This window comes from Enterobacter sp. Li2LvB3 (genome assembly GCF_056156645.1).
Map to the genome: position 1 here is coordinate 115,344 of NZ_JBSICG010000009.1, position 52,589 is coordinate 167,932.

Genomic DNA, 52,589 nt, shown 5'->3' on the forward strand with positions numbered 1-52,589 from the left:
TGGATGAGCCAGGCGGGCATGACCGTCTGGCAGGACAGCGTGGGCAATATTTGCGGGCGCTATGAGGGGGCACAGGAAGGCGCACCGGCGGTATTACTCGGCTCGCATCTGGATACCGTGCGTAATGCCGGGCGATATGACGGGATGCTCGGCGTGCTCACCGCCATTGAAGTGGTGGACAGCCTGCATCAGCAGGGGCGGCATCTGGCGCAGGCCATCGAGATTGTCGGTTTTTGCGATGAAGAAGGCACCCGCTTCGGCATTACCCTGCTGGGCAGCCGTGGCCTGACGGGTACCTGGCCTGAGAGCTGGCTCGATAAATGCGATGCCAGCGGTGTCAGCGTGGCGCAGGCGATGGTGCAGGCGGGGCTTGATCCCGCCCGCGTGTTACTTGCCGCCAGAAACAAAGACGATTTCAGCGCCTATCTGGAGCTGCATATTGAGCAGGGGCCGTGCCTGGAGCAGGAACAGCTGGCGCTGGGCGTGGTGGAAGCCATTAACGGCGCACGCCGCCTGAACTGCCGCTTTACCGGTGAGGCCGGGCACGCCGGTACCGTGCCGATGGCCCATCGCAAGGACGCCCTGGCCGCCGCAGCCGAATGGATGGTGATGACCGAAAGCACCACGCAGCGCCACGGCGGCAATCTGGTGGCGACGGTAGGGGAGCTGCGCTGCCTGCCCGGCGCGGTGAATGTGATCCCAGGCGAAGTGGCGCTGTCTCTGGATATTCGCGGCCCGCAGGATGCCCCGCTGGATGTGCTGCTCAACGAATTGCTGACGCAGGCGCAGGCCATCGCCGCCCGTCGTGGGCTGGATTTCAGCGCCGAGGAGTTTTACCGTATCGCCGCTACGCCGTGCGATGCCCGTTTACAGGCATTGCTGGGCGAGGCCGTTGAATCGGTACAGGGGCGCACGCTGTCACTGCCAAGCGGTGCCGGGCACGACGCCATCGCCATGGCAGAGCGCTGGCCCGTGGGTATGTTGTTTGTGCGCTGTAAAGGCGGTGTCAGCCACCATCCGGCGGAGTCGGTGATGGCTGAAGATGTCGCCCTGGCGATTGAGGCGTTTAAGGGTGCGGTTGAGAGGCTGGCAAGTTAGGCCACTGAACGCACCGCATCTTCGATATCTGCACTGACGCGGACATCCTGTTCGTCAAAGACCATGCAGTGGCGATCGTCGAAGGCCACATCAATCTTCTGCCACGGGGCGAACTTCACGTCTCCTGGCAGCAAGATTTTAACGTTGTCGTGGCCGTAGCACTGACCAAACAGATAGGTGTTATTCCCGAGGCGTTCCACCACTTCACAGTTAAATTCCAGCCCCGTACCCTGGCGAATGTCGGTGGTCAAATGTTCCGGGCGAATGCCCAGCGTCACCTTGCTCCCCGGCGTCAGCGGCGTGGTGGTCAGGGCAAGCGTCAGCGACTTCTGCTGCGACAGCCGCACGGTCAGCTCGCCCGGTTGCCAGGCCTCTACCGTGGCCGGCAGGAAGTTCATCTTCGGTGAGCCAATAAACCCGGCCACAAACTTGTTAACCGGCTTGTAGTAGAGATCCATCGGCGCACCCATCTGCTCAACCTTGCCGTAGTTCATCACCACGATTTTATCGGCCAGGGTCATGGCCTCAATCTGATCGTGGGTGACATACACCATGGTGGTTTTGAGCTCCTGGTGCAGACGGGCCAGGTGCAGGCGCATCTCGACGCGCAGTTCGGCATCCAGGTTTGAGAGCGGTTCATCGAACATAAACACACGCGGGTTGCGCACGATGGCACGGCCAATCGCCACGCGCTGTCGCTGGCCGCCGGAGAGTTGTTTTGGTTTACGGTCCAGCAGATGGGAAAGTTGCAGCGTTTTAGCCACCATCTCCACCTGATGGCGGATCTGATCCTTCGGCACCTTATTCACTTTTAGCCCATAGCCCATGTTTTCCGCCACCGTCATGTGCGGATAGAGCGCGTAGGACTGAAACACCATCGCCACGCCGCGGTGTGACGGGGCGACATCATTCATCACTTCGTTACCAATTAATACTTCCCCGTCGCTGATCTCTTCCAGACCGGCAATCATACGCAGCATGGTTGATTTACCGCAGCCGGAAGGGCCAACAAAAACGGCGAACTCGCCGTCCTCAATGTCAAGATTCACGTTGTGCAAGGTAACGGTGTCGCCAAAGCGTTTGGTGACATTCCTCAATTGTATGTTCGACATCAGTGTTCCCCGAGTAAGTCGCCAGTTATGTTTTACGTATAACAATTGTGCTTAACATGGCTGGACGGCGCAATTTGTCTGTACTGACTATAACTTCCAGTATTCACGCGCCCTATACAGATATTCCATTAATGTTATGACGATCACACAACTTACAGTTTTTTGTAGAGTTATCATGATGTGAAGGGTAGCGTATAACAAACCAAATGCATTTGACGTCATACGTATACCGCCAGTTATTACAGGCTATTTGGTGGAAGTGAATGAAGTCTGAATGCGATAAAAACCATAAATTGTTATACCTTCACATGAGGTTGATAATGAAAAAGAACATACTCGCTGCTCTGATCCTCTCTACGCTCGCGGTGCAGGTACACGCCACCACGCAGCTTAACGTCTGGGAAGACATCAAGAAGTCGTCCGGCATTAAAGATGCGGTCGCCGATTTTGAAAAACAGTACGACGTGAAGGTCAACGTCCAGGAAACACCTTACGCTCAGCAGCTGGAAAAGCTGCGTCTGGACGGCCCGGCAGGGATTGGCCCAGATGTGCTGGTCATCCCTAACGATCAGCTAGGCGGCGCCGTTGTGCAAGGGTTATTGACCCCCCTGAATCTGGAGGCTAAGCAGACCGAACAGTACACCCCGGCCTCGATCAACGCCTTCAAAATGGATAACGCCCTGTACGGTGTGCCAAAAGCGGTCGAAACGCTGGTGCTTATCTACAACAAAGATCTCATCGACAAACCCCTGAACTCGCTTCAGGACTGGTATGACTTTTCTAAACAGCAACGCGCCAAAAACCAGTACGGGTTGCTCGCCAAATTTGACCAGATCTATTACAGCTGGGGGGCTATTTCCCCGATGGGCGGCTACATCTTTGGGCAAAACGGCAAAGGTGGCTATAACGCCAGCGACGTGGGTCTGAACAAGCCGGGCGCGGTAGAGGCCGTTACGTACCTGAAAAAATTCTATGCAGACGATGTCTTCCCGGCGGGGATCGTTGGCGATAACGGCCTGAATGCCATCGACTCCCTGTTCACCGAGAAAAAAGCGGCTGCCGTGATCAACGGCCCGTGGGCGTTCCAGCCGTATGAGGCAGCGGGGATCAACTACGGCGTTGCACCGCTGCCTACGCTTCCGGACGGTAAGCCAATGAGCTCCTTCCTCGGGGTGAAAGGTTATGTTGTCTCCACCTGGAGCAAAGACAAAGCGCTGGCGCAGAAATTCATCGAATTCATCAATCAGCCTCAGTACGTGAAAACGCGCTACATCGCGACGCGTGAGATCCCGCCGCTGACGGCGATGATTGACGATCCGGTTATCAAGAATGACGAGAAAGCCAGCGCCGTAGCGGTGCAGGCTGCACGCGCCACCGCCATGCCGGGTATTCCTGAAATGGGTGAAGTCTGGGGGCCGGCCAACGCCGCGCTGGAGCTGAGCCTGACCGGTAAACAAGATCCAAAAGCCGCGCTGGATAGCGCAGAAAAACAGGTTCAGATGCAGATCGAAGCCATGCAGGCCAGCAACCAGTAATTTTCTGTTGTCGCAGAACGGGAGTACAGGCTCCCGTTCTTTTTGAAAGGAGTTGTCTGTGAGTATCATCCCGGAAAATTTTGCCAAACCGCGCGCTGGCGGGCGTCACGCCTGGACCGGCCTGCTGATGGCTGTCGTACCCGGCTTCGGTCAGTTCTATCATCGCCAGTGGCTGAAAGGGATTATCTTCCTGGTGCTGCTTGCCAGCTTTATCGGCGTATTTGCTGATTTTCTGCGTGAAGGGTTGTGGGGGCTGGTGACGCTGGGCGAAGAGGTGCCGCGTGACAACTCCATCTTCCTGCTGGCCGAAGGGATCATCAGCGTCTTAATCGCCGCGTTTGGCGTGATGGTCTGGTATCTGTCGATGCGTGATGCGTGGGTTAACGGCCGTAAACGCGATGAAGGCCTGCCGCTAAATAGCGTGCGCAAACAGTACCAGATGCTGCTGAGCGACGGCTTCCCGTATCTGATGATCACCCCGGGTTTTATCCTGCTGGTGTTTGTGGTGGTTTTCCCCATTCTGTTTGGCTTTGCTATCGCCTTTACCAACTACAACCTCTACCACACGCCACCGGCTAAGCTGGTGGACTGGGTTGGCTTTAAGAACTTTATCAATATTTTCACGCTCTCCATCTGGCGTTCGACCTTCTTCGACGTACTCCAGTGGACGGTGGTCTGGACGCTGCTGGCTACCACGCTGCAATGTTCCGTGGGCGTGCTGCTGGCCATCCTGGTGAATCAGAAAGATCTGCGCTTTAAGCCGCTTATCCGCACCATCTTTATTCTGCCTTGGGCGGTGCCGGGATTTGTCACCATTCTGGTATTCGCCGGGATGTTTAACGACTCCTTCGGGGTGATTAACAATGCGATTCTGGCCTTCTTTGGCATTGCGCCAAAAGCCTGGATGACCGACCCGTTCTGGACCAAAACGGCGCTGATTATGATGCAGACCTGGCTCGGCTTCCCGTTTGTGTTCGCCATGACCACCGGCGTGTTGCAGGCGATCCCGGAAGATTTGTATGAAGCGGCCACCATGGACGGCGCCAGCAGCGCGACCAAGCTGCGCACCATTACGCTGCCGCTGGTGCTGTACTCGATTGCGCCGATCCTTATCACGCAATACACCTTCAACTTCAATAACTTCAACATTATCTATCTGTTTAACAACGGCGGGCCGGCGGTGGTCGGGTCGAATGCGGGCGGGACCGACATTCTGGTGTCGTGGATCTACAAACTGACGATGTCCTCTTCGCAGTACGCGATAGCGGCGACCATCACCATCCTGCTGTCGATTTTCGTCGTCGGCCTGGCGCTGTGGCAGTTCCGCGCCACCAAATCTTTCAAAAATGACGACATGGCGTAAGGGACGTAACAATGGCTCAATCACCAAGTATTAAACGTGAGAAGTGGGTACGCCTCTCGCTCTCCTGGCTGGTTATCGTGCTGGTGTCGACGATTATCATTTATCCGCTGGTGTGGACGGTCGGGGCGTCATTCAACGCCGGTAACAGCCTGCTCAGCTCGTCGATTATTCCGGAGAACTTCTCGGTCCAGCATTACGCCGACCTGTTCAACGGCCAGGTGAACTACATGACCTGGTACTGGAACTCGATGAAAATCAGCTTCCTGACCATGGTGCTGACCTTAATCAGCGTCAGCTTTACGGCCTATGCCTTCTCGCGTTTTCGCTTTAAGGGGCGCCAGAATGGTTTGATGCTGTTCCTGCTGCTACAGATGATCCCGCAGTTTTCGGCGCTGATTGCCATCTTCGTGCTGTCGCAGCTTCTGGGGTTAATCAACAGCCATCTGGCGCTGGTGTTGATCTACGTCGGCGGCATGATCCCGATGAACACTTATCTGATGAAAGGCTATCTCGATGCCATTCCGAAAGATCTGGATGAATCCGCGCGCATGGACGGGGCCAGCAACTTCCGTATTTTCATCGAAATCATCATGCCGCTTTCTAAACCTATTGTGGCCGTGGTGGCGCTGTTTTCCTTCACCGGGCCGCTGGGGGATTTCATCCTCTCCAGCACCATTTTGCGCACCCCGGACAAATACACCTTACCCATCGGGCTTTATAACCTGGTGGCGCAAAAAATGGGTGCCAGTTACACCACCTACGCGGCAGGCGCGGTACTGATTGCTGTGCCGGTCGCTGTCCTCTACCTGGCGTTGCAAAAATACTTCGTCTCCGGTCTTACCTCCGGGAGTACTAAAGGATAATCATGAAAAGACTCAAACCCGCCTTGCTTGCTGTTTGCCTCTCATGTGGCCTTGCCGCGAGTGCTTTTGCTGCGGATGCGGTGAAAACGCGTCCGTTTAACGCCATGCCTGCGGATTTTATTAAGGGCGCGGATATTTCGACCCTGCTGGAAGCAGAACAGCACGGCGCGAAGTTCTATAACCAGAACGGTCAGCAGCAGGATGCAATTGCTGTCCTCAAAGCGAACGGCGTGAACTATGTGCGCCTGCGTTTATGGGTTGACCCGCAGGATGCCGAAGGCAATACCTACGGCGGCGGCAGTAACAATCTGGAAAACACCATTACGCTTGCGAAGCGCGTGAAAGCGCAGGGCATGAAACTGCTGCTTGATTTCCATTACAGCGATTTCTGGACCGATCCGGGCAAACAGTTCAAACCGAAAGCCTGGGAAAAGATGGATTACCCGCAGCTCAAAACGGCGATCCATGACTACACCCGCGACACCATTGCCCGCTTTAAGAAAGAGGGCGTGCTGCCGGACATGGTGCAGATCGGTAACGAAATCAACGGCGGAATGCTGTGGCCAGAAGGGAAAAGCTGGGGGCAGGGCGGCGGTGAGTTTGATCGCTTAGCCGGGCTACTCAACGCTGCCATTGGCGGGATGAAAGAGAATCTGACCGGTGGCGAGCAGGTGAAAATCATGCTGCACCTGGCGGAAGGCACCAAAAATGACACCTTCCGCTGGTGGTTTGATGAAATCACCAAACGCGACGTCCCGTTCGATATTATCGGCCTGTCGATGTACACCTACTGGAACGGCCCGCTCAGCGCGCTCAAAAGCAATATGGATGACATCAGCAAGCGCTATAACAAAGACGTGATCGTGGTGGAAGCGGCCTACGGCTATACGCTGGAAAATTGTGATAACGCCGAAAACAGCTTCCAGGCCAAAGAAGAGAAGGACGGCGGCTATCCGGGCACCGTTCAGGGCCAGTACGATTATATTCACGATTTAATGCAGTCCGTCATCGACGTGCCTGACCATCGCGGTAAAGGTATTTTCTATTGGGAGCCGACCTGGATTGCTGTTCCCGGTACCACCTGGGCGACCAAAACCGGCATGAAATATATCCATGATGAATGGAAAGAGGGAAATGCCCGCGAGAATCAGGCGTTATTTGATTGCAAAGGAAAAGTGCTGCCGTCAATAACGGTATTTAAATAGTTTTTAATCTTCATTCAGGATGTATTTATGATGAATAAATTTGCGCCTTTAAGTTCAAAGGTCGCTGCGTTATTGCATGGTGCCGACTATAACCCGGAGCAATGGGAGAATTACCCCGGTATTGTTGAAAAAGATATCGCCATGATGAAGCAGGCGAAATGCAATGTTATGTCGGTTGGGATATTTAGCTGGGCGAAACTTGAACCACGCGAGGGGGAATATGATTTCGCCTGGCTGGACACCATTATTGAAAAGCTTTATGCGGCAGGTATTCATATTTTCCTGGCGACGCCAACCGGCGCGCGTCCGGCATGGATGTCGCAAAAATACCCCGAAGTGCTGCGCGTGGGGCGTAACCGCGTGCCCGCACTGCATGGCGGGCGTCATAACCACTGTATGACGTCTCCGGTGTATCGCGAGAAGACGCTGAAAATCAACAGCCTGCTGGCGGAACGCTATTCGCAACACCCGGCGGTGCTGGGCTGGCATATTTCGAATGAGTATGGCGGGGAATGCCACTGTAACCTGTGTCAGGAACGTTTCCGCGACTGGCTGAAGGCGCGCTATAAAACCCTGGATGCGCTGAACCATGCGTGGTGGAGCACCTTCTGGAGTCATACCTACACCGACTGGTCGCAGATTGAGTCGCCTGCGCCGCAGGGAGAGGTGTCGATCCACGGCCTGAACCTCGACTGGCGACGCTTTAATACTGCGCAGGTGACTGATTTCTGCCGCCATGAAGTGGCGCCGTTGAAAGCCGCGAATGCGGAACTGCCGGTGACGACCAACTTCATGGAGTATTTCTACGATTACGACTACTGGCAGCTTGCCGGGGCGATCGACTTTATCTCCTGGGACAGCTACCCGATGTGGCACAGGGAAAAAGACGAAACACAGCTTGCCTGCTACACCGCCATGTATCACGACATGATGCGCAGCCTGAAGGGCGGCAAACCCTTTGTGCTGATGGAGTCCACACCGGGCACCACCAACTGGCAGCCGACCAGCAAGCTGAAAAAACCGGGGATGCATATTCTCTCCTCGATGCAGGCGGTGGCCCACGGTGCGGACGCGGTGCAGTACTTCCAGTGGCGCAAGAGCCGCGGGTCGGTGGAGAAATTCCACGGGGCGATTATCGACCACGTGGGTCATCTTGATACCCGCGTCGGGCGGGAAGTGACGCGCCTTGGCGAAATGCTTGAACGTTTGCCGGATGTCGTGGGCTGTCGTACTGAAGCCCGGGTGGCGATTATCTTCGACCAGCAAAACCGCTGGGCGCTGGACGATGCAGAAGGGCCGCGCAACAAGGGAATGGAATACGAGAAAACCGTAAACGAGCACTATCGTCCGTTCTGGGATCAGGGCATCGCGGTGGACATCATTGACGCTGATTGCGATCTCAGCCCGTACGCGCTGGTCATCGCGCCAATGCTCTACATGGTACGTGAAGGCTTTGCCGAACGTGCAGAGGCGTTTGTCGCTGCGGGCGGGCATCTGGTGACGACCTACTGGAGCGGAGTGGTGGATGAAACGGATCTTTGTCATCTGGGTGGATTCCCGGGACCGCTGCGTAAGCTTGTGGGAGTCTGGGCTGAGGAGATTGACTGCCTGGATGACGGTGAACGTAACCTGGTTCAGGGGCTGGCGGGCAATGCGTCAGGGTTGCAGGGGCCGTATCAGGTTCGTCATCTGTGCGAGCTGATCCACGCTGAGTCCGCACAGGTGCTGGCGACCTACCGTGACGACTTTTACGCTGGCCGGCCTGCCGTCACGGTGAACCGCGTTGGTAAAGGTAAAGCATGGCACGTGGCGTCGCGCAACGATCTGCCGTTCCAGCGTGATTTCTTCGCCGCCATTATCAACGAGCTGGCGCTGCCGCGGGCCATCGAGGGCGATTTCCCGCCGGGTGTGGTCGCAACAGCGCGCACGGACGGCGAAACCACCTGGGTGTTTGTGCAGAACTTTACCGCCCTGCAACAGCTCATCACGCTGCCGCAGGGGTATACCGACTGCATGACAGATGCCGCTGCGGTAGGCGATACCGTGCTGCTGGCGTGGGACTGCCGGGTGCTGAAGCGTAAAGCGTAGAGCGGTTTTATTGCCGGGTGGCGCTGCGCTTACCCGGCCTACCAAACCCGTAGGCCCGTGCAAGCGAAGCGCCGCCGGGCAAAAAAGGCACAAAACGCCTGCTCCCCGAGCAGGCATTTTTTTATCCGTAAAAAGAGAGGCGTATTATGGACAGTCAAATTACTCAGCGTTTAATTCCAGCGTTTGGCGGTGACGATAATATCGAGCACATTGAAGCCTGTATTACCCGCCTGCGCGTCACGGTAAAAGATTTAAACAAGGTTAATTCAAAGGCGTTACAGGAGGAGGGGGCGCTTGGCGTAATTATTATCGGTCAGCAGGTTCATGCGATATTTGGCAGGCAGTCTGATACCTTGCGTCAGTTATTAGAAAAGCATTTTAATCATTAAATATAAAAAAGGGATAGCCAAAATAATGGCTATCCCGAAACAGGAGAATAGACTGCCAGTTGTTGGAGATACAATAACGATTAACGCATTTTAAAAATTAATTACCACCAGGCTTCGACCTGCACGCCAAAGTTCCAGGTATTATTTGCGGTACCATCTTCGAAGGATTGCCCTTTTTCAGAATCATTCAGGTAAGAAGCAAACACGCGCAGCTCAGGACGCGACATAAAGTCGGGACCATCGGCCAGGCCCAGGGCAATGGTGTACTTCTCGCCGCTCTGCTTGTATTTCGAACCGTCGGTATAGGTATCTTCCTGGTAGAAGCCACCCACCTCGCCAATCAGGCGGACATATTCCGTAAACTGATACTGGGCGCGACCCACCAGCGAGACGAGGCGTGACTTGTCGGTGTACTGCGTGGTGTCATCCGCCGAGCCCCAGGTCAACACGTGGTTGAAGGAGAACTTGTCGGTGATCGGAATCAAGCCGGTATTGATCACGCGGTAGCCAGTCGCATCGTTCACGTAGTTCCACATGTCATACCAGCCGCCACCCTGTGACACCATGTTCTGCGCCAGACCTTTGTTAGCGTACTGCAGCACCAGCTTGTTATAGCCGCCAAACATATCCTGGCTGATCTCGCCGGTGACCATCACGCCATTATCGGCTTCATACAGCCCGCCATAATCCTTCTGCTTGTTGGTGGGATTTGGCATGGCGTAATCAATACCCACTTCTGTCCATGCCCCTGCCCACGGTTTCCAGCCTGCGTAGCGAAGGTCGATATAGTTGATATTCACGTCGTTGTCGCCATCTACGCGGTAGTCTACATCGTTGGCATCGCCACGGATCCACGCCACGGAGACAGCGCCCGGGCCGAGGGTATAGTTCTCAATACCCGCACCGGAGCCGGAGATATTCCAGTATTTGGTGTCGATAATGTGCAGGTCATGGCGCTGGTAGTAACGCTTACCGCCCCAAATTACCGCATTCGGATCGCCGGGGATCAGGCCTTTTATCTGGAGATTTAACTGGCGCAGCCCAAACTGCGCATCGTCACCAAACGTGGTTTCGTTATCGTTTGAACCGTCAGAGACCATGCTCACCATGCTGTCGAGGTAGAAGCTGACGTCGTTCTTTTTGTACACCTCAGAACCCAGCTCCAGCTCGCCGTAGGTATCGGCTTCGTTACCCAGACGGCCAATTTTATTTTTTTGCCACTCCTCCATCCCACCATCCCGTGAGACGCCCACACCAGAGCGAAGATATCCATGAAAATCAATCGGTACAGAAGACGCTGCAAACAGCGAAGGAGACGCTAACGCGGCAGCCAACGCAACGGATACAGATCGGATCGTCGTGTTCATTGTTACCCTCTTATTGTTTTGTAATACGTTCACAAATCCGCAGTCATAAAATGCCTAAACCTGTTATCTGGCAATTACACGATCGTGAATGTGTGATTAAGTGCAAATAAAATAGACAATTTTGTTACGAATGATGAGATGAACCATGAAATGTGGCATTGTGAGCGTCATACTTTTTGATGGTGTTAGGTGCGTGAAAAGAGAGCGGTGTGCGTTTTTTTACATCACCCCTGTTACAATCAGCGCATAACAACATAAGGAACCGGACCATGAAGTCGAAAAGCGCGACGTTAGAGGATGTGGCACGCCATGCGGGCGTCTCCTATCAGACCGTGTCCAGGGTACTGAATAAATCTGCCAACGTATCCGAAGCCACGCGTCACAAGGTGGAGAAATCCATAGAGTTATTGCGGTATGTTCCAAACCGACTGGCTCAGCAGCTGGTAGGCAAGCAGAGCCAGACGGTCGGGCTGGTGACTATTTCGCTGGCCTTACACGCCCCCTCACAGGTGGCGGCTGCGGTAAAACGCTACGCCAATGTGGAAGGATACCAGGTGCTGATCTCAATGATTGATGAGAACGTCAACCATAGTATTCAGGATTCCATCAACGAGCTGAAGTCTCAACTGGTCAGCAAAGTGATCATCAACGTCCCGCTGGAGGCCGAGCAGGCGCAGAAAATCGCGACAGACAATGACGATATTGTCTGTCTGTTTCTCGATGTGGACCCGTACAGTTCCGTGTTTAACGTTTCATTTAACCCGGCAGATGGCACGCGCGCCAGCGTCAAATATCTCTATGAACTGGGCCATCGGGAGATTGCCCTGCTGGCCGGGCCGGAGTCCTCCGTGTCGGCACAGCTGAGGCTGAAAAGCTGGATCGAAACGCTGAAGGGCTATGGGCTGGAGCCGGCATCGGTCATTCGCGGTAACTGGGATGCGCAAAGCGGCTATTCCGGTGCCCTGCAAATGCTGCGCGAAACGGCACAATTTTCCGCCGTGCTGGTCGCCAACGACCAGATGGCGCTTGGCGTATTGAGCGCTTTCCATCAGCAGCAAATCTCCATTCCGGCGGAGAAGTCGGTGATTGGTTACGATGACACCTACGAAAGCTCGTTCTTCTACCCGGCGTTAACCACGGTATCGCTCGATCTGGATTTGCAGGGCAAAGAGGCCGTGCGGCGTATTCTGGACAGCGGCGACGACAATGCGCTGCGCATGTCGTCAATTCTGCCTGCCCGGCTGGTGGTGCGCCAGTCCACCGGGCAGAAAGGGGAGAAGGGGAAAAACCTGCAAGCGCTGGCTCAGCAGCTGCGCGAGATAGCGCATCAGCTTGGGGATATGTAACCGCGTGGGCACCTCAGCCAGAGGTGCCCGTTGCATTACTCCAGCCCCAGCGTGTACTGGGCAATCTTGAAGTAGATAATCAGCCCGGTACCGTCGATAAGCGTGGCGATAAACGGGGCCGACACCACGGCAGGATCGATGCCGCAGCGCTTGAGTACCATCGGGATCACGGACGAGACAATCGCACTCCACAGCGTAATGCAGACCAGCGTCAGGCTGACGATAAGGGTGATTTCCATACCGATGCCCATCATCCAGGCGCGAACGCAGCCCGCCAGCCCCAGGGTGACAGCAATCATTAACGAGGTGGTCATCTCTTTTCGCAGCACCCGCCCGACGTCACGTAAATGCACTTCGCCCAGCGCCATCGCACGCACCAGCGTGGAGGTGATCTGCGTGCCGCTGTTGCCACCGGTACCAATCAGCAGAGGAATAAAGAACGCCAGAGCGATGGCGGATTCCAGCGCCTCTTCAAAATGCTGAATGACAGAGCTGGTGTAAGCTTCGGCAATAAACAACAACAGCAGCCAGACGGCGCGCTTTTTCCACAGGCTGAATGCACTGGTTTCCAGATAGGGTTTTTCCAGCGGCAGCGTAGCGCCCTGGCGCTGAGCATCTTCGGTTACGTCATCTTCCAGCAGATGCGCGATTTCACGCTCGGTGAGGCACCCGACCAGTTTGCCGTGCGTGACCACCGGCACCACATCCGCTCCGCCGTGAGCCAGTTGCCCGGCAACGTCTGAACGTTCATCTTCCGGTTTCAGCTGAATAAATTCCGCTATCATCAGCGCCCGGACCGGCTGCACCGTATCGACGGCCTGCAATAATTTGCGTACGGCAACCATGCCCGCCAGACGTCCCTGGTCTTCGATAAAAATATGCGACGGAATATCATCGTCTTTTAATTTTTCGAAAAACTGTTCACGTGCCAGCGCCACGCATAACGAAATATCGAGAACGATAAAATCGGTATTCATATATTGCGCGACCGCGCTTTCAGTGAATGCTGGAGTATTGTTGTGGATGGAGTAAGACATAGTAAATTCCCTTTGAAGAATAAAATCTCTCAGGGGCGAGCAAGACAGGGCATGTCGAAGAAGAGATCCCCACGTCCTGGGTTCAGCACTGTACACCGTATCCCGTAAGGGAAGTTATACTGACAAAGCCTTGATTCGACAGTGCCTGTTTTACCCTGTGCCGGTTCTCTCGAACCCACCAGAGCGATAACGTGTATTTGTACAGGAGCCTCGCCATAACGAGATCGTAGTAAACGAGAGGGATAATACGCTTATTCTGTCGCGCTGCTGGAGAATCTAAATAATGTTTATGAAATGTTTAGAAGCATATCTTATCAACAGTGTTGAGGCATTATTTAAGGTCGGTCCTTTTAAATAGAAAAATAATAATCAGACGGGGGATGAAGTATGGAGTGGTTAAACAATTTACTCAGCCACTTTGCCGTTCATCCCGCGCATCTGTTTGCCCTGCTTTTTGTGATGGCGCTGAGTAAATCAACGGTGCTTGTCTCGTCGGTACTGCCACCCGCATCGGTGATGCTGATTGCGGGCATTAGCGTCAGCCAGTCGGCGCTGCATCCGGGCCTGACATGGCTTGCGGTGGTGATGGGGGCGACGCTTGGCTCAGTGGTGAATTACCATATTGGTCAGCTGATGGGGCAGTCGCGGCTGGTCACGCGTTTTACGACCAAACATGCGGATAAATTTTTACGCGTGCAACACCAGCTGCAAAAAAATAGCGTGGTTGTACTGTTCACCGCCCGCTTCCTGGCGGTATTGCGCTACATCGTGCCGCTGGCGGCGGGGACGCTGCGGGTAAGCGCCGTGAAGGTTTACGTCGTTAGCCTGCTTTCTGCCGCCGTGTGGGCGGCGCTGTATGTCGGTGCCGTGACCGGCATCAGCGCCTTCTGAATTACAGACTTCCCGTGCCGCCATCCACCAGCAGTTCCGTGCCTACGGTATAGCTCGATTCATCCGACGCCAGATACAGCGCGGCTTTTGCCAGCTCCGTCGGCGTGCCCATGCGCCCCAGCGGCACCAGATTTGCGATATCGCCCTGCAAGGCTTTTTGCGCCGCTTCGCTTAACCCCAGTTTATGCAACGCCGGAGTTTCTACCGGGCCAGGGCTAAGGCCATTAACACGAACCCCACGGGATAAAAGCTCTGCTGACAGGGTTCGCGCCAGAGAGAGCAAACCGGCTTTGCTTGCCGCATACACGCTGCTGGTGGGCAGGCCGATACGGGCGCTGACCGAGCCGCACAAAATCACCGATGAGGGGTTATTCAGCAGCGGCAGCAACGCCTGAATCAAAAAGAACGGGCCTTTAAGGTTGATGCGCATCAGCCGGTCCCAGGCCTCTTCCTGCCACTCTTCCAGCAGGCCGTGGGTGACATCTCCGGCGTTGATAAACACCGCGTCCAGCCGTGGCCAGCGGGATGCGAGCGTCTCCGCCAGCGCTTTTTGCGCCGTGATATCACCGGCATCGGCAGGAATAACCCATGCGCTATCCCCGAGAATGCGTTGTGCTTCGGCCAGGGTTTCCGGGTTGCGCCCGGTGACGGCCACCTGCGCCCCTTCGGCAATAAATTCCTGCGCGGTAGCCAGCCCAATGCCGCTGGTTCCGCCTGTAATCAAGGTGTATTTACCTGCTAAACGTCCCATGAATGCCTCCTGAATTCGCTCTGGAGAAAGCACTATAGAAACGTTAGTATCGAAAGGAAACCAGGTACCATTTGGATACTAAAGAGGCAAGAGGTGTGCTATGGCGGAAATACTCACTGAACCCTGCGAAAAAAAATCTGCGGTCCACGCCTGCCCGATGACGCGGTTTGTGAATCTTATCGCGGGCAAATGGGCAATCCCGATCCTGTACCGGCTGATTGTGCTTAACACCCCGGTGCGCTTTGGTGATCTGCTGCGTGCCGTTGCGCCCATTACGCAAAAAGAGCTGACTAAACAGCTGCGTTTGTTCGAACAGCGCGGGCTGGTGTCACGCACCGTCTACCCGGAAATCCCGCCGCGCGTGGAGTATCAGATAACCGAACTGGGGCTGACGCTTCAGAATGCGCTTTCCCCGCTGGCCGCCTGGATGAACGAGTATGGCGACCAGCTGGAGCGCTAAATCAGTGGCTTAAATAGCGCGGGGCCGGTTCACCGGTACGCGCACTGGCAAACAGCTCCAGACGCGCGGCCTCGAAACGTTCCCATAACCGGGTATCGTGCATGGGCGGGATGGTGATCAGCTCACCCTGATCCAGCCCGGCAAGTGCGGCATCCACCAGGTTGTCGGTGGTCATGACCGAGCCTTCAGGCAGGTCGGTAATGGAGACGCCGGACAGATCCCAAATCTCCGTTGCCGTGGCGGCAGGCAATACCGCCTGAATGCGCACGCCACTTTCGGCAAACTCTTCCTGCAACCCGCGGGTGAAATTGAACACCCAGGCTTTGGTGGCGCTGTAAAGTGCGCTACCGGCGCGGGCGTGAAGGGAAAGCACGGAGGCAATGTTGATCACCGTACCGCTGTTGTTCTGCGCCAGACGCGGAAGAATGGCGTAGGTTAAGCGCATCAGCGCGGTGGTATTCAGGGTGTTAATGGCCTGATGCTGGTCAACGTCGCCGGATAAAAAGGGGGCCATCTGCGCCGTTCCGGCATTGTTCACCAGCGTATCAATACGGGTGTCGTTTCTCAGCGTCTCTTCAACAGCGCGAATGCCGTTTTCATCGCTCAGATCGGCGGTCAGGATCTGCACATCGACCCCGTAGCGGCCAGAAAGGTCTGCCGCCAGCGCCTGAAGGCGGGCTTCACGACGGGCAACCAGTACCAGGTTGTAGCCGCGTGCGGCAAGACGATCGGCATAAACGGCACCGATCCCCGAAGAAGCTCCTGTGATTAAAGCGGTTGAATGTTGCGTGGTCATGGCGTGTTACCTCAAAGCAAAGTGGTTAATTGGTTTCATGTTGAAACTGAATTCACTGTGAGATATTTGGTTTTATAATGCAACCATTTTGCGCGGTATTTTTTATTCCTGCCGTCAGAAACGGGGCTAATCTGGCTTTAATGAACTGAAATTACGGGAGTTTAAGCGCAATATCTTCGGGCGCTAATTCACGGCCATCGTTGGCAACCAGCGCCAGTTTGCGCAGCGGCTGTTGGTTTTTGACATCGACCAGCACGCTGCCCGGCTGGTTCTGGCTAAACAGGAATTCATTCCCCCATTGCGACAGCGCAACCAGCACCGTTTGCAGGGCGCGCCCTTTGTCGGTGAGCACATATTCCTGCCAGGCGCTGCCGTCAGAGGCGGGCTGGAGTGTCAGAATGCCTTCCTCGACCAGCAGTTTAAGGCGCGCGGTTAGCATGTTTTTGGCGATGCCGAGGCTTTTCTGGAACTCGCCGAAGCGTTTCACGCCGCGCAGCGCATCACGAACAATCAGTAACGACCACCAGTCGCCGATGATGTCCAGCGAACGGGCGACAGGGCAGGTGCTCTCTTCAAGGCGGGTACGTTTCACAGCGGATCCTCCGGGTAGTATGGTTTTATTATAAAACTAATCTGCGGCGCGGTTAAGAGCGTTATTTATCAGTTTGAGAAATGCTTCCCGGAAAAATGTCATAAATCTGTCACACTTAAGCGACATTAAAACCGAGTGAGGAATTAGGGATGAGAAAAGCACTACTCGCTGTTGCAGTGGCAGGTTCCATATCAATGACGTTCGGCGCTCAGGCGCAGGACGCGCCGGAAGGATACCAGTTAGAGCAAGTTTTAATCATGAGCCGCCATAATCTGCGCGCGCCGCTGGCCAATAACGGCAGCGTGCTGGAACAATCCACGCCGAATAAGTGGCCGGAATGGGAAGTGCCCGGCGGGCAGCTCACCACCAAAGGTGGCGTTCTTGAAGTGTATATGGGGCACTATATGCGCGAATGGCTGGCCGGGCAGGGGCTGGTCACTACCGGGGAATGCCCGCCTGCAAACACTGTTTATGCCTACGCCAATAGCCTGCAACGCACCGTGGCGACCGCGCAATTCTTTATCACCGGGGCTTTCCCGGGGTGTGACGTGCCGGTGCATCACCAGCCAGAAATGGGAACGATGGACCCCACCTTTAACCCGGTCATCACCAACAACTCACCGGAATTCCGCGATAAAGCGCTGAGCGCAATGGCGTCAGAGCGGCAGAAAATGCGGCTTGATGAAAGCTACAAACTGCTGGAACAGATGACGAACTACGCCGAATCCCCGTCCTGCAAAGAGAAAAAAGTCTGCTCGCTGACCGAGGCCAAAGACACCTTCAGTGCCGATTACGAAAAAGAGCCGGGCGTGTCCGGGCCGCTGAAGGTGGGGAACTCCTTAGTGGATGCGTTCACCTTGCAGTATTACGAAGGTTTCCCCGTCGATCAGGTGGCGTGGGGCGAGATCAAAACCGATCAGCAGTGGCGGGTGCTGTCGAAGCTGAAAAATGGCTATCAGGATTCGTTATTCACCTCGGGTGAAGTGGCGCGCAATGTGGCGAAACCGCTGGTGAAATACATCGATAACGCCCTGGTGACTGAGCAGGGGAAAGCCGCAAAGATAACGCTGCTGGTGGGACACGATTCCAACATCGCCTCGCTGCTGACAGCGCTCGACTTCAAACCTTATCAGCTGCACGACCAGTACGAACGCACCCCGATTGGCGGCAAAATTGTCTTCCAGCGCTGGCATGACAAGAACGCGAACCGGGAGCTGATGAAAATCGAGTATGTCTATCAAAGCACTACGCAGCTGCGTAACGCTGAGGTCCTGTCGCTGAAATCACCCGCGCAGCGTGTCACGCTGGCGCTTTCAGGGTGTCCGGTGGATGAGAACGGTTTCTGCCCGGTAGAGAAGTTTAATACGGTGTTGAACAACGCGGCGAAATAAGAATAACCCCCCGCGCTGGCGGGGGGAAACGTTCAGACGTTTTTACGTTCGATGGTTTGCTCACCCCAGAAGAGTGAGTCTTTGTCCGTTTTATCGAAGGCACGCATCAGTACCTCATCACTGCCTTCTTCCCAAATCTGCTCGGCCAGCTTTTCGTCATATTTCGCAACTTCAAAAATGGCTTCGGCGATTTCTGGCGAGGTATTACGTAAACTTGCCCATTCGCCCACGTGGTGAGCTTTGGATTCTTGAGTTGGCATGATTGTCCTCCTGTTGGGTTAGCCGTTCAGTTTTTTGGCAAGACCCGCGACATGTTCACCCTGGTAACGGGCGATGGTCAGCTCTTCATTCGTTGGCTGGCGTGATCCATCGCCACCGGCAATGGTGGTTGCGCCATAGGGTGTACCACCACGAACCTGAGACACATCAAACAACTCCTGAGCGCCATAACCGATTGGCACAATCACCATTCCGTGATGCGCAAGAGTGGTCCAGGTTGAGGTAATGGTCTGTTCCTGGCCGCCGCCTGTACCTGTAGAGCTGAATACGCTGGCGAGCTTGCCGTACAACGCACCAGATGCCCAAAGTCCCCCGGTCTGGTCGAGGAAGGTTCGCATCTGCCCTGACATATTGCCGAAACGGGTTGGGGTGCCAAAGATGATGGCATCGTAGTCAGCCAGTTCTTGCGGGGTGGCCTGCGGGGCATTTTGTGTTTTTCCCCCGGCTTTGGCGAAGGCCTCGGCGTTCATGGTTTCCGGTACGCGTTTCACCACAACCTCTACGCCATCCACTCGGTTTGCACCTTCTGCAACTGCGTGAGCCATGGTTTCAATATGTCCATACATGGAATAATAGAGCACCAGAACTTTAGCCATTTTGCATCACTCCTCGTTTGTTTTTTCTGGCAGCGGATCGCTGCGTTCATTTAAAGATAAGTCGTGCTGGCCAGACTGCAACTCTGAGCACCATTTCTTTGATTTATAACAAGTTATTTAACATCTGGCGCTGTAGCAAAATGAAACACATTTACGAAAACAAAATTCCGGAATGATAAGAAAGGCTTATTGATAACCGCGCCGCCCGTCCTGGCGAATGCGGAGGATCATGTTGCAGAATATTACCGTTTAGGCTCGCGACATAGGCTTTCCACTAAGCTTAGTGTCACGCGACGTAAAAAGTGGCACGGCCATTCGTCGTCAGGTGAAAGAATCCTCTTTTACTGAATGCAGTATGATGTTGAATGTTTCACACCCTGGAGGTTAGAGATGGCAAACCATCGTGGTGGTTCAGGTAATTTCGCTGAAGACCGTGAAAGAGCATCAGAAGCAGGTCGTAAAGGTGGCCAACACAGTGGGGGTAACTTTAAAAATGACCCTCAGCGTGCATCTGAAGCAGGTAAAAAAGGGGGTAAAAACAGCCACGGCAGCAGCAATAAGTAATACGCCGGGTTGATCCTCTGCCGCCGGGGCTCCCGGCGGTTTTTTTATCTAAGTGATTGCAAGCATCGAATATGATGTTTTTTAATTACGCCAGAGATTTATTTTATTGTGGTAATTATTTCTTTTAAAAAATCACTGAAGTTATCAAATGAACCATATATCGATGCGGTGGATGCATTGTCACGAATTTCAAATGAGTTCACTTTTGCATCATAAGTAAATAATGATATTCCATCCTCCCCAATAACTAAACGTTGTTGTAATTCAGGATCTAAATAATCATTGTTGCGATAAAACTCATTCATAATAAAAAAAGTTTTTAATTATCGGCTCTGGAATTGACAAGCTGAACATGGTAAGTCCGTTATACTCGAATCCATCCATTGTTTCGATGAATGTAGTATAATCTGGTTGATTTACTAAAAGATGACAAGCTTCGTTTCCAATTTGATCAAGTATTGGTGAGGACGTTTGTGCACGTTTTTTTGTCAAACTATCAAGAAATAATGCATTAATAGGTTGTTCAACAGGGTACTCTAAATCGGCCATCATTTTTCTTAATTCGATTAGCATGTCTGTTACATTTGATTTCATTTTTATACCCATCAAATTAGTTGAGCGGATAGATCGAGTCGGTAGGCATAATCCACGGCGTTATTTTGCTGTCTCCGGGTTGCATATCTCTTGTAGAGGTTCTCTGCATGTTTGTTAACACCTTATGAAACGGCTCTTTTTTAATCAATGATAAGTTATCAAAGGTATTTGTCCCGCTATCATCTAATGGTAGTTTATGGTGAACTTCCCAGCCATCTGGTGCTATACCCTTACGCATTCTTAATAAATCTGAAGATTCGAAGCTGTTAGCTGCTTCTGAGGAATTTGATAATTGGTTTAGAAACTTTTTCCTCGCTGTACTATTAAATTCTTTCCTCAATAACATAGTTTCAGAAGGAGCGCGTTTAATATAGTTTATTTCTTTCACCTCTATATTGTTTAATAGTTTGGTCTCTCCCCTTACCTTGCCAAGGTAGTTGTACACTTCTTCAAAAGACTCATTGTTGGGTCGCTTCGCTAACAGAATTGACGCAGCCGCAATAGCTGCGCCAGCCGTTTGTTCATTCAACACTTGATCATAACCTTTAACAGCATCACCACCTAATTGATCCGCTGTTTTCCTAAAGTCTTCAACATTTCCATTATATATTCCTCCTGCGGCTAATAACCATCCTGCTGCTTTGCTATTTATTTTGTTACCCGCTTGAGTGTGCTGCACAGCTGTATCAGAATAATGTAACTTTTGTGTAGGTGTTGGTTTTCGTCCTTGATGATTATCAAGACATTCATGGTAGGCATCTCTAACCATCATTTCAAACCATTCATGCCAATGTTTCATAAAGCAATCGTAAATGAGATCGCCATCTTCATTAAAATAAAATGGGTTATTAAAGTAATCCCATCTTTCAGATTCATCTATTCCGATAAACCAACCTGTATCCAAATTATGCTGTGTATGATCATAAGCACCGTCATATATACCATTACGCTTGCGATCATATTTAGAGGAAAAGGGATTGATAAAGCCATTTTTCTTTTTTGGCATTTGTTGAAGGCTAAAGTGAGAATAGTTGTCAGAATCAAGATCGTAGAAGATTCTTGTTCTTTCAAATGCGACTTCTGGCCTGAGTATGTATTGAAAATCCTCTGGTGTGAGCTCTCTCACAGCATCCCAGGTTTGTATTAATCTAAAACCAGCCATTTATACACCTTATTAATGTGTGGTTAATGGCGGCAAATAATATCGTAATGGGGTTGAAAATAAAACGATATACCCGTGATCATTTAAGATGCTCTCTTTCGAAGATAATCAGGATCATGCCGGCAATGATAAACATTGAACTGTAACCAAAGGCAACGCACACTACAGGATTGACCTTTATTGCTGGTGCACCATGTCGTCTTCTCGTTTCAAATTCTCCGTAAAACCGCAGGAAGCCATCCTCATTCTGATCACCATGTTCTGGGGCGGGACGTTTCTTGCCGTTCAGTATGCGGTCACCCTGAGCGATCCTTTCTTCTTTGTCGGCCTGCGTTTTGCCACCGCGGCGATTGCCGTGGCGCTGATTTCACTGAAAACCTTACGGGGGTTGACGCTTAAAGAGCTGAAGGCCGGTGTGGCGATTGGTATTGCCATTGCGATGGGCTACAGCCTGCAAACCTGGGGCTTGCAGTCTATCTCCAGCAGTAAGTCGGCGTTTATCACCGCGATGTACGTGCCGCTGGTGCCGCTGCTGCAATGGCTGTGTCTGGGCAGAATGCCGGGGCTGATGTCCTGTATTGGCATTGTGCTGGCGTTTATCGGCCTGATCCTGCTGGCAGGGCCGGGCGATAACCTGCTGGCTTTAGGGCCGGGCGAGATGATTACCCTGGTGGGCGCGGTGGCGATTGCCGCGGAAATTATTCTGATCAGCGCCTGGGCCGGGAAGGTGGACGTGAAGCGGGTGACCGTTGTGCAGCTGGCGACCGCATCGCTGGTGGCGTTTGCCGCCATGGTGCCGGCGGGGGAATCTGTGCCGCCGATGTCCACCGGGCTTGTGGTGGTTGCTCTGGGGCTTGGGATCTTCAGCGCCATTATTCAGGTGACGATGAACTGGGCGCAGCGCAGCGTTTCCCCGACGCGGGCAACGGTTATCTACACCGGTGAGCCGGTCTGGGCGGGCGTGTTCGGGCGCATTGCCGGGGAGCGTTTACCGCTGCTGGCGCTGGTGGGTGCAGCATTTATTGTTGCCGGGGTACTGGTGAGTGAGTTAAAGCTAAAAAAACGACGTAAGGCAATAGCCGGGTAAGCGTAGCGCCACCCGGCAATAAAGCGGCACTTATTTCAGGTTGAAGGGGTGATGGCTTCCGCTTGCGCTTCATCCACTTTCCCGCGGCTTAGCAGGGCGTTTAACAAAATAGCGCCAAACGTCGCCGTACCAATCCCGCCAATGGTAAACCCGCCCAGCGTCAGGGCAAAATCACCCGCGCCCAACACCAGCGTTACCGCCACCATAATCAGGTTGCTGTTCAGGCTAAGATCGACCCGGTGTTGTACCCAGATACGCGCCCCGGCTACGGCTATCAACCCAAACACCACAATGGATGCCCCGCCAATCACCGGTGCCGGAATGGTGTGGATCAGCGCGCCAAATTTCGGTGAAAAGCCTAACAGCATGGCAATCACGGCCGCCGCGACAAAAACCAGCGTGGAGTAGACTTTGGTTACCGCCATCACGCCGATGTTTTCGGCGTAGGTTGTGACACCGCTGCCGCCAACAGAGCCAGAAAGCATGGTCGCCAGCCCGTCACCGACAAACGCACGCCCCATGTACGGGTCCATATTGCGCCCGGTCATCCCGGCAACCGCTTTCAGGTGGCCTAAGTTTTCAGCGACCAGGATCACCGCCACGGGGGCGATCAGCATCATCGCCTGTCCACTGAACACCGGAGAGGTAACCTGCGGCAGGCCGAACCAGGCGGCGTTGTGGATCAGGGTAAAATCGACCGGTTTGCCAAAGCCGAACACGTTCGCCAGCAGGGCATAAACCAGACACGCCACAATCAGCCCGACCAGGATCAGCAGGCGCTGGATCATGCCGCGCGTGAACACCGCCACCAGGCCGATGCACAGCACGGTGATCACCGCCATCCAGCTTTCAAACGGTGAACCTGAGACGCTTTTGACCGCAATTGGGGCGAGGTTCAGGCCGATGGCCATCACCACCGCGCCCGTCACTACCGGCGGCATCATTCGCTCAATCCAGCGCGTGCCGGTTTTCATCACCACCAGGCCAATCAGGGTATAAACCAGCCCACAGGCAATAATGCCGCCGAGGGCCACGCTCAGGTTCGGGTTGATCCCCTGGCCGTTAAACCCGGTGGTGGCAATCACCACGCCCACAAAAGCGGCGCTGGAGCCAAGATAGCTGGGCACGCGCCCGCCAGTGACAAAAAAGAACAGCAGGGTACCGATACCCGACATCAGAATGGACAGGTTGGGATCAAGCCCCATCAGCATGGGCATCAGCACCGTGGCGCCAAACATGGCCACCGCGTGCTGCACGCCCATCACCAGGGTTTGTGCTACAGGGAGTCTCTCATCCGGCGCGACCACGCCGCGTTCTGAAGAGGTCGATTTCAACTGCCAGTGGGGAAATCCGAACATTGCCATGAGCTGTCTCCTTAAGGAGGGTTAACAGGCGGGTCGCAGGAGCGCGTGATAGCCGCGGTCAAACCACACCAACCCCTGCGGCGCGGGGTGGCGAACTATCGAAACAATGTCGCAAAACAGGATGTCGTGAGTGCCCACGCTGACCACCTGGCTGATACGACAGTCAAACGAGGCCAGCGCATCTTCAAGACGCGGGCAGCCTGTTTCGCCGGTCTGCCAGCGGGCGGCGGCGAAGCGTTCGTCCATCGGCGTTTTGCCGCCGAACAGGTTAGAGAGCGGCTCTTGCCCGGCGCTGAGCGTGTTGACGCACAGGGTGCGATTCTCGCTAAACGTCGGCCAGACAGATGCCCCGCGATTCAGGCACACCAGCAGCGTGGGCGGTGAGTCGGTGACGCTGCACACGGCGCTGGCGGTAAACCCGGCCATGCCGGCGGGGCCGTCGGTGGTGATGATATTGACCGCCGCACCCACGCAGGCCATCGCATCGCGAAAGGTTTGTTTATCCGGTGTGTTCATCCTCACTCCTTATGCCAGACCACAGGCATCTTCAAAGGCCAGACGCGGCAGGCGCCCGTACAGTTTGCTGCTGTCGCCATAGCCGATGTTGATCAGCAGATTGCTTTTCAGGGCGGTGCCGGTGAAAAAGGCATCGTCCACTTTTTGCCGGTCGAAGCCGGACATCGGGCCGGTATCCAGCCCCAGCGCACGACAGGCGAAAATCAGGTACGCCGCCTGCATAGAGCTGTTACGAAAGGCCGTCTCTTCGGCAAGGGCCGGGCTTGAGGTAAACCAGCTCCGGGCATCGCCGTGCGGGAACAGGGTGGGCAGGCGCTCGTAAAATTCTCCGTCCCAGGCCACGATGGCGGTGACCGGTGCGGTAAGGGTTTTCTCCAGATTGCCGCTGGAGAGCGCCGGGCGAAGCTTCTCTTTTCCTTCGGCGCTTCTGACAAACACAATCCGCGCTGGTGAACAGTTGGCGGAGGTGGGGCCCCATTTCATCAGGTCGTACACTTCCCGCAGCAGCGCATCGCTGACCGGAAGATCCTGCCAGCCGTTATGGGTGCGCGCCCCGGTAAATAACGTATCCAGCGCAGTGGGGGTAATGGCTTCGCTCATTGTGGCTCCTTACAAAGCGGGTTCAGGGCTGTGCAACAGGCTGGCAAGCCCGTTCAGCAACAGGGTGTTAAAGGTGTCGGGTTCGGTCACGTTGCAGGCGTGCCCGCCCTGGCGCATCACCACCTTCTGGCTGCCGGGAAGTGCTGCCTGCAATTCTGATGAACAGACCGAGGGGACCAGCAGGTCGTCCGCAGAACAGATGATGTGCACCGGGCAGCGAATGCGCGCTGCGTGGCGGCTAAAGTTGGCCTGTTTCAGCGCGGTTAAGCGGCGCAGCAGGTTGTGTTTGCCCTGAAAATGGGCCAGCGCCAGAGACTCTTCGGCTTCCATGCGCGGCGCGCGGGCGGCCATCCAGTCTGCCGGATAGAGAAACAGCGGCTGCGCTTCCACCCACGCCTGCGCGCCCCCGGCGTGGAGCAGACGTTCGCGGATCTGAAAACAGCGACGGGTATGGGCATTCAGCGACAGCCAGCCGTTGACGCACACCAGGGCGGTGACGGCATCGGGGTAATCCAGCGCCAGTTGCAGGCCAATCAGCGCCCCCAGCGCGTGGCCCACCACGCAGTAACGTGAGATCCCCGCGCTGGCCAGCGCCTGTGCAAGATCCTGCGCCATCTCGGCCATGCAATACCCTTCGGGCAGGGTGTCCGGGTTATTGCCCGTGCCCCGCTGGTCGTAGCACACCACCTGGTACTCCTGTTCCAGCCGCGCAAGCTGCGGCAGCCAGTAGCTGCCCCCGCCGCCCAGCCCGGCTATCAGTACCACGGCGGGCGCGCCGTCATACGGGGGTGCTGATACAGAGAGTTTCATGGCAGCCTCACTTCGCAATGTGCGCGACAGTGGCGATTTCAACCAGCGCGTCGGGTTTCACCAGCCCGCACTGGATGCAGAACCGCGCCGGTTTATCGCCCGGGAAGAACTCGGCGTAGATTTCGTTAATCGCGGCGTAGTTTTTCCAGTCGGTGATAAAGATGCTGTTGAAGGTCACGTCCTCCATCGTGCCACCTGCGGTTTCGATCACGCGTTTGATCGTTTCCAGCACGTGACGCGTTTGCGCCTTTGGGTCGTTGATAAACACCACGTTGTTGTCTTTATCAAACGGCAGCGTACCGGAGACATACACCACGCCATCGGCAAGCGTGCCGGGCACAAACGGGGCGATAGGGGTGCTGGTGCCCGGTGGAATAATCACGGATTTTGGCATTGTGGTGCTCCTCAGGCGATACGGGCTAATGACGGCGGGGTAAGAGCATCGCAGAAATCGGCGACGTTACTCACCCAGCCAAAAAAGGTTTCGATATTAAACAGGGCCGCTTTCTGGGCGAACTCCGGCCCGGCCTGGTGGGTGGCGTCTTCCAGCACCACGCCGAAATATTCGAGGAAAAAGCCATCGCGTAACGTGGACTCCACGCAGACGTTGGTGGCGATACCGGTAAAGACCAGATGGCGGATGCCCCGGCTGCGCAGCAGGCTGTCGAGCGGGGTGTTGAAAAAGCCGCTGTAGCGCGGTTTGGGCAGCACGATATCGCCTGTCGCAGGAACCAGTTCATCGACCAGCTGATAATCCCAGCCGCCTTTCGCCAGCAGCTTGCCCTGTAATTCGGGCTGCTTGCGCATGGTTTTCAGGGCGTTGGATTTGTGGAAATTAGGTGAGCCGGGGCCGCCGGCTTCCACGTACTGATCGTCCCAGCCGTTCTGGAACCAGATAATCAACATGCCCGCCGCGCGTGCGGCAGCCACGGCGGTTTTAATGTTCTCAATCACCGGCTTCGTGGCGGAGACATCAAACCCGGCCAGATCCAGATAACCGCCCTGGCTTGCGTAAGCGTTTTGCATATCCACCACAATCAGCGCACTGCGCTGGGCGTCGAAGGTGATGGCTTCCGGGCGAGCGTCAAGCGTGGTCATTACGCAACCTCCTTTGTAATAGCGGGAATGTGGGCGCGGCACTGCATCAGCGGCTGAATACGTTCGCCGAAGGTTTCAACGCCCATCAGGAAATCGTCAAAGGTAAGCAGGACGCCTTCAGCGCCTGGTACTGCGGCCACTTCATCCAGCATTCTGGCGACATTTGCATACGAGCCAACCAGCGTGCCCATGTTGATGTTCACGGCGGAGGTCGGGTCAGCCATCTGGCGGACGTTGGTATCTGAGCCGGAGCGGGTATCTTTCTGGCTCTGTTCGGTGAGCCAGCTCAGCGCTTCTTCGTCGGCCCCGGCTTTATACAGTTCCCATTTGGCGCGTGCGGCGTCGTCGGTTTCATCGGCAATAACCATAAACAGCACGTAGGAGCCGACATCGCGCCCGGTTTTGTCGGCGGCTTCTTTCATGCGTGCCGCCGTGGGGGCAAAGGCCGCCGGGGTGTTAACCCCTTTGCCAAAGCAGAAGTTGAAATCGGCGTATTTCGCGGAGAACTCCATGCCTGCATCGCTCTGCCCGGCGCAGATCACTTTCATTGGCACGGACGGCTGCGGGCTGACGCGACAGTCGTTCATGGTGAAGTAGTCGCCTTTAAAATCGCTTTTTCCGGTGCCCCACAGGTCGCGCAGTACCTGCACGTACTCGGTGAGGTACTCATAGCGGCGCGAGAAATATTCGTCGCCCGGCCAGATGCCCATCTGGTCGTATTCCGGTTTTTGCCAGCCGGTGACCAGGTTGACGCCAAAGCGGCCACCGGAGATGGAATCGATGGTGGAGGCCATTCGCGCCACAATCGCCGGGGGCAGGGTGAGGGTGGCGGCGGTGGCGTAAATCTGGATGCGGGACGTGACTGCCGCCAGCCCGGCCATCAGGGTGAAGGACTCCAGGTTGTGATCCCAGAATTCCGTCTTACCGCCAAAACCACGCAGCTTGATCATCGAGAGCGCAAAATCGAAATGGTAGTGCTCCGCTTTTTGCACGATAGCCTTATTCAGCTCGAAGGTCGGCTTGTACTGCGGGGCGGTGGTCGAGATTAGCCAGCCGTTGTTACCGATAGGGACAAATACGCCAATTTTCATCACGAACCTCTCTTCATCTCTGTGTGGGGTGAAAGTCAGACGTGGCGCTGCATCCTGCATATCCTGTTCAGCCTCGTGAAAAGGGTTTTGCAAAGGGGATGCCAGTTTTTAAAATGGCTTTGTTATTAAGGTGTTAATGCGAGGTTGGTGAATTGAGTGCAAATAAAGTGGACTAAATGGTCAAAAGAAATGCACACAAAGCAGGCAACGGTGCGCGATGGCGGTGCAGGGGCGGGGGAGGGAATGCAGCACGATCCCGGTGCGGGCCGGGATCGCAGGTTAGCGTTTATTGTGGCTTCACAGCCCCGTTCATGCGTTTCGGCTCCGGCAGATCGCCCGTATCATTCAGCGCCCCCGGGAACGTCGACAGCCACGCTTTCACCTTCTGTTTATTGGTATGCACTGCGCTTAACCCTTCTAAACAGCCCCACAACTCGCGGCTATTCTGCGGGGTGATCACAATGCAATCCGGCATCACGCGGATTTTAACCGCGCGGCCATACGCAAACCCGGCGCGGGACAACCAGTCACCGGACAGCGGCAGATAGTTATGCTCCATGCGCGTATACAGCTCACCGCATGATCCACCCGCCTCATCCCGCGCATGAACACGCCCGGAATGGGTCGGCTCCCCGTGCAAGTCCCGCGGGTTCTTTTTGCGTACCTGCTCGCGAATTTCTTCACCATTTTCAAATACTGCATTTTCCGTTTGGGCAACAGCCCGCTCTGGCATAAAATTCTTCGCAGCCATATTCAACTCCCTAATAGTTGTTTGTGGTTAGCGGTATAAAGGTGTTCCACCATCTTTATACCGCGATCTTGTTTATCTACTTTTCTCTATAAAACTCACTGTTTGTGTTGGGTGGCTTCACTACGCTGATTATACTCCTATGGATAAAAACACAGGGGTAAAAATGTCGGGGAAATGGTGAAAATGCGAGGAGGGTCGAGGAAAAGGATGGGGGAGGACAGGAGTCGGGGATGGAAATGGTGTTTTTATTGTTAGGAGAGGGGTATTGCTGAGGGGGATGTGAGTGGGGGATTACGGTAGGCTGGTTTGATGTGAAGGTCCGCAGCGAGAGAGAAACGGAAATATTTTTTTTGGCTGACAAAAGTGAGCTAGATTTATTACTTTAATTTGAATTGGCGCAGGAAAAGTTTCAGCGTTTAAAACTTGACCGTTTTCATGGGCTATATCTGGTGTATTTCATTTTATAAGTAATAATAAAGACTGGCTAAAATTCTGTTTCGAGCTTAGTTTGTAAAATATAAACACACTGTAAAATAAACAATGTGATAACCTGAAAATAAGAAGAAGTACAGTCTATATAATTATTAAAAGGGACTAAGTAGCCCCTTTGTAAATGCACACAGCCACAAAAGTTTTAGAGGGCTTTAATAATTAAACCCCAAGGTAGTTTGTATATAAATATGCAATGCTATATCTATTTTTATTACCTACCATGTAAGTTGTTATTATTTTAGTGGCAATAAGAACTTGTTTCAATTGATCTACAGTGCTGCCACTTATACTTTCTTCTTCTTTGTTATTCTCTTTTATTTCCAGAATCAACTTATCAAATGAAGATTCATCAAGCCAATTTCTCTTAAACTTTGGATTGATTTTGTTTTGTGAAAAGTCCGCACAGAAGTATTTAATAAACTCATTTCCTTGTTCATTCCAAAGGTCTTCGAGATATTTCACTACAGCATTTTTGCGAACAATCTTGCTTGTACAATAAGCTAACCCTATGATCGCGTCCTTTCTAAACCCTTTATTTGGATCTTGCTCTTTTTGCTCATTTATAGCATTTATAAGTAAATCTATAAACGGCCTCAAGTTTACTGTTTTATCGGCACTTTGTATGTTTCTGTATAAGTCAATATAGGCAGTGCTCATTGTTCTATTATTTTTAGGCCTTGGATAGCCAAAGAAAGAATTGATAATCGGCTCTATTATCCCACTATCCAAAGGCAATTGATTATGCACCTTAGATTTGACTAATAATTTTTTATTTATTGACTCTAAGAGATAAGGGCTAATTCTGTTTTCACCTAAGAATTCTAAAAACTCATCATGAGCATAGTTAAAAACAATTTTCAAAAAGAAAGAAAATATCTCATCTTGAGACCACTCTAAATTAATAGTCTTGTTGGAAAATGCGTTTTTGTTTGTTAGGTTACCTAAACGATCATATAAGTCACGTCTTAAAAACAACTTAGGATGAATATTAGAATAAGGGAATCTCACGGCTAACTTTACCAGTGGAGAGATAACAAAATCCCAAATCGCTGGCTTCACTATATTATCTAACTGATCGAAAGTAATCACTAGACGCCTATCATCCTTTCTAAGGATAACATTTGCTTGATTTAAATCCTTCTCAATTAATTCTATATTTGAATCATTTTTTATGATTTCCAAGATCTTGCCGATAGCCGTTGGTTTTATTAATGAAACTAATAGATTCTTATTTTCAGTTTCGAAACCACCTCTGGTGAAGAGAGAGTTCCAAATAAAGAACAGCCAGAATTTTTTAACGAAAATCTCATTCTTTAATTCATCCGGATTAAACAAAAATTCGAAGTTATCCTTATCAAAGTTTGTGATATTGATGACACTATAGTTTAAATGTTTTTTCTGAGATTTAATAATCAGATTTTCAAAAAAACTCTCAATTTGTAGAGCTTTATAGAAAGCTGTTTTCCCAGTACCTTTATCTCCCAAGAGAATGTTCTTTTCCGGGATAAGAAAATCTTCCATACATGGACGTAGATAAAAATCTCTTTCCATATACTCTGGAGTGTAAGCAATATTTTCTGCGTATAAATCAGGCAACTTGCTGTTGACTTTTTCTAAAATTGAGTCTTGCAAATTAAAAACATCACCTGGAACATGAGAAGGTGAAGAATTTACATGAGTGTATATTTCAGTCTTACTCTCAGCCTCAAGTTCGGTCACAGGTTGAACTTCAGTTTCCGTTTGTGAAACTATAGATGAATGTATCTCATAGCTATCAGCGGTATTATAATCACTTTCAATGTTATTACTAAATGAACATACCACATCAAGAATGGTTCTGAAAAATCTATGATATTGAGCAGGTCCAATATCACCGTTCAGGAAATCATTCAAATCGCTTGGATCTTCACTTTCAGTCCCTACTTTTTCTAAGACATCAAGCCTATTGAAGTAAAAGGTATCGGGCTTGTCTTCCTGTTCGAATAAGCTTGAAATATATTTATTAAAATTATCGAAACGCTTACTAAAATTACTGCTAATTATTGATAAAATAATGCTTGAGCTTATTTTGTTTTTATTAATAATGTTGGCGGTATATTCAACGCCTGGCTGGTTTTGGATATCATCCCCACCTAAAAATACTATGTGGGTAGAAATGCTTGCTAACGCACCAAATACGTTATTAAATCCAGTTCTTGAATCGACTAAGATGACATCCGGTGAGTAATTATTGTTAATGTCATCTATTAACTCAGAGAGGATTAATTGTAATGCATCACCTTGAAGATCGACCTTTGCAATACCTTCCAAGTAGCTGACTACATTTTTAAAATCAAAAAGAATGTTACCTGCAGACATCAAGTTAATTGAGCCCTCGCCGGAATATGTGCTTTCTATGCCAAAAACATAATCCTTAAGTTCTGTTTTAGAGGAAAAAGCCCGATCGTTTAAATACTCAATAAGCCCGCTTCTGTTATTGTCACTTTGAGAACTATTGAAGAAATTCAACAAACCAGGAGCTTCAAAATCACAATCCACTACAAATACATTTTTTCCCTGTTTAGCTAAATAGGAAGCTGTCAGCGCTAAAGAAGTTGTTCTCCCGACACCACCTTTATAACTATAAAAGGTAATTAAATTTTTCTTGCTTAACGGCTTTTCTTCTTGATTTAAATCCAGTAATGAGTTCAATGATCTACGCAAACCTAAAAAATAGGACCCTCCTTCAAACTTCGATATAAAAAGTTCATCTTTAGAATCTTCTACAGATAAATAATGGAATTTAATTTTTTTATCAATAAAGTAATCAATGTCAAACGAGCTTAAGTTAAGCATTTTTAACTCATTAATTTCATTGCTTACAATATAAACATTTATTAACCCATTCACTCTCATTTCGATAAAGAAATTATTTATTTCACCTCTGTTTTTTTTGATTTTTAATTCTTTGTCTAGTTTTTCAATGAACTCTATTGATTTTAACATTTTTCATCCTTAAATTTTAGAAGCGAAATTAACTGCATGATTAAAAAACAAGGTAACATCATGCTGTGATCTTTGTACATTTTCATATCTGTAATTGGGACCCCAACCATCTATCAAATTGTTAATTAATTCATCGTCACTTCTTGAAGTGAAATCTGTGAATTTAACTTCAAGCTTGTTTTGCAATTCAAGTAAATCATGAATCAAAAACTTATTTTTTTTATCAAATCCTAATGCTTCACAACTTGCATGATTCACTTCCTCGGCAGATGGGTGTCCATAGAATTCTAAAATCAAATATTTTAAAGAACACTCTAATATATACCCAGACAAATAGTAAAAGTTAGATAATAACCTGATGCGTTGCTGGCTGTTTTCTGGACATGTTTCCATTTGCTTACTTATTATTTCACAAGTGTACTTATGTCTTCTCGCTGAAAATAAAAAATCTTCATATCTCACTGTTATGACCCTTAGGTATCTAAGCTTCCTACTAATTAGTTTATCAAATATCTATACTGATAAACCACATCTATATGTTTAATGAATTTACTATAAAATTAAGGGGGTAGTCTATAAGCGCCAACTCATTCTTGCGACTTTAAACTAAATTCGTATCGTCGTCAGGTTTGAATGGTGCATGATATTGGGTCAGGTTCACTGCTAGCGTGATGTCAATTGACATATTTACTGCATAAGAAGTGCTACTTTCAGAACCAGCTATTCTTCATCTGTGGAGACCAGCCTAAAAACGTCGCTGATGTGCAGAGCTCCAATGTCCGCTTCTGGCTGTGAGTGCAACCGATGAATGCAATACTATCCTTAATCAAGCGGGACGTTGCCATGAAACGAAGAGCTCGGATTTACTATACGCCAGAGCAGAAGCAACTATCTGGGACAGGTAGAAGCAAGGTGAGTCCCTGCATGATATCGCCTGAATGTTCGACAGATATCATTCTTCTATTATGCCCACTATCCACCAGATTGGTGGATATCGTCCCCCTGTACGAAGCGGTATCCGTTAGCTCTTTCACTTGATGGAGGAGAGGAAATATCCAGAGCGCTGGTAGCAAAAATCAGCATTAGAGCGATCGCAAACAAACTACCGAGAGAACGCTCAACGATTAGCCGCGAGATCGAGAGGCACGGTGGTGAAAACAATACCGTGCATCAAAAGCGGATACTGCAGCATGGGACAATGCTCTGGGACCAACACCTTGAAAGCTGATTGAAAAGCTCCACACTGTGTCAAATCATCGCAGAGAAGATGCATCAGGACTGGTCGCAGGAAAAAATCGCCGGTTGGCTGAAATACTGTCCGGATAATCAGGAAATGCATGTGTCACACGAAACGACATATAAAACGTTTTTACACAAACCCGAGGTGCATTAAAAATAGAATTGCAGTAATGCCTCAGAAGCGGAAGAGTCGCGCGTAGATCCAGAGCATCATCGCTTAAAGGGAAAGGGAAAGGGAAAGGGAAAGGGAAAGGGAAAGGGAAAGGGAAAGGGAAAGGGAAAGGGAAAGGGAAAGGGAAAGGGAAAGGGAAAGGGTCGATCCAGGATGCAATATCTGTCAGCGAAAGACCAACTGAAGCCGCAGACAGAGGCATTCCGGGTCACTGTGAAGGTGACCTGAACCAGGGCTCAAAAAACTACGATATTGTCACTCTGGTAGAGCACCATTCCCGCTTTGTTATGCTGGCCACAACCCGTGACAACAAGACCATAACGGTTATTTCAGCGCTCACCAAACAAGCACGAGAATTGCCTACCGAGCTTGTTAAAACAATAACATGGGATCGTTGCGTTGAAATGACAAGCCACACTCGATTAACTGTAGTGACAGACATTCAGATTTACTTCTGCGACCCTCAATCCCCCTAGCAACGCGGCTCAAATGAAAAAACGAACAGATTGCTCAGGCAGTATTTTCCAAAAGGAACTGACTTATCGGTTCACTGCCAGCAAAGACTAAACAGTTTTGCCAGACAGCTCAACGAAAGGCTGAGAAAAACACTGAACTATGAGTCACCCGCAGAACGACTCAATAAGTGTGTTGCATCCATCGGTTGAACTTACAACATGAAGCGGACAATTCAGCTGATCTGAAGGTCTGCTGTAAGCGAGGAACAGGTGGTAACTTCGTAGGGAATAATTAGCTTTGAAAGTAAATGGTTTTTTAATTTTGAATTTACACATGCAACAAAGTTTGGCTGAACTAAAATAAGAATGTTGAGGCCAGTTTTAAAATTTTTTACAAAGGGTGGTTGTTCTGTTCAACTTGGCTTAACAATTGCTCAATATCAAATCGCCGAATAGGGGGCTAGCTTGACAAATGAAACATTGACTGCTGGGAAAGAGGACGGTGTCCACAATGAATTCCAGCATAAAATAATGTCTGTCAGTGAGGAAGTTAGCATTACTTTGTTGCTTAATGACGTTAGTAAGAGGCTTTCGGCAATCGAATTGTCGTTAGCAACACCATCAGATTCAAAGCCGTCTAAACCATTTTTGGCCATTGATGTATTAAAGGTATTACTTGGTGGTTGGCCAGCATTTGGTTTTATTTTTTTTGATATTGTTTTACTTTCCACTTAGAGATGCTCTTAATGCCATTCCTGCCAAAGTGAATTCTGCAACAGAAATTGGAATAATGGGGATATCTCTAAAGTCAACAATTCAAATGGAAGCGGAAAGATTGGGCTCAGGTTATCTATCCGGTGCAATTCCAAATTTATCCACAGCCGAAATTAAAAATTTATTGCTTCAAACACAGTCAGGCTATGGTGGGCTTATCATTACTACTGCTAATTATGAAACGAAGTTAACCACGGGTGTGATTTTCCCAACAAAAGTGACGATTGATGCCTTTATTAAACTCGAGCATAAAGGGTTAATAGAGTTAACTGGTGATTGGAAAGATACAGCAGATAAAACATATGATGTTATTGAAAAATTTAAATCTAATCACCCAGGAATAACAAAGCCAGGTGACAGCAATGCCGATGAACTCTGGGCACTATCTAAACCCGATAATATACATGACCTGCCAACACTGACCTGGCGTATAACCGCACTGGGTAGTAAAGCTATTGAGATCATTGTCCAATCGGTTGCAAAAGAATTAAATCCGTCACCTAAAAACTAAATTCGTAGGATGCTCATACACACAAATATAGTGGTTACCCTAAGCGCCATATAGAAACCACAGCTATAGCGCCATCCGAGCATATTACGACTTATTCATAATGCGAATAGCCTGCTCTTGGCACGAAGCAACTGGTCTAAAAGACCGTAGCGCCACCTATAAATTCGCTCCCGGCCACACACAACTCTTTCCCTTCTTTGCATTAGCTCAACCCCCGTGGCCTACACCCAAAATGTCGAGACAACCCACCGCATTTGCTATGCTATGGCAAACCAATAAGGAGAGCGCAGATGACACAAGGTGCAGTGAAAACACCAGGTAAACGTTCGCAGGCGGTGAGTGCGAAAAAGCAGGCCATTCTGGGCGCGGCGCTGGATACGTTTTCGCAGTTTGGTATCCACGGCACGCGGCTGGAGCAGGTGGCAGAGCGGGCAGGGGTGTCAAAAACCAATCTGCTGTACTACTACCCGTCAAAAGAGGTGCTCTACGTTGCGGTGCTGCAACAGATCCTCGATATCTGGCTGGCACCGCTCAAGGCGTTTCGCGAAGAGTTCACCCCGCTGGTGGCGATTAAAGAGTACATCCGCCTCAAGCTTGAGGTATCCCGCGACTACCCGCAGGCGTCACGCCTGTTCTGCCTTGAGATGTTGCAGGGCGCACCGTTGCTGAAAACCGAGCTAACCGGGGATTTAAAACAGCTGGTGGACGATAAATCGGCGATCATTGCCGGGTGGGTCGCCAGCGGTAAACTGGCACCGGTAGAGCCGCATCATCTTATCTTTATGATTTGGGCCTCCACTCAGCACTATGCTGACTTTTCGGCCCAGGTCGAAGCGGTGACCGGCAAAACACTTCAGGATGAAACCTTCTTCCAGAACACGCTGGAAAACGTGCAGCGGATGATTATCGAAGGGATCCGCGTACGCTAATTCCCCTCACCCCAGCCCTCTCCCAGGGGGAGAGGGAGTTGTCTGTGCTCGTATTTTTGTGGGGATCCCTCACCCCTATTGGGAGAGGGCCGGGGGAAGAGGGCAGCTCAAATCGCCTTCTTCACACTGCATCATGGAAGCAAGATACGCTTCGCGCTCGACGGTTTTCTCCGTCATACACTGGTTGATGATCATGGGCTGCACGCTGCCGCCCTCTGTACCCGACCCGACAAAAGTACAATCCGCATCACGCAGGGTGATCCACGCCAGCTGTGCCTTCTTTAACAGATCGCGCTGTGGCGCTGCCGCACGTTTCATGGCGGCCTGGTAAGTCTGGTTGAGCTTCTTGTCTGCCGCCTGGTATTGCGATCCCGTGCAGGTGTTCAGCTCAAGCTGCGTGCTGGCGTTGCCGCACTCATCCGCCAGTGCGCTGGTGCTCAGCAGTAACGCGCCTGCGGCAATCAGTAATCGTTTCATCATTTGCTCCCTGTAAAAAAGCCGGATGCGCTGCGCTTATCCGGCCTGTGGTGACAGATGTCGCCCCGGTAAGCTTAGCGCCACCGGGGGATTTTACACGATTAACCGATGGTCATCAGGCTGGCGTTACCCCCTGCAGCCGCGGTATTGACGCTGAGCGAACGCTCAACGTACAGGCGCTCCAGCAGCAGGTTGGTTTCGCCACGGGCAAAGCCCTGCACCGACACAATCGGCCCACTACGCGCTGCTACCTGTTCGCACAGTTCGCGCAGCTGGTCGGAATCACCGTGGTAAATAACCGCTTCGAAGTCCTGGCTGAGCAGCTCATCGGCTTTCGCAAAGTGGATACGCCCAGACACCGCTTTCGGCAACTGCTTCGCCAGGTCGCGGTGTAGCGTATCTTCCGGCCACAACACTTCACAACCCGTTGCCGCTGCGGCAGCCAGCTGTACCAGCGCATCCTGCTCGTTATCCGCCACGCACAGCACACGCTCACGTGGCATCAGCGTCCAGGTGTTGCGCTCGCCGGTTGGCCCTGGCAGCAGACGCTGCGTACCCGCCTGCGCCAGCTCGCCGTACTGCTGAGCAATAGCACGCAGTTCAGGACGTTTTTCCGCCCAGGTAATCAGTGCTTCCAGCGGCTGGGTCAGCACGGCTTTCAGCTGCGCATCCACAGGGCGTTCTGCATCCTGACGCGCCAGCGTCACGCCCAGTGCATTTTCCGGGCGGTTAGCCAGCAGGCGATACAGATACAGCGGGCCACCGGCTTTCGGACCAGTACCGGATAACCCTTCGCCGCCGAACGGCTGCACGCCGACCACGGCACCCACCATGTTGCGGTTCACGTACAGGTTGCCCACTTTGGCGCTGCCGGTTACCTGGGCAATGGTTTCGTCGATACGGGTATGCACACCGAGCGTCAGGCCATAGCCGGAGGCATTGATCTGCTCGATCAGCTGATCCAGGTTGTTACGGTTGTAACGCACCACGTGCAGCACCGGGCCAAAGACCTCTTTTTTCAGTTCATCGAAGCTTGCCAGTTCAATCAGCGTTGGCGGAACGAAGGTGCCGTTCTGCCACTCGCGCGCGTCTTCACTGTTTTCACGCACGGCCTGGAACACCGGGCGGCCTTTGGCGCGCATCGTCTGAATGTGGTTTTCGATGTTGCCTTTGGCTTCTTCATCAATCACCGGGCCAATATCCGTGGTCAGGCGACCCGGGTTACCCATGCGGCATTCTGCCATGGCACCACGCAGCATTTTCAGCGTGTGGTCTGCCACGTCATCCTGCAGACACAGCACGCGCAGCGCAGAGCAACGCTGACCTGCGCTGTCGAAAGCAGAGGCCAGCACGTCAACCACCACCTGCTCGGTCAGGGCGGACGAATCAACAATCATGGCGTTCATCCCGCCGGTTTCCGCAACCAGCGGCGTCGGGCGACCCTGCGCATCCAGGCGCGTGGCGATGTTACGTTGCAGCAGCGTCGCCACTTCGGTCGAGCCGGTGAACATCACGCCGCGCACGCGGTTATCGGAGGTCAGTTGCGCACCCACCGTTTCACCACGGCCAGGCAGCAACTGCACCACGCCCGCCGGAACACCGGCTTCAAGCAGGATGTTGATCCCCTGGGCTGCAATCAGCGGGGTCTGTTCCGCCGGTTTAGCCAGCACGCTATTACCGGCGGCTAGTGCGGCCGCAATCTGGCCGGTGAAGATCGCCAGCGGGAAGTTCCACGGGCTGATACACACCACCGGGCCAAGCGGGCGGTGCGTTTCGTTATCAAAATCATCGCGAACCTGGCCGGCGTAATAATGCAGGAAGTCCACCGCTTCGCGCACTTCGGCAATGGCGTTGCTGAAGGTTTTACCCGCTTCACGCACCAGAATACCGATAAGCTGCTGCATCTGATCTTCCATCAGCACGGCAGCACGCTCAAGGATGGCGGCACGCTCCTGCGGCGGAGTGGCGAACCAGATTGGCGCGTTATTCACGGCGCTGTCGATAGCCTGGGACACTTCCTGCTCGCTGGCTTCACGCACGTAACCGACCACATCTTTCGGCTCTGCCGGGTTAACCACGGGCTGCATTTCGCCATCAGCCACCGGCTGCTCAAGAATAGGTTTGGCCTGCCATTTATGCAGCGCGCTGTTGAGCAGTGCAGAAGAGAGCGACGCCAGACGGTGTTCGTTCGCCAGGTCCAGGCCTGACGAGTTCACGCGGCCCTGGCCATACAGCTCGCGCGGCAGGGCAATCTTCGGATGCGGCAGACCCAGCTGACCTTCCTGAGCGGCCATTTTCTCAACCGCCTGCACCGGATCGGCAACCAGCTCATCCAGCGGCAGCGTGGTGTCGGCAATACGGTTAACGAAGGAGGTGTTCGCGCCGTTTTCCAGCAGACGACGCACCAGGTACGCCAGCAGGGTTTCGTGTGTGCCCACCGGGGCATAAATACGGCACGGACGGTTCAGTTTGCCATCCGCCACTTTACCGGTGACCTGCTCGTACAGCGGTTCACCCATGCCGTGCAGGCACTGGAACTCGTACTGACCCGGATAGTAGTTCTGCCCGGCCAGGCTGTAGATAGCCGCCAGAGTGTGGGCGTTGTGGGTGGCGAACTGCGGGTAAATCAGGTTCGGCACGCCAAGCAGTTTTTTGGCGCAGGCGAGGTAAGACACGTCGGTGTACACCTTGCGGGTATAGACCGGATACCCTTCCAGGCCATCCATCTGTGCGCGTTTGATTTCGCTGTCCCAGTACGCACCTTTCACCAGACGGATCATCAGGCGACGACGGCTGCGGGTTGCGAGGTCAATCAGGTAATCAATGACGAACGGGCAGCGCTTCTGATAGGCCTGAATCACAAAGCCAATGCCGTTCCAGCCTGCCAGTTCAGGTTCGAAGCACAGTTTTTCCAGCAGATCGAGGGAGATCTCCAGGCGGTCGGCTTCTTCGGCGTCGATGTTGATACCAATGTCATACTGACGCGCCAGCAGGGTCAGGGACTTCAGACGCGGGTAGAGTTCGTCCATCACGCGGTCGTACTGGGCGCGGCTGTAGCGCGGGTGCAGGGCAGACAGCTTAATAGAGATGCCCGGGCCTTCGTAAATTCCACGGCCATTGGAGGCTTTACCGATAGCGTGGATCGCCTGCTGGTAAGACACCATATACGCCTGTGCATCGGCGGCGGTCAGGGCCGCTTCGCCCAGCATGTCGTAAGAGTAGCGGAAACCTTTGTCTTCCAGCTTACGGGCATTCGCCAGCGCTTCGGCAATGGTTTCCCCGGTTACGAACTGTTCGCCCATCAGGCGCATCGCCATGTCCACACCTTTGCGGATCAGCGGTTCACCGCTCTTGCCGATGATGCGGTTCAGGGAAAGAGAGAGGTTGGCTTCGTTATGGGTAGACACCAGCTTGCCGGTAAACAGCAGGCCCCAGGTGGCGGCGTTAACGAACAGCGACGGGCTGCGGCCAATGTGTGACTGCCAGTTACCGTTGCTGATTTTGTCGCGGATCAGCGCATCGCGGGTGGCTTTATCCGGAATACGCAGCAGCGCTTCCGCCAGGCACATCAGCGCCACGCCTTCCTGTGAGGAGAGCGAAAACTCCTGGAGCAGGCTCTGTACCATACCGGCGCGGCCAGAGGCAGTTTTCTGGTTACGCAGCTTTTCAGCAAGCTGATATGCCAGCTTGTGCGCCTGAGTGGCGATGGGTTCCGGCAGGCGGGCCTGCTCCAGCAGCATAGGGACGGCGTCGGTTTCGGCGCGGCGGTAAGCGCCGGTGATCGCAGCGCGGCTCACGGACTGCGGCAGGATCTGCTCGGCAAATTCGAGGAACGGCTGGTGGTTCTCTTCGGCGGCGGCAGATTCTTCGCTTTCATTGGCCGCACCGCTCAGCAGGGCTGGCAGCTCTGGTAATTCGTCTTCGTTTTCCAGTCTTTCCAGATAATTAAAAATTGCCTGCTTAATTAACCAGTGCGGTGTGCGGTCAATGCGGGTTGCTGCGGTTTTAATCCGTTCGCGGGTTGCGTCATCCAGCTTAACCCCCATGGTGGTCATGCCCATGCCAAAACTCCTGTTGTTCTGTGTTCGTGTTCTGTTGATAGCGTGAAATATCCACCATGTTGCAACTTTGTGCAACCGTGTTAAATGTGACACGGTTTGCAAGCTTGGAAATGAATGGATTGTTAATGGATGGTTAGCTGGAAAAAATAGCTGGCTTATGGTGCGAAAGCCTGTTTTTATGCGGCACTTAACACTTTTGAAAGGTGCAACCCGTAAAAGCGTGAGCGAGTGCAACCTATACGAAAGACGTATAAAACCAGGGATGAATTTGATGTAAATGCAGTGTTAAATCGTTTGTGTGCGAGCACTGCTTCCGGCAGGATACGCGCGGCCAACAGAAATACACATCATCATCACCCCGTTCCGGTGATGTAATAAAAGACAGCCGGGAAGGTTGTCGATCAAATTATTGGAGTCTTTAAATGGCAATTAGCACACCGATGCTGGTGACATTTCTTATCTATATTTTTGGCATGATCCTGATAGGTTTTTTGGCCTGGCGATCAACGAAGAACTTTGACGACTATATTCTGGGCGGGCGCAGTTTAGGGCCGATGGTAACCGCACTCTCTGCGGGCGCATCGGACATGAGCGGCTGGCTGCTGATGGGCTTACCGGGTGCGATTTTCATCTCCGGTATTTCAGAAAGCTGGATCGCGATTGGCCTGACCCTGGGCGCATGGATTAACTGGAAGCTGGTGGCGGGCCGCCTGCGCGTGCATACCGAGGCGAACAACAATGCCCTGACCCTGCCGGATTACTTCTCCGGGCGCTTTGAAGATAACAGCCGCGTGCTGCGTATTATCTCGGCTCTGGTTATCCTGGTGTTCTTCACCATCTATTGTGCTTCCGGCATTGTGGCCGGTGCGCGTCTGTTCGAAAGCACCTTCGGCATGAGCTATGAAACGGCGCTGTGGGCCGGTGCGGCGGCGACGATCCTGTATACCTTCGTGGGCGGTTTCCTGGCAGTGAGCTGGACTGACACCGTACAGGCGAGCCTGATGATCTTCGCGCTTATCCTGACGCCAGTGATTGTGATTTTCACCGTCGGCGGCTTTGCGGACTCCCTGGAAGTTATTAAACAAAAGAGCATCGAAAACGTCGATATGCTGAAAGGACTGAACTTTGTCGCGATTGTATCGCTGATGGGTTGGGGCCTGGGCTACTTCGGTCAGCCGCATATTCTGGCGCGCTTTATGGCCGCTGATTCTCACCACACCATTGTTCATGCGCGTCGTATCAGTATGACCTGGATGATCCTCTGCCTGGCAGGGGCGTGTGCGGTAGGCTTCTTCGGTATCGCGTACTTCAACAATAACCCGGCGCAGGCGGGTGCGGTGAACCAGAACGCCGAGCGCGTGTTTATCGAGCTGGCGCAAATTCTGTTTAACCCGTGGATTGCCGGTATTCTGCTGTCGGCGATTCTGGCGGCGGTGATGTCGACCCTGAGCTGCCAGCTGCTGGTGTGCTCCAGTGCCATTACGGAAGACCTGTACAAAGCGTTCCTGCGTAAAGATGCGAGCCAGAAAGAGCTGGTGTGGGTAGGGCGCTTTATGGTGCTGGTGGTGGCATTGATTGCCATTGCGCTGGCAGCCAACCCGAGCAACCGTGTTCTGGGCCTGGTAAGCTATGCGTGGGCGGGCTTTGGTGCCGCGTTTGGCCCGGTAGTGCTGTTCTCGGTACTGTGGTCACGCATGACCCGTAACGGCGCGCTGGCTGGCATGATTATTGGTGCGGTGACGGTTATCGTCTGGAAACAGTTCGCGTGGCTGGGCCTGTACGAAATCATCCCTGGCTTTATCTTCGGCAGCGTCGGGATCGTGGTGTTCAGCCTGCTGGGCAAAGCACCGTCTGCGGCGATGCAAAAACGCTTTGCAGAAGCGGACGCGCATTACCACACGGCACCGCCATCAAAATTACAGCCTGAATAAGTAGTACCTCCCTCCTGTAGGCCGGGTAAGCGCAAGCGCCACCCGGCTTTTTTCTTGCTAAATTCCGCAATTTACGCTGATATCGCTGTGCTTATAACAATGAGGATAGCGAAGTATGACAATCAAAACAGGGCTTATGGTAGCGGCACTTTTCATGCTGGCAGGCTGTAATGCACCGGCGCACAACACCACAGACACCACCTGCAAAGTGGATAACCAGATGCAGCAAACCACGCTCTATTTCGGGCTGAGCCGCCCGGCAGGGAAAGACATTACCGGCCAGGAGTGGCAGCAGTTTGTTGACCAGGACGTAACCCCGCGCTTTCGCGATGGCCTGACGGTATTTGATGCCCGTGGGCAGTGGCTGGGTAACGACGGGAAAGTGGCGCGTGAGCAGAGCAAGGCGCTGATGCTGATCCACGGTAAGGATGCCGCGAGTGAGCAGAATATCGAAGCGTTACGTGGGCTCTACAAGTCACGCTTTGCGCAGGAATCGGTGATGCGTGTCGATCAGCCGGTGTGCGTACAGTTTTAATGAAAAACGGCGGGGAAACCCGCCGTTGTTGTTGCGTAGGCCCGTGCAAGCGAAGCGCCGCCGGGCACAAACGGCTCAAAAATTACAACACTAATCCCGCAAAGCTCGCCGACAGCAAACTGACCAGTGTCGCACCGTACACCAGACGCAACCCGAAGCGGGACACGGTGTTCCCCTGCTGTTCATTCAGGCCCTTAATGGCGCCTGCAACAATGCCGATAGAAGCAAAGTTGGCGAAAGAGACCAGGAACACGGACAAGATACCCAGACCGCGCGGGGTCATCTGGTGCGCAATTTTTTGCAGCTCGATCATCGCCACAAATTCATTGGCAACCAGCTTCGTGGCCATAATACTGCCCGCATTTAAGGCATCACTCAGTGGAATACCAATCAGCCACGCCAGAGGATAAAACACATAACCCAGGATCTGCTGGAAGCTCATACCAAATACGCTGGAGAACAGGGCGTTGACCGCGCTAATAAGCGCGATAAAGCCAATCAGCATAGCCAGAATAATCATCGCCACTTTAAAACCGGCCAGAATATACTCACCCAGCATTTCAAAGAAGCTCTGGGATTCGTGCATTTTTTCCAGTTTGATATCCGGCTCCGCTTCCGGGCGCGCCGGGTTGATGACGGAGAGAATAATAAAGGTGCTGAGCATATTGAGAATGAGCGCCGCGACGACAAATTTTGCATCCAGCATGGTCATATACGCGCCGACAATCGATAACGACACGGTAGACATCGCGGTGGCGGCCATCGTAAACAGACGGCGGGAGGAGAGGTCGCCCAGGATCCCTTTGTAAGCAATGAAGTTTTCAGACTGCCCGAGGATCAGTGAACTGACGGCGTTAAAGGACTCCAGTTTCCCCATCCCGTTCACTTTCGACAGCAATGTCCCGATAATGCGAATAAACACAGGCAGAATTCGCCAGTGCTGGAGAATACCAATCAGCGCCGAAATAAAAATAATCGGGCAAAGAACGCCGAGGAAAATGAACGCCAGCCCTTTTTCACCCATTCCGCCAAAGACGAAATTCGTCCCTTCTGAGGCAAATTTAAGCAGCGATTCAAAGAAGCCAGAGACATATTTAATCAGGAAAAGACCGCTTTCGGCATGAAGGAAAAAGAATGCCAGGGCAATCTCAATAATAATAAGCTGTAAAACGAAGCGAATACGAATTTTTCGGCGGTCAAAACTCACCAGCCAGGCAAGCGCAAGAATAATCACCAGCGCCAGCAGGAAGTGGATAATATTATACATGGTTAGTTTTCAGTTGGTTTTCGAGTCACATATTTAGCCACAGCTGTGTTTAACCGTAAATGGGCATTTACGTTATAAGTTATAAACACAACGATAACGACGGAAACTATTAACAGGCGAGCGGTTTACATCTCTTCATCAAAACACAGCACATTTCGCTTGTGTTTCTCTTCTCCGTAATGATAATCACTATCACAAGAATTTACCTTTCTTTGCATCAGTTGACTGCGATTAACAATTAAGGTGTCGGCATGTTTGTTCCATTTCTCATTATGTTACGTGAAGGCCTTGAAGCAGCCTTAATCGTGAGCCTTATCGCAAGCTACCTGAAGCGAACCCAGCGCGGACGCTGGATTGGCGTGATGTGGATTGGCGTTTTCCTCGCCGCGGCGCTCTGCCTTGGGCTTGGCATCCTCATCAACGAAACCACCGGTGAGTTCCCGCAGAAAGAGCAAGAGCTGTTCGAAGGCATCGTTGCCGTTATTGCGGTGGTGATCCTGACCTGGATGGTGTTCTGGATGCGCAAAGTGTCCCGTAACGTGAAAGTTCAGCTGGAGCAGGCGGTCGATAACGCCCTGCAAAAAAGCAACAACCACGGCTGGGCGCTGATCATGATGGTCTTTTTCGCCGTTGCGCGTGAAGGCCTGGAATCGGTCTTTTTCCTGCTGGCTGCGTTCCAGCAGGATGTGGGGATCTGGCCGCCGCTTGGCGCAATGCTGGGGCTGGCAACGGCGGTGGTGCTCGGTTTCCTGCTGTACTGGGGCGGTATTCGCCTGAACCTGGGCGTGTTCTTCAAGTGGACGAGCCTGTTTATTCTGCTGGTTGCCGCAGGGCTGGCCGCGGGCGCAATCCGCGCCTTCCACGAAGCGGGGCTGTGGAACCACTTCCAGGATGTCGCGTTTGACCTGAGCAATGTGCTCTCTACGCACTCCCTGACCGGAACCCTGCTCGAAGGGATCTTCGGGTATCAGGAGACACCGAGCGTCAGCGAAGTGGCGATGTACTTTATCTATCTGGTTCCGGCGCTGGTGCTGTTCGCACTGCCGCCGCGTGCCCGCACCCAGGCGTCGCATACCGCGCCGTAATGGGTTTGGTGTAGTTACAACATACTTTTAAAAGGGAAGAGTCATGGCAATTCAGTTCCGTCGTAGTGCGTTACGCGCAGGCATTGCCGCGCTGTTCGCTTCTGCATTCTCCGCGCAGGCAGCCGATATTCCGCAGGTTAAAATCACTGTGAATGACAAACAGTGTGAGCCGATGAGCGTCACGGTGAACAGCGGTAAAACGCAGTTTATTATTCAGAACCACAGCCAGAAAGCGCTGGAATGGGAAATCCTCAAAGGCGTGATGGTCGTGGAAGAGCGTGAAAACATCGCCCCGGGCTTTAGCCAGAAAATGACGGCTAACCTGCAACCTGGCGAATACGACATGACCTGTGGCCTGCTGACCAACCCGAAAGGCAAGCTGATTGTTAAAGGTGAAGCCACGGCGGATGCTGCGAAAGGCGAAGCCCTGCTGAGCCTGGGCGACGCGATTACCGCCTATAAAGCCTATGTCACCAAAGAGACGGCGGACCTGGTTGCAGGCACCAAAGCCTTTACCGATGCGGTGAAAGCGGGCGATCTCGAAAAAGCGAAATCCCTGTATGCGCCAACCCGTCAGCACTACGAGCGTATTGAACCTATTGCTGAACTGTTCTCTGACCTGGATGGCAGCATTGATGCCCGTGAAGATGACTACGAGCAGAAAGCCGCCGATCCTAAGTTCACCGGTTTCCACCGTCTGGAAAAAGCGCTGTTTGGCGATAACTCCACCAAAGGGATGGAGAAGTACGCTGAGCAACTGAACACCGACGTGCTGGAGCTGCAAAAACGTATTAGCGAGCTGGCTTTCCCGCCATCTAAAGTGGTGGGCGGCGCAGCGGGTCTGATTGAAGAAGTGGCGGCGAGCAAAATCAGCGGTGAAGAAGACCGTTACAGCCACACTGACCTGTGGGACTTCCAGGCCAACGTCGATGGCGCGCAGAAAATTGTCTCTCTGCTGCGTCCGCAGTTGCAGAAAGAGAACAGCGAGCTGCTGGCGAAAGTGGATGCCAACTTCAAGAAAGTCGACACCATTCTGGCGAAATATCGCACCAAAGACGGCTTCGAAACCTACGACAAACTGACCGATGCTGACCGTAATGCGCTGAAAGGCCCAATTACGACCCTGGCAGAAGATCTGTCTCAGCTGCGTGGCGTACTGGGTCTGGACTAAGCATGATGAACAAGCAAGACGAGTTCGACGTAGCTGAACCTTCGCGACGTCGTTTACTGAAAGGGGTAGGGGCGCTGGGTGGCGCACTTGCCCTGGCAGGTGGATGCCCGGTGGCCCATGCGGCTAAACCGCAAAGTGCTCCCGGCACGGTATCCCCCAATGCCCGAATGGAAACGCAGCCTTTCTATGGCGCGCACCAGTCGGGCATTCTGACGCCGCAGCAGGCTTCCATGATGCTGGTGGCGTTTGATTCGCTGGCCAGTGATAAAGCCGACCTGGAGCGCCTGTTTCGCCTGCTGACAACGCGTATCGCGTTTCTCACCGCAGGCGGCCCGGCACCGCAAACGCCTAACCCGCGTCTTCCGCCGATGGACTCCGGTATTCTGGGGCCGTTTATCGCCCCGGATAACCTGACCATTACCGTGTCGCTGGGTGAGTCGCTGTTCGATGAACGCTATGGCCTGACGAAGCACAAACCGAAATCGCTGCAAAAAATGACGCGATTCCCGAATGATTCGCTTGATGCGGCGCTGTGCCACGGCGATCTGCTTCTTCAGATTTGTGCGAACACGCAGGATACGGTGATCCACGCCCTGCGCGATATCATCAAGCACACGCCGGATCTGCTGAGTGTGCGCTGGAAGCGGGAAGGATTTATCTCTGACCACGCTGCGCGCAGCAAAGGGAAGGAGACACCGGTCAACCTGCTTGGCTTTAAGGATGGCACTGCCAACCCGGACAGCAGCAATGCTGCATTGATGAAAGATGTGGTCTGGGTGACGGCCGATCAGGGCGAGCCTGCGTGGGCCGTTGGCGGCAGCTATCAGGCGGTGCGTATTATTCAGTTCCACGTGGAGTTCTGGGATCGCACGCCGCTCAAAGAGCAGCAGACCATTTTTGGCCGCGACAAGCAAAGCGGTGCGCCGCTGGGCATGAAAAACGAGCACGATGTGCCTGATTACAGCGCCGACCCGAACGGTGACACCATCGCGCTGGACAGCCATATTCGCCTGGCGAACCCGCGTACCAAAGAGACGCAATCCAGCCTGATGATGCGCCGTGGTTACAGCTATTCGCTGGGGGTGACCAACTCTGGTCAGCTGGATATGGGGCTGCTGTTTGTCTGTTATCAGCATGACCTGGAGAAGGGCTTCTTAACCGTGCAGAAGCGGTTAAATGGTGAAGCGCTGGAAGAGTACATTAAGCCTGTCGGCGGCGGCTATTTCTTTGCCCTGCCTGGGCCGCGCGACCAAAACGCGTATCTCGCTCAAGGGCTTATTGAAGCCTGATAATTGTCCCTGCGATAGTTCGCGGGGACATTATTTTTTCATATGACTATCCATCTGTTATATTTCTGTAATATTCCTGTATGAGACTGATTTCACCTGTAGGGACAGTCTTAAAGTTGCATCAAAGTAAAATAAATGTTGCATTTATGATAAACCTTGATGTACTTAATATAAGACAGCGGTAGTTCCCGGCAGTGATGCTGAATCACTATGGAGATCGCGAATGGTTGCGTCCTATACTGGACATGGTAAACATAACAACCGCAGCACCCGGCGCGGAGGCTCAGACTCCGGCAGCGATTTCCTCACCACTAAATTCTCCTCATCTTCTCCAGAATCTCCTTCGACCGACGTGCAAAATGGTGCGCGTAGCCGTTCTGTATCGTCATCCGATAAAGCAAGCAATGGCTTACAAGGAAGCCAACCCTCTGATGTTCGTGCGCATAATCGTGCTGAAACTGGCGCGTGTGATGAATACCAACAACTCAAGGTGCTATCCATGGGAAGACAAAAAGCAGTGATCAAAGCTCGTCGCGAAGCAAAACGTGTGCTGAGACGGGATTCACGTAGCCATAAACAACGTGAAGAAGAATCGGTCACCTCGCTTGTGCAGATGAGTGGCGTTGAAGCAATTGGCATGGCGCGGGACAGCCGTGATACTTCTCCAATTGTGGCGCGCAATGAAGCTCAGGCGCACTACCTGAATGCTATCGAGAGTAAACAGCTCATCTTTGCAACCGGTGAAGCCGGATGCGGGAAAACCTGGATTAGTGCAGCCAAAGCGGCGGAGGCTCTGATCCATAAGGACGTGGACAGGATTATTGTCACCCGTCCGGTACTGCAAGCTGATGAAGATCTCGGCTTCTTGCCCGGAGACATTTCGGAAAAGTTTGCCCCGTACTTCAGGCCCGTCTACGACGTGCTGGTGAAACGACTGGGTGCATCCTTTATGCAGTACTGCCTGCGACCAGAGATTGGCAAGGTGGAAATCGCGCCGTTCGCCTATATGCGCGGACGTACATTTGAAAATGCGGTCGTGATTCTTGACGAGGCTCAGAACGTGACTGCTGCGCAAATGAAGATGTTCTTAACACGCCTCGGGGAAAATGTGACGGTTATCGTCAACGGCGATATTACCCAATGCGATCTGCCATCCGGTGTGAAATCTGGCCTGAGCGATGCGATGTCACGTTTTGAGGAAGATGAGATGATTGGGGTGGTTCGCTTTACCAAAGATGACTGCGTGCGGTCGGCCCTTTGCCAGCGCACGCTGAACGCGTACTACTGAGTTAGCTGTTGTGTTCAAGGCCCGGGAGACCGGGCTTTGTTTTTTGTGTTTTTTTATTCCCTCTCCCTTAGGGAGAGGGTTAGGGTGAGGGGCTCAGACCGCACCGGGTCGCATATAGCACCGGGGGGGATTGACTCGCTTCGCTCACCCTTCGGGCAGCCTGTTCGCTGCGCTCTCAGTCTGTCCAACTGGCTATCGCCAGTTGTCGAACCCCGGTCGGGGATTCTCATCCCCCCCTTTCGGAGAATATAAAAGAAAAAAGCCCGTACTTTCGTACGAGCTCTCATCTCAAATATGGCGGTGAGGGGGGGATTCGAACCCCCGATACGTTGCCGTATACACACTTTCCAGGCGTGCTCCTTCAGCCACTCGGACACCTCACCATATTGTATTGCTGCCTGACCGCTTGGGGGGCAACGGGGCGCTACTATAGGGAGTTGCGCTAAAACGGTCAAGCAGATTTTCTGCTTTAGTGCTTGTTCGGTTAAGCAATAATCAGCTCCACGGTGTTTATGCCGTGGAGCGAGTCATTACCGCTGTGAATCGAGCACTTCGCTGTGCTTCACCACGTCCTGCGCTTTGCTGTAACTCTCAATCAGCAACTGATAAGCAGGGAAGATGTGTGTGTACACCTCAGCCCACTCGGCGGCATCTTCACGGTTCCATGTGCGCTGAATTTCAGATGCGACAGCCGCCGTATCCATCGGCACAACACCCGCCTGTACCACACGGGCCAGAGTTATCTCCTGGGCCATTTTGCTGTAGGTGCCTGACGCATCAATAACCGCAAACACTTTATAGCCGTCGGCCACCGCGCTGATTGACGGAAACGCCATGCAAACACTGGTGATGGTGCCCGCAATGATCAGTGTCTTGCGTCCGGTCGCCTTAACGGCAGCGACAAACTCCGGGTTGTCCCAGGCGTTGATTTCGCCTTTACGTGCCACATATTGCGCATGAGGCGCATTAGCGTGGATCTCCGGGATCAGCGGGCCGTTCGGCCCCTGTGGAACGGACGCGGTAGTAATCACCGGGATCTTCGCCAGGGTCGCGATTTTTGCCAGCGCTGCCGCACGGGCACGCAGTTCCGGCATCGGCATATCACCAACGGTCTGGAATAGCCCGCTCTGATGATCAATAAGCAACATGACCGCATCGTTCACATCAATGACCGGGCGTGCTCCATTAAAATTCGCAGGTGTAGACATTTTCTTCTCCTTTATTACGATCAGATCTGGCCGAAGCGGCCTGAGTTAAAATCGCTAATGGCTTCAGCGATTTCGGCTTTACTGTTCATCACAAATGGGCCATAGCCCACAATCGGCTCATTCAGCGGTTCCCCGGCCATCAGCAGCACTTTGGCATCACGGCTAGCTTCCAGATGCAGCTTCTCTCCTTGCTGACTCAGGACGACAAGCTGAGCTTCTCCCGCCTGCGCAGTGCCGTTTACCGTGACGTTGCCTTCAAGCACAACCAGTGCGGTGCTCCAGCCTTCGGGCAGATTGAGCGTAAGGTGGCTTCCCTGACGCAGCGTGATGTCCCATACATTCAGTGGTGAGAACGTATGTGCAGGGCCAGTGACGTCACCGTATCGCCCGGCGATAACGCGCAGGTCGCCGCCGTTATCAGGTAATGCCACCACTGGGATCGTGTCGCGGGTGATGCTCTGATACCCCGGTGCCGCCATTTTGTCTTTAGCGGGCAGGTTGACCCACAGCTGCATCATCTTGAGCTCGCCCCCTTTCTGCGCAAAACCACTGGAGTGGAACTCCTCGTGCAGAATGCCGGAGCCGGCAGTCATCCACTGCACATCACCGGGGCCAATTACGCCGCCTTTACCGGTTGAATCGCGATGCTCTACTTCGCCGGAATAAACGATAGTGACCGTTTCAAACCCGCGATGAGGGTGTTCCCCCACGCCACGTTTTTCGCCATCCGCCGGGAAGGTATGCGGGCCAGCGTAATCCAGCAGCAGGAATGGGCTGAGCGGCTCGCCGTGAGTCTGGTAAGAGAACATTGAACGAACCGGAAACCCATCACCAACCCAGTGCTGACGCGGTGCGGTATAAACGCCTGTAACATTTTTCATGGCTATCTCCTGATGTTCTGTTGATGTTTATTAGCTTATATTCAGGTTTAATATCCCGGTAGGCAGTGAAAATGACATTCACTGTTCTTTAAATGGAACGATGAGGTTTTATGCAGGATCTCAATGACTTCGTGTGGTTTGTGAAGGTGGTCGACTACGGCGGTTTCGCGGCTGCCGGGCGGGCGCTCGATCAGCCAAAATCAAAACTGAGCCGCCGCATCGCCCAGCTTGAAGAGCGGCTCGGGGTGCGGTTAATCCAGCGCACCACGCGCCAGTTTACCGTTACCGAAGTGGGCCAGACCTTTTATCAACACTGTAAAGCGATGCTGGTGGAAGCCGAGGCGGCGGAAGAGGCGGTCGCTGCATTGCAGGCTGAGCCGCGCGGTATTGTCAGGATCACCTGCCCGGTGACATTGCTGCACGTACACGTGGGGCCGATGCTGGCGCGCTTTATGGCAAAATATCCGGGAATTAACCTCCAGCTTGAAGCCACCAATCGTCGCGTGGATCTGGTGGGCGAGGGGATCGATATCGCAATCCGCGTGCGTCCGCGTCCGTTTGATGACAGCGACCTGGTTTTACGGGTGCTTGCCGACAGGGGGCACTGTCTGGTGGCCGGGCCTGATTTGATTCAGCGTATGGGGAAACCGGTTATGCCCTCAGAGCTGAGCCAATGGCCGGGGTTGAGTATGGGGGAAGGGAGGCAGGTTCATAAATGGGATTTGACCGGCCCGCAGGGGGCAAAAGCGGAGATTCACTATGCCCCGCGTTTTATCACGACCGATATGCTGGCCCTGCGGGAAGCGGCAATGGCTGGTGTGGGCGTGGTGCAGCTTCCTATTTTGATGGTGAAAGACCAGCTTGCAACAGGGGCGCTGGTTCGTGTGCTGGATGAATGGGAGCCACGCCGGGAAGTCATTCATGCGGTGTATCCGTCAAGGCGCGGGCTATTGCCATCGGTGAGGACGCTGGTGGATTTTCTGACGGATGAGTATGCGCGGATGGTGGAGGAGTAGTAGTTCCCTCTCCCTTGGGGAGAGGGA

Annotated in this window: 47 protein-coding genes, 1 tRNA gene, 3 pseudogenes and 1 riboswitch (1 of these 52 only partly in view); of the genes and pseudogenes, 25 read left to right on the forward strand and 26 right to left on the reverse strand. The window is 52.8% G+C overall.

Annotation, left to right across the window (positions count from 1 at the left end; all coding sequences use genetic code 11):
• A protein-coding gene (gene hpxK / locus ACS603_RS09630) for an allantoate amidohydrolase (RefSeq protein ID WP_474944152.1) crosses the window boundary here: on the forward strand, positions 1 to 1,098 show its 3' portion. 144 nt of this gene lie to the left of the window's left edge; only the last 1,098 of its 1,242 coding nucleotides appear in the window; the start codon falls outside the window, past its left edge; it ends in the stop codon at positions 1,096 to 1,098.
• On the opposite strand, the gene ACS603_RS09635 is transcribed toward hpxK, so the two are convergent.
• On the reverse strand, positions 1,095 to 2,210 hold the full coding sequence (locus tag ACS603_RS09635; RefSeq protein WP_474944153.1) for an ABC transporter ATP-binding protein: 1,116 nt from the start codon (positions 2,208 to 2,210) through the stop codon (positions 1,095 to 1,097). The genes hpxK and ACS603_RS09635 overlap by 4 nt on opposite strands.
• A 320-nt stretch (positions 2,211 to 2,530) precedes the next feature.
• Between ACS603_RS09635 and ACS603_RS09640 the strand changes: the two genes are divergently transcribed.
• From ACS603_RS09640 to ACS603_RS09665, 6 genes are all read left to right on the forward strand, one after another.
• Entirely contained in the window at positions 2,531 to 3,745 is a 1,215-nt protein-coding gene (locus ACS603_RS09640; protein WP_446492636.1) for an extracellular solute-binding protein, read from the forward strand.
• Positions 3,746 to 3,803: 58 nt separating this feature from the next.
• Positions 3,804 to 5,108: a carbohydrate ABC transporter permease gene (locus tag ACS603_RS09645; RefSeq protein ID WP_182060381.1), complete on the forward strand. Its 1,305-nt coding sequence runs from the start codon at positions 3,804 to 3,806 to the stop codon at positions 5,106 to 5,108.
• An 11-nt stretch (positions 5,109 to 5,119) separates the two neighbouring features.
• Positions 5,120 to 5,971, forward strand: a complete 852-nt coding sequence (locus ACS603_RS09650) for a sugar ABC transporter permease (RefSeq protein WP_182060382.1) — start codon at positions 5,120 to 5,122, stop codon at positions 5,969 to 5,971.
• A gap of 2 nt (positions 5,972 to 5,973) precedes the next feature.
• Positions 5,974 to 7,176 carry a glycoside hydrolase family 53 protein gene (locus ACS603_RS09655; protein ID WP_474944154.1) on the forward strand — a complete coding sequence of 401 codons (1,203 nt, stop codon included), beginning with the start codon at positions 5,974 to 5,976 and terminating at the stop codon, positions 7,174 to 7,176.
• Between the two features lie 30 nt (positions 7,177 to 7,206).
• Positions 7,207 to 9,264, forward strand: a complete 2,058-nt coding sequence (locus ACS603_RS09660; RefSeq protein ID WP_474944169.1) for a beta-galactosidase — start codon at positions 7,207 to 7,209, stop codon at positions 9,262 to 9,264.
• Between the two features lie 146 nt (positions 9,265 to 9,410).
• Complete coding sequence (locus ACS603_RS09665) at positions 9,411 to 9,653, forward strand: PTS sugar transporter subunit IIB (protein ID WP_182060384.1); 243 nt, start codon at positions 9,411 to 9,413, stop codon at positions 9,651 to 9,653.
• 101 nt (positions 9,654 to 9,754) lie between these two features.
• On the opposite strand, the gene ACS603_RS09670 is transcribed toward ACS603_RS09665, so the two are convergent.
• On the reverse strand, positions 9,755 to 11,020 hold the full coding sequence (locus tag ACS603_RS09670) for a maltoporin (RefSeq protein ID WP_182060385.1): 1,266 nt from the start codon (positions 11,018 to 11,020) through the stop codon (positions 9,755 to 9,757).
• Between the two features lie 269 nt (positions 11,021 to 11,289).
• On the opposite strand from ACS603_RS09670, the gene ACS603_RS09675 reads away from it, so the two are divergent.
• A complete protein-coding gene (locus tag ACS603_RS09675; protein ID WP_182060386.1) occupies positions 11,290 to 12,366 on the forward strand; it encodes a LacI family DNA-binding transcriptional regulator in 1,077 nt (358 codons plus the stop codon).
• Between the two features lie 35 nt (positions 12,367 to 12,401).
• On the opposite strand, the gene ACS603_RS09680 is transcribed toward ACS603_RS09675, so the two are convergent.
• On the reverse strand, positions 12,402 to 13,403 hold the full coding sequence (locus tag ACS603_RS09680; RefSeq protein ID WP_474944155.1) for a magnesium transporter: 1,002 nt from the start codon (positions 13,401 to 13,403) through the stop codon (positions 12,402 to 12,404).
• Between the two features lie 60 nt (positions 13,404 to 13,463).
• Positions 13,464 to 13,633, reverse strand: a riboswitch (M-box (ykoK) riboswitch).
• Between the two features lie 157 nt (positions 13,634 to 13,790).
• Here ACS603_RS09680 and ACS603_RS09685 point away from each other — a divergent pair.
• Positions 13,791 to 14,294, forward strand: a complete 504-nt coding sequence (locus tag ACS603_RS09685; RefSeq protein WP_474944156.1) for a DedA family protein — start codon at positions 13,791 to 13,793, stop codon at positions 14,292 to 14,294.
• A 1-nt stretch (position 14,295) separates the two neighbouring features.
• Here ACS603_RS09685 and ACS603_RS09690 read toward each other — a convergent pair whose 3' ends face one another.
• Complete coding sequence (locus ACS603_RS09690) at positions 14,296 to 15,045, reverse strand: SDR family oxidoreductase (RefSeq protein ID WP_446492639.1); 750 nt, start codon at positions 15,043 to 15,045, stop codon at positions 14,296 to 14,298.
• Positions 15,046 to 15,145: 100 nt separating this feature from the next.
• On the opposite strand from ACS603_RS09690, the gene ACS603_RS09695 reads away from it, so the two are divergent.
• Positions 15,146 to 15,505: a winged helix-turn-helix transcriptional regulator gene (locus ACS603_RS09695; protein WP_182060390.1), complete on the forward strand. Its 360-nt coding sequence runs from the start codon at positions 15,146 to 15,148 to the stop codon at positions 15,503 to 15,505.
• 1 nt (position 15,506) lies between these two features.
• Here ACS603_RS09695 and ACS603_RS09700 read toward each other — a convergent pair whose 3' ends face one another.
• Positions 15,507 to 16,301 (reverse strand): SDR family NAD(P)-dependent oxidoreductase, encoded by a 795-nt coding sequence (locus tag ACS603_RS09700; protein ID WP_182060391.1) that lies wholly within the window; start codon positions 16,299 to 16,301, stop codon positions 15,507 to 15,509.
• 151 nt (positions 16,302 to 16,452) lie between these two features.
• On the reverse strand, positions 16,453 to 16,893 hold the full coding sequence (locus tag ACS603_RS09705; protein ID WP_315688284.1) for a winged helix-turn-helix transcriptional regulator: 441 nt from the start codon (positions 16,891 to 16,893) through the stop codon (positions 16,453 to 16,455).
• 149 nt (positions 16,894 to 17,042) lie between these two features.
• On the opposite strand from ACS603_RS09705, the gene agp reads away from it, so the two are divergent.
• Positions 17,043 to 18,284 carry a bifunctional glucose-1-phosphatase/inositol phosphatase gene (gene agp, locus ACS603_RS09710; RefSeq protein WP_474944157.1) on the forward strand — a complete coding sequence of 414 codons (1,242 nt, stop codon included), beginning with the start codon at positions 17,043 to 17,045 and terminating at the stop codon, positions 18,282 to 18,284.
• Positions 18,285 to 18,316: 32 nt separating this feature from the next.
• Here the strand turns inward: agp and ACS603_RS09715 are convergent, their stop codons facing one another.
• Entirely contained in the window at positions 18,317 to 18,544 is a 228-nt protein-coding gene (locus ACS603_RS09715; protein WP_182060394.1) for a YccJ family protein, read from the reverse strand.
• Positions 18,545 to 18,562: 18 nt separating this feature from the next.
• Positions 18,563 to 19,159 carry an NAD(P)H:quinone oxidoreductase gene (wrbA, locus tag ACS603_RS09720; RefSeq protein WP_014069704.1) on the reverse strand — a complete coding sequence of 199 codons (597 nt, stop codon included), beginning with the start codon at positions 19,157 to 19,159 and terminating at the stop codon, positions 18,563 to 18,565.
• 390 nt (positions 19,160 to 19,549) lie between these two features.
• Between wrbA and ACS603_RS09725 the strand changes: the two genes are divergently transcribed.
• Positions 19,550 to 19,723, forward strand: coding sequence for a con-10 family general stress protein (locus ACS603_RS09725; RefSeq protein WP_014069705.1), 174 nt, complete (start codon positions 19,550 to 19,552; stop codon positions 19,721 to 19,723).
• Positions 19,724 to 19,821: 98 nt separating this feature from the next.
• On the opposite strand, the pseudogene ACS603_RS09730 reads toward ACS603_RS09725, so the two are convergent.
• Positions 19,822 to 20,296 (reverse strand): annotated as a pseudogene (locus tag ACS603_RS09730) (YrhA family protein).
• Between ACS603_RS09730 and ACS603_RS09735 the strand changes: the two are divergent.
• Positions 20,278 to 20,337, forward strand: a pseudogene (locus tag ACS603_RS09735) (hypothetical protein); the annotation flags it as partial. The pseudogenes ACS603_RS09730 and ACS603_RS09735 sit on opposite strands and share 19 nt — an antisense overlap.
• On the opposite strand, the gene ACS603_RS09740 reads toward ACS603_RS09735, so the two are convergent.
• A complete protein-coding gene (locus ACS603_RS09740; RefSeq protein ID WP_474944158.1) occupies positions 20,334 to 21,479 on the reverse strand; it encodes an HNH endonuclease signature motif containing protein in 1,146 nt (381 codons plus the stop codon). The pseudogene ACS603_RS09735 and the gene ACS603_RS09740 sit on opposite strands and share 4 nt — an antisense overlap.
• A gap of 193 nt (positions 21,480 to 21,672) precedes the next feature.
• Here ACS603_RS09740 and ACS603_RS09745 point away from each other — a divergent pair, with 193 nt between their 5' ends.
• Positions 21,673 to 22,566 carry a DMT family transporter gene (locus tag ACS603_RS09745; RefSeq protein WP_474944159.1) on the forward strand — a complete coding sequence of 298 codons (894 nt, stop codon included), beginning with the start codon at positions 21,673 to 21,675 and terminating at the stop codon, positions 22,564 to 22,566.
• A gap of 35 nt (positions 22,567 to 22,601) precedes the next feature.
• Here the strand turns inward: ACS603_RS09745 and rutG are convergent, their stop codons facing one another.
• From rutG to ACS603_RS09795, 10 genes are all read right to left on the reverse strand, one after another.
• Positions 22,602 to 23,930: a pyrimidine utilization transport protein G gene (gene rutG / locus ACS603_RS09750; protein WP_182060397.1), complete on the reverse strand. Its 1,329-nt coding sequence runs from the start codon at positions 23,928 to 23,930 to the stop codon at positions 22,602 to 22,604.
• 21 nt (positions 23,931 to 23,951) lie between these two features.
• Positions 23,952 to 24,446, reverse strand: coding sequence for an NADH-dependent FMN reductase RutF (gene rutF / locus ACS603_RS09755; protein ID WP_436353366.1), 495 nt, complete (start codon positions 24,444 to 24,446; stop codon positions 23,952 to 23,954).
• 9 nt (positions 24,447 to 24,455) lie between these two features.
• Positions 24,456 to 25,046, reverse strand: a complete 591-nt coding sequence (locus ACS603_RS09760; RefSeq protein WP_315688290.1) for a malonic semialdehyde reductase — start codon at positions 25,044 to 25,046, stop codon at positions 24,456 to 24,458.
• A gap of 9 nt (positions 25,047 to 25,055) precedes the next feature.
• A complete protein-coding gene (rutD, locus tag ACS603_RS09765) occupies positions 25,056 to 25,856 on the reverse strand; it encodes a pyrimidine utilization protein D (RefSeq protein WP_474944160.1) in 801 nt (266 codons plus the stop codon).
• A gap of 7 nt (positions 25,857 to 25,863) precedes the next feature.
• On the reverse strand, positions 25,864 to 26,250 hold the full coding sequence (gene rutC, locus ACS603_RS09770) for a pyrimidine utilization protein C (protein ID WP_182060401.1): 387 nt from the start codon (positions 26,248 to 26,250) through the stop codon (positions 25,864 to 25,866).
• An 11-nt stretch (positions 26,251 to 26,261) separates the two neighbouring features.
• Positions 26,262 to 26,954: a pyrimidine utilization protein B gene (gene rutB / locus ACS603_RS09775; RefSeq protein ID WP_474944161.1), complete on the reverse strand. Its 693-nt coding sequence runs from the start codon at positions 26,952 to 26,954 to the stop codon at positions 26,262 to 26,264.
• Positions 26,954 to 28,045 carry a pyrimidine utilization protein A gene (gene rutA / locus ACS603_RS09780; protein WP_182060403.1) on the reverse strand — a complete coding sequence of 364 codons (1,092 nt, stop codon included), beginning with the start codon at positions 28,043 to 28,045 and terminating at the stop codon, positions 26,954 to 26,956. Before rutA ends, rutB begins: the two co-directional genes overlap by 1 nt.
• A 286-nt stretch (positions 28,046 to 28,331) precedes the next feature.
• Positions 28,332 to 28,796 carry a SymE family type I addiction module toxin gene (locus tag ACS603_RS09785; RefSeq protein ID WP_474944162.1) on the reverse strand — a complete coding sequence of 155 codons (465 nt, stop codon included), beginning with the start codon at positions 28,794 to 28,796 and terminating at the stop codon, positions 28,332 to 28,334.
• Between the two features lie 651 nt (positions 28,797 to 29,447).
• Complete coding sequence (locus ACS603_RS09790) at positions 29,448 to 32,273, reverse strand: KGGVGR-motif variant AAA ATPase (RefSeq protein ID WP_474944163.1); 2,826 nt, start codon at positions 32,271 to 32,273, stop codon at positions 29,448 to 29,450.
• A gap of 9 nt (positions 32,274 to 32,282) precedes the next feature.
• Positions 32,283 to 32,735, reverse strand: a complete 453-nt coding sequence (locus ACS603_RS09795; RefSeq protein ID WP_474944164.1) for a hypothetical protein — start codon at positions 32,733 to 32,735, stop codon at positions 32,283 to 32,285.
• A 381-nt stretch (positions 32,736 to 33,116) separates the two neighbouring features.
• Between ACS603_RS09795 and ACS603_RS09800 the strand changes: the two are divergent.
• From ACS603_RS09800 to rutR, 4 genes and pseudogenes are all read left to right on the forward strand, one after another.
• Positions 33,117 to 34,349: pseudogene (locus ACS603_RS09800) on the forward strand (IS30 family transposase).
• Between the two features lie 255 nt (positions 34,350 to 34,604).
• On the forward strand, positions 34,605 to 34,874 hold the full coding sequence (locus ACS603_RS09805; protein WP_474944165.1) for a hypothetical protein: 270 nt from the start codon (positions 34,605 to 34,607) through the stop codon (positions 34,872 to 34,874).
• Positions 34,819 to 35,424, forward strand: a complete 606-nt coding sequence (locus ACS603_RS09810; protein WP_474944166.1) for a hypothetical protein — start codon at positions 34,819 to 34,821, stop codon at positions 35,422 to 35,424. Before ACS603_RS09805 ends, ACS603_RS09810 begins: the two co-directional genes overlap by 56 nt.
• A gap of 290 nt (positions 35,425 to 35,714) precedes the next feature.
• Positions 35,715 to 36,353 (forward strand): HTH-type transcriptional regulator RutR, encoded by a 639-nt coding sequence (gene rutR / locus ACS603_RS09815; protein ID WP_014069718.1) that lies wholly within the window; start codon positions 35,715 to 35,717, stop codon positions 36,351 to 36,353.
• Between the two features lie 75 nt (positions 36,354 to 36,428).
• On the opposite strand, the gene ACS603_RS09820 is transcribed toward rutR, so the two are convergent.
• Positions 36,429 to 36,830 carry a lysozyme inhibitor LprI family protein gene (locus tag ACS603_RS09820; protein ID WP_474944170.1) on the reverse strand — a complete coding sequence of 134 codons (402 nt, stop codon included), beginning with the start codon at positions 36,828 to 36,830 and terminating at the stop codon, positions 36,429 to 36,431.
• Positions 36,831 to 36,931: 101 nt separating this feature from the next.
• Positions 36,932 to 40,891 (reverse strand): trifunctional transcriptional regulator/proline dehydrogenase/L-glutamate gamma-semialdehyde dehydrogenase, encoded by a 3,960-nt coding sequence (putA, locus tag ACS603_RS09825; protein WP_474944167.1) that lies wholly within the window; start codon positions 40,889 to 40,891, stop codon positions 36,932 to 36,934.
• 422 nt (positions 40,892 to 41,313) lie between these two features.
• Here putA and putP point away from each other — a divergent pair, with 422 nt between their 5' ends.
• Both putP and ACS603_RS09835 read left to right on the forward strand, forming a co-directional pair.
• Positions 41,314 to 42,822, forward strand: coding sequence for a sodium/proline symporter PutP (gene putP / locus ACS603_RS09830; protein ID WP_182060410.1), 1,509 nt, complete (start codon positions 41,314 to 41,316; stop codon positions 42,820 to 42,822).
• A gap of 115 nt (positions 42,823 to 42,937) precedes the next feature.
• Positions 42,938 to 43,357 carry a DUF3574 domain-containing protein gene (locus ACS603_RS09835; RefSeq protein WP_315688298.1) on the forward strand — a complete coding sequence of 140 codons (420 nt, stop codon included), beginning with the start codon at positions 42,938 to 42,940 and terminating at the stop codon, positions 43,355 to 43,357.
• An 82-nt stretch (positions 43,358 to 43,439) separates the two neighbouring features.
• Here ACS603_RS09835 and ACS603_RS09840 read toward each other — a convergent pair whose 3' ends face one another.
• Positions 43,440 to 44,624, reverse strand: coding sequence for a NupC/NupG family nucleoside CNT transporter (locus ACS603_RS09840; protein ID WP_182060412.1), 1,185 nt, complete (start codon positions 44,622 to 44,624; stop codon positions 43,440 to 43,442).
• 251 nt (positions 44,625 to 44,875) lie between these two features.
• On the opposite strand from ACS603_RS09840, the gene efeU reads away from it, so the two are divergent.
• The 4 genes from efeU (at position 44,876) to phoH (ending at position 49,457) form a co-directional block, all read left to right on the forward strand.
• Positions 44,876 to 45,709 (forward strand): iron uptake transporter permease EfeU, encoded by an 834-nt coding sequence (gene efeU / locus ACS603_RS09845; protein ID WP_182060413.1) that lies wholly within the window; start codon positions 44,876 to 44,878, stop codon positions 45,707 to 45,709.
• A gap of 43 nt (positions 45,710 to 45,752) precedes the next feature.
• The gene (gene efeO, locus ACS603_RS09850; protein WP_182060414.1) at positions 45,753 to 46,880 is read left to right on the forward strand and encodes an iron uptake system protein EfeO; all 1,128 of its coding nucleotides are present in this window, start codon (positions 45,753 to 45,755) and stop codon (positions 46,878 to 46,880) included.
• Positions 46,881 to 46,885: 5 nt separating this feature from the next.
• Complete coding sequence (gene efeB / locus ACS603_RS09855) at positions 46,886 to 48,169, forward strand: iron uptake transporter deferrochelatase/peroxidase subunit (RefSeq protein ID WP_474944171.1); 1,284 nt, start codon at positions 46,886 to 46,888, stop codon at positions 48,167 to 48,169.
• Between the two features lie 499 nt (positions 48,170 to 48,668).
• Entirely contained in the window at positions 48,669 to 49,457 is a 789-nt protein-coding gene (gene phoH, locus ACS603_RS09860) for a phosphate starvation-inducible protein PhoH (protein ID WP_182063551.1), read from the forward strand.
• 295 nt (positions 49,458 to 49,752) lie between these two features.
• On the opposite strand, the gene ACS603_RS09865 is transcribed toward phoH, so the two are convergent.
• The 3 genes from ACS603_RS09865 to ACS603_RS09875 form a co-directional block, all read right to left on the reverse strand.
• Positions 49,753 to 49,840 (reverse strand) — tRNA-Ser (locus ACS603_RS09865).
• A 147-nt stretch (positions 49,841 to 49,987) separates the two neighbouring features.
• The gene (locus ACS603_RS09870) at positions 49,988 to 50,665 is read right to left on the reverse strand and encodes an isochorismatase family protein (protein ID WP_014069728.1); all 678 of its coding nucleotides are present in this window, start codon (positions 50,663 to 50,665) and stop codon (positions 49,988 to 49,990) included.
• A 20-nt stretch (positions 50,666 to 50,685) separates the two neighbouring features.
• The gene (locus ACS603_RS09875) at positions 50,686 to 51,546 is read right to left on the reverse strand and encodes a pirin family protein (protein ID WP_182060415.1); all 861 of its coding nucleotides are present in this window, start codon (positions 51,544 to 51,546) and stop codon (positions 50,686 to 50,688) included.
• Positions 51,547 to 51,656: 110 nt separating this feature from the next.
• Here ACS603_RS09875 and ACS603_RS09880 point away from each other — a divergent pair, with 110 nt between their 5' ends.
• Positions 51,657 to 52,562, forward strand: a complete 906-nt coding sequence (locus ACS603_RS09880) for a LysR family transcriptional regulator (RefSeq protein WP_474944168.1) — start codon at positions 51,657 to 51,659, stop codon at positions 52,560 to 52,562.
• Positions 52,563 to 52,589 lie beyond the last annotated feature (27 nt).

Bases quoted from the DNA above. Each gene is read 5' to 3' on its own strand.
- ACS603_RS09635 (WP_474944153.1), bottom strand. From the start codon at position 2,210: ATGTCGAACATACAATTGAGGAATGTCACCAAACGCTTTGGCGACACC.
- ACS603_RS09640 (WP_446492636.1), top strand. From the start codon at position 2,531: ATGAAAAAGAACATACTCGCTGCTCTGATCCTCTCTACGCTCGCGGTG.
- ACS603_RS09650 (WP_182060382.1), top strand. From the start codon at position 5,120: ATGGCTCAATCACCAAGTATTAAACGTGAGAAGTGGGTACGCCTCTCG.
- ACS603_RS09655 (WP_474944154.1), top strand. From the start codon at position 5,974: ATGAAAAGACTCAAACCCGCCTTGCTTGCTGTTTGCCTCTCATGTGGC.
- ACS603_RS09660 (WP_474944169.1), top strand. From the start codon at position 7,207: ATGAATAAATTTGCGCCTTTAAGTTCAAAGGTCGCTGCGTTATTGCAT.
- ACS603_RS09665 (WP_182060384.1), top strand. From the start codon at position 9,411: ATGGACAGTCAAATTACTCAGCGTTTAATTCCAGCGTTTGGCGGTGAC.
- ACS603_RS09670 (WP_182060385.1), bottom strand. From the start codon at position 11,020: ATGAACACGACGATCCGATCTGTATCCGTTGCGTTGGCTGCCGCGTTA.
- ACS603_RS09675 (WP_182060386.1), top strand. From the start codon at position 11,290: ATGAAGTCGAAAAGCGCGACGTTAGAGGATGTGGCACGCCATGCGGGC.
- ACS603_RS09680 (WP_474944155.1), bottom strand. From the start codon at position 13,403: ATGTCTTACTCCATCCACAACAATACTCCAGCATTCACTGAAAGCGCG.
- ACS603_RS09685 (WP_474944156.1), top strand. From the start codon at position 13,791: ATGGAGTGGTTAAACAATTTACTCAGCCACTTTGCCGTTCATCCCGCG.
- ACS603_RS09690 (WP_446492639.1), bottom strand. From the start codon at position 15,045: ATGGGACGTTTAGCAGGTAAATACACCTTGATTACAGGCGGAACCAGC.
- ACS603_RS09695 (WP_182060390.1), top strand. From the start codon at position 15,146: ATGGCGGAAATACTCACTGAACCCTGCGAAAAAAAATCTGCGGTCCAC.
- ACS603_RS09700 (WP_182060391.1), bottom strand. From the start codon at position 16,301: ATGACCACGCAACATTCAACCGCTTTAATCACAGGAGCTTCTTCGGGG.
- agp (WP_474944157.1), top strand. From the start codon at position 17,043: ATGAGAAAAGCACTACTCGCTGTTGCAGTGGCAGGTTCCATATCAATG.
- ACS603_RS09715 (WP_182060394.1), bottom strand. From the start codon at position 18,544: ATGCCAACTCAAGAATCCAAAGCTCACCACGTGGGCGAATGGGCAAGT.
- wrbA (WP_014069704.1), bottom strand. From the start codon at position 19,159: ATGGCTAAAGTTCTGGTGCTCTATTATTCCATGTATGGACATATTGAA.
- ACS603_RS09725 (WP_014069705.1), top strand. From the start codon at position 19,550: ATGGCAAACCATCGTGGTGGTTCAGGTAATTTCGCTGAAGACCGTGAA.
- ACS603_RS09740 (WP_474944158.1), bottom strand. From the start codon at position 21,479: ATGGCTGGTTTTAGATTAATACAAACCTGGGATGCTGTGAGAGAGCTC.
- ACS603_RS09745 (WP_474944159.1), top strand. From the start codon at position 21,673: ATGTCGTCTTCTCGTTTCAAATTCTCCGTAAAACCGCAGGAAGCCATC.
- rutG (WP_182060397.1), bottom strand. From the start codon at position 23,930: ATGGCAATGTTCGGATTTCCCCACTGGCAGTTGAAATCGACCTCTTCA.
- rutF (WP_436353366.1), bottom strand. From the start codon at position 24,446: ATGAACACACCGGATAAACAAACCTTTCGCGATGCGATGGCCTGCGTG.
- ACS603_RS09760 (WP_315688290.1), bottom strand. From the start codon at position 25,046: ATGAGCGAAGCCATTACCCCCACTGCGCTGGATACGTTATTTACCGGG.
- rutD (WP_474944160.1), bottom strand. From the start codon at position 25,856: ATGAAACTCTCTGTATCAGCACCCCCGTATGACGGCGCGCCCGCCGTG.
- rutC (WP_182060401.1), bottom strand. From the start codon at position 26,250: ATGCCAAAATCCGTGATTATTCCACCGGGCACCAGCACCCCTATCGCC.
- rutB (WP_474944161.1), bottom strand. From the start codon at position 26,954: ATGACCACGCTTGACGCTCGCCCGGAAGCCATCACCTTCGACGCCCAG.
- rutA (WP_182060403.1), bottom strand. From the start codon at position 28,045: ATGAAAATTGGCGTATTTGTCCCTATCGGTAACAACGGCTGGCTAATC.
- ACS603_RS09785 (WP_474944162.1), bottom strand. From the start codon at position 28,796: ATGGCTGCGAAGAATTTTATGCCAGAGCGGGCTGTTGCCCAAACGGAA.
- ACS603_RS09790 (WP_474944163.1), bottom strand. From the start codon at position 32,273: ATGTTAAAATCAATAGAGTTCATTGAAAAACTAGACAAAGAATTAAAA.
- rutR (WP_014069718.1), top strand. From the start codon at position 35,715: ATGACACAAGGTGCAGTGAAAACACCAGGTAAACGTTCGCAGGCGGTG.
- ACS603_RS09820 (WP_474944170.1), bottom strand. From the start codon at position 36,830: ATGAAACGATTACTGATTGCCGCAGGCGCGTTACTGCTGAGCACCAGC.
- putA (WP_474944167.1), bottom strand. From the start codon at position 40,891: ATGGGCATGACCACCATGGGGGTTAAGCTGGATGACGCAACCCGCGAA.
- putP (WP_182060410.1), top strand. From the start codon at position 41,314: ATGGCAATTAGCACACCGATGCTGGTGACATTTCTTATCTATATTTTT.
- ACS603_RS09835 (WP_315688298.1), top strand. From the start codon at position 42,938: ATGACAATCAAAACAGGGCTTATGGTAGCGGCACTTTTCATGCTGGCA.
- ACS603_RS09840 (WP_182060412.1), bottom strand. From the start codon at position 44,624: ATGTATAATATTATCCACTTCCTGCTGGCGCTGGTGATTATTCTTGCG.
- efeU (WP_182060413.1), top strand. From the start codon at position 44,876: ATGTTTGTTCCATTTCTCATTATGTTACGTGAAGGCCTTGAAGCAGCC.
- efeO (WP_182060414.1), top strand. From the start codon at position 45,753: ATGGCAATTCAGTTCCGTCGTAGTGCGTTACGCGCAGGCATTGCCGCG.
- efeB (WP_474944171.1), top strand. From the start codon at position 46,886: ATGAACAAGCAAGACGAGTTCGACGTAGCTGAACCTTCGCGACGTCGT.
- phoH (WP_182063551.1), top strand. From the start codon at position 48,669: ATGGGAAGACAAAAAGCAGTGATCAAAGCTCGTCGCGAAGCAAAACGT.
- ACS603_RS09870 (WP_014069728.1), bottom strand. From the start codon at position 50,665: ATGTCTACACCTGCGAATTTTAATGGAGCACGCCCGGTCATTGATGTG.
- ACS603_RS09875 (WP_182060415.1), bottom strand. From the start codon at position 51,546: ATGAAAAATGTTACAGGCGTTTATACCGCACCGCGTCAGCACTGGGTT.
- ACS603_RS09880 (WP_474944168.1), top strand. From the start codon at position 51,657: ATGCAGGATCTCAATGACTTCGTGTGGTTTGTGAAGGTGGTCGACTAC.